Raw genomic sequence first — 57,671 nt, 5'->3', positions numbered from 1 at the left:
ATCTTGACGTGATTTTGCCATTCCATGTTTTTTTAAAAAACGTAAATGGTGTGACGTTGTAGCGACACTAGCATTAAGTATTTCTGCTAAATCACAGACACACATTTCCTTATAGGTTTCTAAAGCATAAAAAATTTTAATTCTAGAAGAATCGCTGAAACATTTCCCTAACACAAGTAAGTTTGAAAAATCTTTTTGATCCAATTTTTTTTTTATTACATTTACTTTTTCTTTATGTACGATAGTCACTTGGCAAACTTTTTCCATTCATCTCACCTCACATTCAAACGGTCGTTTGAATGTAGTATATCTATTTGATCACTCGTTTGTCAATCTACCTTAATTTCAATACACTATTATAAGCAATTTCATGTATTGAAAAGCAATTATAAAACTTGATAATATATCATTTTTGATATATTATAGAGGTATACAGAGAGTGATAGGAGTTTCTATGAAAAAATATGAAATAGAGTTCTATGAAGATAAGAAAGGCCAAAGTCAAATAGTGAATTGGATCAAAGAACTGGATAGTAACCCGACTAAAGAAAATAAATCCACCTTAAAAAAGCTCTATTATCAAATGGAACGTCTGGAATATGACGGCACTTTTATAGGTGAGCCTCTTGTTAAACAGATTGAGGGTAAAATTTGGGAATTACGCCCAGTTCCTAATCGCGTATTTTTTGCAACCTTAGAAGATAATGAATTAATTTTATTACACCAGTTTAGAAAAAAATCCCAAAAGACACCCAAAAGAGAAATTGAACAAGCTAAACGTGAATTAGCTGATTGGTTAGAACGCAAGAAAGGATGATTAGTATGAAATGGACAGATGTAAAGAAAGACATTAGCAGCATTTCTCAAGAAGATAAAAATCTGATTGAGTTGACTGCTTTATTAGCCAGTCTCCGTAGAGAAAAGAATATGACTCAAAAAGAATTAGCTGAAAAAGTACATGTTTCTCAGGCTCAAATAGCTCGTGTAGAAAACTTTTCTTATGCTCCTTCTCTAAAGACCATTACAAAAATTGCAGACGGTTTAAACTTAGAGCTGACATTTATAGACAAAACGACTAAAAAACTGGTAAAAAATTAAATTATACGATGAAGCTCTTTCGCTCTAAAATTAAAATAAGCTCTCTCAATACTCAAATAGGTAGCGCCCCCCAAAAGTTAGAGTGAAATCTAAACTTTTGGGGGGCGCTACCGTATTGGCTTCATTTATTTAAATCGTAAAAAAAAGATCAGACAGCAACTTTTGGCTGTCTGATTCTTTTTTTTATTTATTTTGATTTCGATTTTAACATTTTAAGATAACTTTGATAATTTTTATTCCCACCAGATAAATTATAAACTTTTTCAAATCCATAATTTAATAATAAATTTTGAGATGCATTACCAGTTACACCTTTATTACAATAAGTGACCGTTGCTACATATTTGTCTAATTCTACATTTCTTTCTCTCAGTTCAGCCAAAGGAACATGAATTGCTCCTTTAACATGTGATTTGTCATAATCTTTTTTAGAACGTGTATCGATAATTTGTAATTTTTCACCACTATTTTGGCGACGTATTAATTCAGCTGGTGTTAACAATGGATTTCGTTTTAATGCATTATCCAATGCCATTCCCGTATAAAGAATGGGGTCTTTCGTTGTCGCAAATGGTGGTGCATAGGCTAAATCTAAATGGAATAAATCTTCCGATTTTGCTTTAAACGTAATAGCTGTTGCGATTACGTCAATTCGTTTGTCTACGCCACCTTGACCGATAGCTTGTGCACCTAAGATGCGACCGGTTTCTTTATCTGCTAATGCTTTGATAGTCAATTCTTTCCCACCTAAATACTCGGCGTGGTCTGGCTTGATATTATATAAGATTTCAACATCATAACCTTCTTTTTTCGCTTCTTTTTCTGTTAATCCTGTTTGACCGACATGTAGATCAAAGATTCTGAATATTCCTGTTCCTAAGACACCTCTGTGCTCTAAATCGCCACCGGTAATGACATCTCCAGCGATTCGACCCATTTTATTAGCCGTTGAGCCTAACGGACGGTAGATTGGCTTACCTGTAATAACGGAGAAGCTTTCTGCCACATCCCCAACCGCATAAACATCTGGAAGATTAGTTTGCATTTTTTTGTTGACCGCAATTGCTCTTGAAGCTCCCAGTTCTACGCCCATTTCTTTAGCTAATTCTGTATTTGGACGTACACCTGCTGATAAAATAACGATATCTGGTTCAATTGTAATGCCGTTTGTCGTGATAACTCTCTCTACTGACGTTTCTCCTTCAATCGTTTTTACCGTGTCGCTAAGGATTAAATTAACACCTTTTGCACGCATATGCTCTTCTACACGGAAAGTCATATCTGCGTCCATAGGAGGCATGACTTGATCTTCTAATTGAACGATTGTTACTTCTAATCCTTTATGGATTAATTGTTCTGTCATTTCTAAACCAATAAATCCAGCACCAATAATCAATGCTTTTTTAGGTTGTTTAGCTGAATAGGCTCCAATATCTCGTGCGTCTTGAATATTTCGAACTTGGAACACATTATCATACTCTTTTTGATTAAATGGAGGTGGAGTGAATGGAGAAGCCCCTGTAGCAAAAACCAATACATCGTAATTTTCTAGTTTCTTTTCTCCAGAAACAAGATCCGTCACTTCTAACTGTTTGTTGGCATGATCAACTTTTGTCACTTTATGCTCGGTGAAAACTGAAACATTGTATCTCTTTTTGAACCATGCTGCATTTCTCGGGGTTAAGGCACTTAATTCTTCAACTTCGCCACCAATTTGATAAGGAATCCCGCAAACAGAATAAGAAATATCTTTTCCTTGATCGTAAACGATAATTTCAGCTTCTTCTGTGTTTCTTCTAGCTTTAGCTGCTACAGATGTACCAGCAGCGACAGATCCAATAACGACAATTTTCATTTTTTTCGCCTCTTTTCATTTAATTTAAACAATGCTTAATATTCATATCCGTCGAACCAATGTTTTGTTTTATTTGAAAACTTGACTAATAAAAGCATAACAGGAACCTCTACTAATACTCCCACAACGGTTGCTAAAGTTGCACCAGAATTTAATCCAAACAACGCAATTGAGACAGCTACAGCAAGTTCAAAAAAGTTACTTGTTCCGACCATGGCTGCGGGTGCTGCTATTGAGAATGGTAGTTTACACGCTTTAGCTCCACCATAACCAAGAATGAATATGACAATATTTTGAACAATTAGTGGAATAGCAATTAATAAAATATGGAATGGATTACTTAGAATTCGTTCACCTTGGAATGAAAAGATAATAACTAAAGTTAGTAGTAAACCAATTCGAGTTGTGCCATCAAATTTATTCACAAAATCTTTTTCAAAATAATCGTCACCTTTTTGCTTAACGACTTTTTTTCTGACAACAATTCCTAAAACTAAAGGAATAACAATAAAGACAAAAATGGAGAGTAAAAGTGTATTGATAGGGACAGATACGTTACCTATACCCAGTAAAAGTGCCACAATTGGAGCATATAAAAAGAGAACAATAATATCATTGATAGACACTTGCAATAAAGTGTATGCTGGATCACCTTTTGTTAGTTCACTCCAGACAAATACCATAGCCGTACAAGGAGCTGCCCCTAAAAGAATCGCACCAGCTATGTATTCATTGGCTAGTTCTGGACTTAAAAACGGTCTGAATACTACCAAAAAGAAAAAGGCAGAAATTCCATACATGGTAAATGGTTTAATTAACCAGTTTACTACGGTAGTTAAGATTAATCCTTTGGGTTTTTTTGTTGCATTTACAATACTGCTAAAATCAATTTTTAACATCATTGGGAAAATCATTAACCAAATTAAAATAGCTGTTGGAATTGATACATTATAATACTCAAATTGACTTAAAAAATCAGGAATTACAGGAACAAATTGCCCTATTAATACACCTACAATCATTGATAAAGCAACCCATAAACTTAAATAACGTTCCCAAAGTCCAATTCCATTTTCTTTATTTGATACTTTTTCTTTTAAAGCTGATTCTTTCATGATTTTCCTCCAATAATAATCGTATTTAATTTTTTAACGAGAAACAAAAGAAGATAAACTTTTTGCTTCTTTTTGAATGCCTTCAGTCTCACAAATACATTCAGATGAATGTGTTAATAAATGAATGGATCCTTGAATGTATTGCTGGGCTACTTGCTCGTTAATTGAGTAATGTTGCCAAGTCCCTCTTTTTTCGGCTGTAACTAAGCCAGCTTCTACTAATATCTTAATATGGTGAGACAAAGTAGGTTGAGTAAAATCAAAATGTTCTAAAATATCACACGCACACATTTCTCCGCACGACAACATATCTAGTATTTTTACGCGTTTTGGCTCCGAAAGCGCTTTGGCAACCTTCGCATATTCTTCGTAAGTCATTTTTATTCTCCTTTCTACTTAATTACAGTGAGACTTCTGCTTCTTCCAAGCATAGATTCAGCCACTTAGATAGTTCTTTATTAGTTGGATAGTCGTTAATTTTAACAACTGTTTCATCATTCAATACCGTTATAGGCAAACAGTCAATCCCTTTTTCTTGGATTAACTGCGTTACCGTTTGATTTCGAACGAATGAGTCCGGATTGGCACTTAAATTATATCGAATGAATTGTTTCCCTTTTATCTTCCGTATTTGTTGAAAGAGACTTGTTATACGGATCAGATTTCCATCTACAGAAGGTCCACAAATGCCTGTGCTACAGCACATTGGAGGTTCATAAAGAGTTATTTTATCCACTTTTATTCTCTTCCCTTCAACTAATTGATTCTAAAATTGCGATATGGATTTCCCTTTCACTTCAGTAGAATGCCACTCGACTACCGCAAAATGATCATTGGATAGTTCTGCTACTTTATTGATCCAAGTAACCTCGCTTTGAGCACGAGCTCTTAATACGTCATTCGTTGTACCACTTGTTAGCATACTATTGTTTATGACCCACCAAGTATGAGCGATTTTGGCACGATCTAAATCTTCTTGTAGGCGCATAGATTCATAGACTGGCGTATTTTCAGGTAAAGTAACCATGACCACTTCTGTTTGTTCAGGGTCTTGTAAGACTGGCAACAGTCTACGAACGGACTCAGGAACTTCACCAGAAGTTCGTTCCACTTCTTTAGCATAACTTTGAGAGGAATCTAACAATAATAAAGTATGTCCAGTTGGGGCTGTATCAATGACGACTACATCACAATCAACTGTAGCAACAATCTCTGCAAATCGTCTGAAAACGGCAATTTCTTGAGTACAAGGCGAGCGTAAATCTTCTTCAACATAGTCCAATTCCTCAGAAGACATGGTCTTACGAGCTTTAGATAAAACTTCTTCTTTATAGTCCTGTAATTCTTTTTTTTCGTCAATATGACTCATTTTAATGTTTTCCGATTCAGTGATTACAAATTCCAAATGAGCGGCAGGGTCTGTTGTTGCTAAATGAACTTTTTTCCCTTTAGCTGCCAATCCTGTTGCTAGTGTAGCAGCAATCGTAGTTTTACCAACGCCACCTTTACCCATAGTGAAAACAACTTTTTTATTTGTGCGATCTAATTCATCTACAATGTGTTGTAACTTAGGGTAATCCATTACTTCTGGAGCTTCTACAACGGCATTTGTTTGATCTGATGTTAAGAGTAACCGCAAGTTTTCAACGCCTGTTACGTTATATGAGCGTAATGGAACAATAAATGTTGGAAATTGTTTCAAATTTTCAGGCATATTTTTTAACGTTAATTGTTGTTCATCATAAATCTTTTGAGAAATGTTATCTGTCGGTCTTTCTAATAAACCATTGATAATTAATTGTTGATTTAACACACCGATTTCTTTTAATTCTTCAGAAGCTCTATTCGCTTCTACCAGTGGTCCGTTTTGTGGACGTGTCACTAACATTAAGGTTGTTTTTGTACCTTCTGATAATGTGTTTACTGCGTGTTTATACATTTCTTGCTTATCTCCAAGTCCAGAGAGCTGACCCATACATGAAACACCAGTAGTGTTTTCATCCAAAAAGTTACTCCAAGCAGAAGGCAGTTGCAACATTCTTAATGTATGCCCCGTAGGGGCAGTATCAAAAATAATGTGATCATATTGAGCTTCAACTTCTGGATTCGTTAAAAATCCAGCAAATTCATTAAATGACGCAATTTCAACGGTACAAGAACCTAATAATTGTTCTTCCATGTTGTCTACAGCTGATTCAGGTAAAACTCCTCTATACGGACCAACAACACTTTCCATATAGTCACGTGCAGCAGTAATTGGATCAAAGTTCGCTACTGTTAATCCCTTAACTTCTGGAATTTCTAAGCCGTTGTTCGTTAATTCTTTCTCAAAAACATCTTGTAAATTACTCGCGGGATCCGTACTCACTAACATAACGTTCTTTCCACTATCCGCTAAAGAAACTGCGGTAGCACAAGCTGTAGATGTTTTTCCTACTCCGCCTTTACCAGTAAAGAAAAGATATTTTGTAAGGTTTAATTGTTCTGGTTGATAATTTTTCATTTTTTAAAATCCTCCTAACAACATCCTGAGTTTGATCCACAGCAGCCACCGTCATTTGATTCCACTGGGACAAATCTAACTCCTGTAAAAGCAGTTATTTCTTCGATTGAAGGGTATCCTCCAAATTTAACTATCTCACCATTTAATAGTGTTGCTGGCAACGCATCAGCGCCCTTTTCTTGCAATAATTTACTCATTTGTTCGTTTTCTACAAATGTTTGAGGATCACTAGATAAATTGTATCTTTTAGCTTGAAACCCCTCTAATGTATCTAAAGCGTTCATAACTGAAGTAATTTGTAATAAGTCTTCATTTACAGATGGTCCACATACACCTGTGCTACAGCACATTGCTGGTTCAAATAATGCTAATTCTGTCATAATTTTTTTGCTCCTTTGTATAGAATTTATTTTGACACTAATACATAGACAATCGTCTATATACAATATAGAACTTTATCTATCTATAGTCAATAAAAAATAATTTTGAGTAATTGTACTAGCTTAAATTCCTGCCGCCATCTTTAAGAGTACCTCTGATTAGCAAAAAAATAACCTCAAAATATCAAGGTTCTGAATACATGATTCTATGTAATTTCATGTGTTAAAACTTAATAGGAATTTAAATTTTATTATTAGATTTTTTAATCATTCACACGAAAATTAATTTTATAAAGAGCATACTCTATACTCTTATTTTTTTTTCAAGAACTCAAAAAAGCGGAAACTCCCAGAATTTTAAATCTGGGAGTTTCCGCTTTTGTCATTTCAAGGATGGACTATTGTCCCAGCCTCTTCTAGTTTATTCTTAAGATATTTTTACTGTCTCTGCAGGTGCTGATACTTCTTTTTATTCTTTTCGACCTTTCAACTTATACTTCATTAATCTCATGGCATTGAAAATTACCACCAGGATACTACCTTCATGAACCAACATTCCGATAGACATATTCATCCATTCGCTGAAGAAGACGCTGGTCAACAAGACCAACACTACTCCAATTGAAATCGCGATATTTTGTTTCATATTATTTGCGGTGGCTTTTACTATTCCTAATGCGTGAGGCAAGTTGCTGAAGTTCGAGTTCATTAAAACGACATCGGATGTTTCGATCGCTACGTCCGTTCCGCTTCCCATTGCGATGCCAATGTCTGCTAAAGCTAAGGACGGACTATCGTTAACGCCATCTCCAACAAAGGCTACAATTTGACCACGTTGTTGGAGTTTTCCGATATAAGCCGATTTGTCTTCCGGCAACATGTGGCCGTGAGCTTCGGTCAAACCAAGTTCGCCTGCGACCACATCAACGGTTCCTTGGTTATCTCCTGAAAGAACGACTAGATTTTTTACGCCCAGGTCTTTTAATTCCTGCAAATTAGCTTTCACACCCGGACGGACTTGGTCGCGAATGCCCATCAGTACTTTTAATTCACCGTCGACCGCTGTCAAAACGAGAGAGTTCCCTTGTTGTTCAAACCGTTTGACATCTTTTTGCACTTTTTTGCTGAGAGTGACCTTTTCTTTTTCCATCAAGGCCACATTCCCAACAGCCACTCTATGTCCAGCTATACTTGAAACGATTCCGCCGCCTTTCACGACTTCAGTTCCTTCAACAGGATAAAAGTTTGTTTCTCCAATTTGATTTAAGACCGCTTTTGCTAACGGATGATCTGATTCCCGTTCCACACTGGCCAGATAGCCAAGCGTTTCAGCAGAATCTTTTTCATACAGTTCAGTCGCTGCAACGGTTGGGTTTCCGACAGTTAAAGTACCTGTCTTATCAAATACAATTGTATCCACATTGCTGAAGTCTTGAATGACTTCACTCCCTTTTAAAAGAACACCGTTACGAGCACCATTCCCAATACCGGCAACGTTTGAGACAGGCACTCCGATAACTAATGCGCCTGGGCAACCTAGAACCAAGATGGTGATTGCTAACTCAATATTTTGACTGAACGCCCATACAACAATTGCCAGAACCAAGACAGCTGGTGTGTAGTATTTAGAAAAGCGATCAATGAACCGTTCCGCTTCGGACTTAGAATCTTGTGCTTCTTCCACGAGTTCAATAATTTTTCCAAATGTGGTGTCCTCACCAACTCGATCAGCTCTGATTTGAATCGTTCCGTTTTCTAAAATGGTTCCTGCAAAAACTTCTGCATCAGCTAGCTTGTTGACCGGAACAGCTTCCCCAGTAATGCTAGCTTCATTGATATGCCCTTCCCCCGTAAGGACTGTGCCATCTACTGGAACTTTCGCACCCGTTTTAACGAGCAAGATATCCCCTTCATCTACATCATCCACTTCTACTTCTTCAAATTCGCCATTATCCATTTGTTTCAAGGCGCTTTCGGGTGCCATTTCAGTCAATTCTTTGATAGCAGATCGCGTTTGGTTCAATGTTCGTTGTTCCAAGTAGTGTCCGAATAAGAATAAGAACGTGACAATAGCCGATTCTTCATAATTTTGAATAAAAAGCGCACCAATCGCTGCAATACTGACTAAGACATCAATACTGATGACTTTGACTTTCATTGCTTGAAACGCTTGAATGGCAATTGGCGTAATCCCAAAGACAGAGGCGATGATCAAAGACCACTCTGAAAGTCCTACGTTTTCTAAAACAAAGTGACTGAAGAAACCGAGTGCGATTAACAATCCACTGATGACGGTGATAACATTTTTCTTGCTTAATATATATTGTTGCATGCTTTTTCCCTCCAAATTTAATTTCTCTTTTATTGATAAACACAGTATAAGATAATTGCCTAAGTAATTAATTGACTGATATCAAGTTTTGAAAAATACGTGTCCCTTTTCACTATTTTTTTGATCTAACAGCCTCAATGACACTTATTCCTCTTTACAGTTATAACGATACCCACTTTTTATCGAATAAAAATTGACGGCTATCAAGTTTAGAAAGTTCTCTTTTATCGTTTCTAAGCACCTCGAATCGGATTGCAACAAAAAAGCAATCCCGGAAAAATAGCTTTTCTTCCAGAATTGCCTAGTTCATTTAATCTGTTAAGCGGCCTTGACTTTTGCTTTAAGGACCGGATAGCCTACGTTTTCGATAGCTTTTTGAATCTCTTCAATCGAAGTGACCGCTGAATCAAAATTGGTTTTGACTTTGCTGGAGTTGAATAATACTTTAATGCTGTCTTTATCAATACCGTTAACTGATTTCAAGGCACCTTCAATTTTTTGCATACAACTTGGACAAGACAACGTTTCTAATTGCAATATAGCTTTTTCCATAATTCCTATCTCCTTTATGTGTTTTTATTTTATCGGCAGCAGATTAATGAACACTGCCTTTTCCTCTTTACAACTGTAGTATAGCTCACTTTTAGCAAACGAAAATTGACGCATATCAAGTTTTGCACTTCTTTTTATCTTTTTGCTCAATTCACCATCTTAATAGTCTTTTTCTGCCCCTTATTGCCATCAGAATAATAAGAAATTGGTGGATAGTCTTGTCTGCGTATAAACCATACTACAATCGCGCCAATAAACAGGGCCAGAGACAAGGCTTGCGAAACGCGGATCCACTCGCCAATCCATAAACTGTCCGTTCGCATACCTTCAATGAAGAACCGACCCACTGAGTACCACAAAACGTAACTCAAAGCGACTTCTCCTTGACGCAAAAGCTGTTTTCGGTTCCGTATAGTGACGATGAGGACAAAGCCCAACAAACTCCACAATGACTCGTATAAAAAAGTCGGATGGTAGTAGGTACCATTGATATTCATTTGTTCAATGATAAATTCAGGTAAATAAAGATTTTCCAAGAATTGACGAGTAACCGGTCCACCATGAGCTTCCTGATTCATAAAATTGCCCCAACGACCAATGGACTGGGCTAACAATACATTGGGCGCTAAAATATCAAGAACGAGTGCCAAAGAAGTACCTTTTTTCTTTGCATACCAATATAGCGTACCCCCTCCTGCAATCAATCCCCCATAAATCGCAATGCCGCCATTCCAAATCGCAAGGATTTGTCCTGGATTTTGCAGATAATAACCAAGTTCAAATAACACATAATAAAGCCGAGCGCCGAGGAGTCCAATCGGAATTGCCCATAAGGCCATATCGATAATGGTATCCTCTTCCAGTCCTTTTTTCTTTGCTTCCTTGGTGCTCAACTGGAGAGCCGCTAATATGCCCGCTGCAATAATGACTCCATACCAATGAATCACAACAGAACCAATCTCCACCGCATGGGGATTCAAAACGCCTAATACGAATTCCATTCTATTTGCTCCATTTCTTCAATTTTTCGCGTCATTCTAGTCATGGTGATGCTGAACAAGATTCCGGCTAAGCTCCATGGAAACCAAACAGTGAATACACTTTTATCTCCCTGGTCACTCGCTTCGTAATACGCCACTTTTCCGTGTCCGATTACGCCGGCTCCTTTTACAACTTCCTCTTCTTTTTCCATAGCTAACCTATCTGCCTCAACAACGTTAGACGTTTTTGCTTCGCCGCCAATCGTGTTCTTGGTGAAAGGGACGACAAAGAATGCACCCGCTGCTGACAACGTGATGGCAACTATCACCCAAAAATAATGCACATTCACCCCTACTTATTTTTACGTTTTGTTCGACAACCCTATCTTAAAGAAAAATAAAACAAAAAAAACTTGAGGGTTATCATGTTTGTGCTTTTATTTTTCCAATGAATGAAGGTCGTTCTGTCTTAAAAAAGCCAAAAACGGACAGATGGAAGCAAAAGCACTGAGTTCTGTCCCGTTGTTAATGAAGAGCGACAGAACACCAACGTGTAGAAAAAAGTGTGTCCGATTATTCGCTGTAAAGCAATAAATCATCTAAATCCTGAATCTTGATCCTTTTCCCAGACAGCTGTTGAATCAATCCCTCGTCCTCCAATTCTCCAAATTTGCGACTGATGGTCTCAGGTGTCGTTCCTAAATAGGAAGCAATGTCCTTTTTTGCCATCGGCAGGGTGATGGTGGGAGAGTTGCCCATTTCAGGTTCCACATTTTCTGCCAAAAACAAAACTAAACGGGTAATGACACTCTCCACAGCTACTTGTGCGGTTTGACGTTCGGAGCTTTCTAACCGCTGCGACATCTCTCCTAGCAGCTTTAACGAAATTGCAGGATACTCTTTTAGAAACTCTTGTACATCCTGTTGTTGAATCATGCAGACAGACGTATCTCGAGTAGCTTCTGCGTATTCCTCGTGCACAGCATCAGGATTGAACAGCGTCCATTCTCCCGTAAAGTCACCCGGATTCAAAATACGAACTAGTTGCTCTTTGCCAGAATCAGACAAGCGATAGATGCGGACTTTTCCGCGATTCACAATATACAAGGCATCATCTTTTTCTTGCGAGCGAAACAGAAACTCCCCTTTTTGATAGTGATTCGTGTGAGCTTTTCTAGCGATGCAATCCATCGAGCTTTCCTCCAAATGATTGAATATCGGGACTAAGCGGATACAAGCTGAGTGGTCTCCTGTTGCATGTGGTTGGGTGTATTGAGTCAATTCGTTCTTCCCCTTTATCAGTTTATTGTCCTTTTTTTAACTTTCCTATATTTAGTATAAAGGCCCCCTACCTCAAAAAAATTGACTCTCATCAAGAAAAGTCTTTTTAACGGCAAAAAAATAGGAGCTGGAAAGAGTCCCAACCCCAAAATCTTTAATTTTTAAATGTATGTTTACGAAAAACCTAATCTTCATCCTCATCAAACGCATCGTCGTCTTCCAATGCCTCTTTGCCAATGAACGCTTGCAGCATCCAAATGTTTTTATCTAAGTCATTTTTAAAAGCAATCAGTGTATCTTCTAAAGCATCGTCACCCTCATCTTGTACTAAACGAATAGCACGAATCGTTAATTCACGGGTACTTCTGAAATCTTCGATAATATTTTCAACCATGTCTTCTGCTTTAGCGTATTTATTGATGGCATCTTCTGAAAGCATGGAATATTTTTCAAATTCAGCGGTGGTTGAAGCCGGTTTATGACCGGAAATAATCAAGCGTTCTGCTAGTTTGTCGAACCATTCTTCGTTTTGATTATACAATTCTTCAAATTTTTCATGCAGAGTGAAGAAATTAGCGCCATTTACATACCAGTGATATTGGTGCAATTTCACATGTAAAGTATGCATGTTCCCTAAAAGATGATCCGAAATGGCCGCTGCATTAATTTTTGTATGATGGACATGTTCCTTGTGTTCTTGTTCTTCTTGCAATCTTTCTTGGGGTGTTCTTTCTTGAGTAGCTTTATTTTCAGTCATGATTTATTCCTCCTATAATTTTGGTTTGTTTAAAATAGCTTTCTTTGATTCCTCCTTTTTCTTTACTGAATTTAGTATAGGATAGATTTCCGTTAAAAAAATTGACGCTCATCAAGAAAAGTATTTCTTAATAGACGCCAGGCTTCTCTATTAAATTCAACTGAAATAATCAAAGGAATGAAGTCGTTCCCTCCAAACAAAAATTTCATTAAAGTAGGGTCTAAAGAAAGAATAGCAACTATACTTTGTCAAGAGACCTGACTGCTATTTTTTTGCTTGTTATTCTTCATTTACCAAAGGTCTTGTCTTGCAGTATATTTAATACTCTTTCTCACTAGTGTTGCATGCAACACTAGTGAGAAAGAGTATTAAATAAGATTAACCTAGACGAATAACTTTACTTTATTTATGTCATACCATAAATAAAAATTGAAAAGAATTTTTTTATTTATTTTTAGTAGATCGATTAATAGGAGTTTTAGCTTATGGAATACCTATATTATTATTAGTTTTGACTGGTTTTTATTTTTATGACGGTTTGTCAAATTAATCTCTTATTTTGCAATACATGATTCTAAGCAATTTCATGTATTCCTATAAACTTAATAGTATCTGTTATCCAATACAAATACTCTAAGAAAGTTTACATATTATCACTTATAGGTTATAATATGTATATGAAAAAATATAATTTCGATATCTATGAAAAAGAAAACGGAGAAACACCTTTCTTGGATTATTTAGATAGCCTAGATGTAAAATCTAGAGCTAAAGTACTAAGAGCAATAACTATTGTAGAAGATTTTGGAGTCCATTCTCCACCAGGGTATATTGATCACTTAGATGATGGCATTTACGAAATCCGAGTAAAATTCTCAAGCAATATTTTTAGGTGTTTATATTTTCATTTTACTAATAATAAATATATTATCACGCATGGTTTCACGAAGAAAACACAAAAAACTCCCGCAAGAGAAATTACCAAATCTAAAGAGTATCGTAAAGACTACCTAGAAAGAAAGGGTGAAAAAGATGGAAAATAAACTAAAAGGATACTTTGATACCCAAATGGAGAATCCGGAATTTGCTGAAGCATGGAAAGAAACTGAAGCGAGCTATCAAGCTGCAACTATTCTTTTAAGAATTAGAGAAGAAAAACAATTAACTCAATCTGAATTAGCTACTTTAACTGGAAAAAAACAATCTTATATTTCTCGAGTTGAAAAAGGAACACAAAACATTAGTGTACAAACATTAAGTAATATCGTAGAATCTGTAGGCGGAAAACTCAAATTAGAAGTAGTCGTTTAACTTTGTAGCGATTCCTAAAATAACATGTACAAAAATATCTTATTTGCTATTATGTAATTAATTAAACCTATTGGTAGATAAACACAAGAATAAGGACCACCAAACTTACCTATATTTTATATGAGTTTGGTGGCCCTTATTCTGTTTGATACATGAAACTATCTAATTTAATGTATCTAAGCCAAATAAATCCGCTGAAATTTTTAAACTAATCTATATGTATTTGTATTTTATAATTTCTTTTGTGACTTCTGATCAACAAAAGAGTCATATTCATCTTTGAAAACTTGAAGAAATTCTTCTAATAGCTGTTCATCTTGCTTTTGCACAGCTACATTTGACCAAAAAGATACTTCACTTGATTCATCCTCGGTCTCATCAAAAATGTCTGACCAGTCTTCAACAACAGAATCCGTCAGTGGTTTGAAGTGGTCAATTATTGAAATGCGTTTATCAGTTGAACATTTTTCTTTAAAAAAGACAATGAACGCTTTAACATCAGCCATTGATTTTTGAACTTCATCAGATTCTTGAATTCTATTTTCTAACTCCCTGCGACTTTTAGTCTTACTTTCCTCAGTAAACCCCTCGAAAGTAATCTCCCATAGTAATTCGCTTAAAAAATCGATTTTAGGTATATCCAATGGAAATATAACGTTATAATGGAGCATCTCTTCAAAAGAAAGATAATCAACTGAGTAGTGCTTTCCGTCTTCATTAAAGGTACAAAAAATATCGATCACTATTTCATCTGTAAAAGCATCTTCAATCCATTTAGCGGTAAAAGTATATCCACCCCTAGAAACAGCATCCGTTGTGTCTGCTCTATCCAATTCTTCTCTCAACTGAACTAACTTTTCTTTGATATTACCAACAGTAACCTCTTCCTCTTGGTAATAGTGTTTCTTCCAGTAGTTAGCGATAGTCTGTATTATTTCATCGTTAAATAAATAGTTTGTTACAACCTCTTTTAAGATCATCCTTTGTCTTCCTCCATTCTTTTATTTCAAGCCCAATCCATCAAATAAATACAATGTACTTATTTCACTTCACGTTCCAATGTATTTAGGATCGAAAATAGAATATCTTTATTCTCATCAGGAACAGGAAAATCTATTGTTCCTCCTCGTGTCACAGAGAAAACTGACTGTGACAGAAACAGTGAATCAGCTTCTACAATCTCTTTCACAGTTTCTTTGGTCGCTTCAAAATGAAATTGTAATCCTATCGCATTGAACAGGCGAAACCCTTGGTTTTCCCACTTTTCAGTAGAATATAAAGGCGTAGCATGGCAAGGTTTTGTAAATCCTTCACCATGCCAATGAAGCACAGTATACTCTTTACTAGGATGAAAGTTTTGCGTTAAAGAGGTCACCGAGTGCCAACCAACTTCTTTAGGAGTAGAAATAATATCACTTCCATAGGCTTTAGCTAATTGTTGTGCACCTAAACAAATTCCTAACATCGGTTTCCCACTATCGACGACTTCTTTTATCAGATGACGTTCATCTTGTATCCATTGTTCTGTGTCATTCGAACTCATTGGTCCACCTAAAACAATTAAGAAAGACACTTCTTCCTCTTTGGGAAAAGGCTCTCCATTAAATACTTTTATTAGTTCGACTGTATGATTATTCTCTTGTATCCAGTCCATAATTCGACCAGGTTTTTCAAATGAAACATGTTGAATAATATGTATATTCATACTACCCTCCTTACTAAATATAGTAGTTCATTTTTCCGTAAAGATTTTTTATTAAGTAATTATATTTATTTGTATTTTATGTTTCTCAGTGATCTATTTTAACTATTCTTAAAAATTATCTAAGCTATAAGCAAACTCAATTTCCATACCTTATTCTTTTACTCATTGATTCGTTACCATCATAAGATATATATCCTTTTATTTACTACATAACTTAAATAAAAGGGGTTGACCTAAGGTTTCTCATTTGCTAGCCGAGGTGAGAGAAATTGGTGAGATGAGCATAGTTGTACCCTAGCAAAGCCTAAAAATATATTTAAGCTGAACTAGAGTACGAATGTGTCTTTTATGTATGTTCTAGCCTCGGATCGAGTCGGAGCCTGCTTCACATGCTATATCGTCGGTGTTGTTGTCTCAACACGCTTAAAACACTCTTAAAATCCACCCTAAGAGTCTTGTTTTAAGCTACCAGTCTAAATCAGACCTGGATTACCGCCCCCACCAGTTCAAATCGGTCGTGGTCACCATTCAGAACAATAGAGGATATAGCGACCCTATTTGATTGTTCCTAGCATTCCTTATTGCAGCGGCGTATGCTTAACCTGTCTACTTAAATGCTGTCACGCACACAGCTTGGCTCCTGTGTTGGTAAAAAAGCCACTACTAATTGCCAACAGTTTAAATAGTTGGTATAATAGTAATACAAAACATTGAATTTAGTTGTCTCGTAGATTGCCGTCTACGGGGCTTTTTTTTATTTAATTATATTATTACTTTTTGAATTAATCTAAATTTACTACACTATTTTTTTTTTGTAAAACCTTATTTTATAAGCAATACAGGGTTTTTATGTAGATGTGTCTACATGTAGACGTGTAGATTTGTAGATGCGTCTACATGTAGACGTGTAGATTTGTAGATACGTCTACAATAGTCTTGAAACCGTTATACTAAAAGGATTTATAGTTGTAGATACGTCTACATGTAGATTTGTAGATTTGTAGATGCGTCTACATGTAGACGTGTAGATTTGTAGATGCGTCTACATGTAGACGTGTAGACGTGTTTTTTTGATAACGTTTGACATCTATATACAGCATGGTATATTAACTATATAATACAACATGTAGATTTGTAGACGAATTAGAAAAGAGGGGTAATATGGCTAAAGTAATAACATATGGTAATTTTAAAGGTGGAACAGGAAAGACCACAAATAGTGCAATGATGGCTTACATGTTATCTAAATTGGGGTACAAGACATTGTTAGCTGATTTAGATCCTCAAGCCAATGCAACATCTTTGTATTTACATACTAAACAAAGAATTACAAATAATATTGTTACTTTTGATAAGACCTTAATGTCTGCTATAGCTGATGAGGATTTGTCTGATATCATCATCGAAATAAAAGACAATTTATATTTGCTTCCTAGCTTCGCTGATTTTACGTCTTTTCCTTTATTTTTAGAAAAGAAATTTCCCAATAGTCAGTTAAAACGAGTTACTTTTCTAAAAGGATTAATTGAAAAAATTAAAGATGATTATGATTTTATTTTGATAGACGTTCCACCTACATTAAGCACCTATACAGATTCAGCATTATTAGCATCTGATTATACAATTATTGTATTACAAACCCAAGAACGTTCTCTAGTAGGGGCAGAAGCTTATGTAGGATATCTACAAGAGTTAGTTGACAACTACGATGCAAATTTTGATATTCTAGGTGTTCTACCGGTATTATTGAAAAATAATTCTAAGGTAGACGAAGCTACGCTTGATACTGCAAAAGAAAAATTTGGAGAAGAAAATCTCTTTAAAAATTTAGTAAAAAATATGGAACGATTGAAACGTTATGACATTGTAGGCATAGTTGATTCAGATTTAGACAATAAATATGATATACATGATAAAAGAGTAATGGCACTTTATAAAAAAGTTACCGAAGAAATGCTCAGTCGCTTAAAAGAGTTCGATTCTTAAAGAAATAAACCATATTAAGTGTTTAAAAGTAATGCTCATACTCACAAGAAAGGAAGAGGACTATTATGGCTGACAGTCTATTAAATAAAAATAAGAATAAAGGTAAACGTAATCTTCTTGAACGAAAAGAAGAAGTAAAACCAAAAGAGGCTTTTAATCGAGCTAGCTTATTTACAGTCGATGAATCTCAGCAAGATCAATTTGACCAAAAAAAAGAATCTATTCAAAAAAGCGCAAAAGGAAAGACGACAACTATTAGATGTGCAGCAGATACCTCACATCGATTAAATGCAATTATTACTTCATTTAGTTTAAACAGTGTAAATGAATTATTAGAAATTTTATTAGACAATTACGAAGCTTCTTTAACTCAAGATGAAAGAAGAGAAATTAAGACTTTACAAGAGGTTTACCAACGAAAATCTATAAAGTAGATTTGTAGACGTGTCTACATGTAGACGCAGTGAAATTATTCATGAATTAGATAAGGTTAACATATTCTAACAAATAGTTTTATATTTTTAGAGGTTAGGAGGTCTTCAAATGAATAAATTTTTCAAATCCATAACTAGCGACTACTTTGAAGATATCTTAGTACGATTAGCTCATCATTCGGCAGGAATTGAAGGAAATACGATTTCTTTACCTGCTACCGTTTCTATCATTGTAAATGGTACTTTACCCATTAGTTCCGGCGCTACAGTTAGAGAATTTTATGAGATTGAAAACCACAAGCAAGCTTTTGATCATATGATAAATCATTTAATAAATGAAGAGACCCTTTCTACCACAATTATTAAAGAGATACACGCTGATTTAACAGATCGATTACAATACGATAAAGGTCAATTTAAAAAGAATGAAAATATGATTTTAGGTGCTGAATTTCAAACATCTTCACCATCAGAAACACCTTTGTTAGTTTCTCAATTAATTGAGAATTTAAATTATCGTTTAAGTATATCTAAAGATAGGGAAGCTAAATTAATGGCTATTTTGGATACTCATATTCAGTTTGAACGGATCCATCCATTCTCAGATGGGAATGGCCGAACTGGTCGGATGATGATGAACTATTCTTTATTACAGGAGGGATTTCCTCCATTAATTATTGAAAAGGATACAAAAGCACAATATGTTGAAATTTTAGCAACTCAAGATGTAGATTCCTTCTTATCTTTTGCTTCCGATACCTTAGAAAAAGAAAGCAAAAGAATGGCAGCCTTTCAGAATATGGATCGAGAAAAGATTAAAGAAATTGAAGAATAATGGTCTTTTTGCGATTATTCTTCAATTTCTTTGATTTTGTGTGTCTCTTAGGAGTGTTTTAAGAGTATTTTATGCTTTTTTACATACACACACAGATACACAGGGTTTTATAAAGTATTCCTATAATTATGGAATTAGCTTTTCAGAATAAACATTGAAAGATTCAATAAAAGTATTTCAATTTTATACTAAGCTATTAATTAATCAGAAAAAAGATAGTTATAGGTGTATTTCTATCCTATAGCTATCTTTTTAACTTGAAATTTATTTTTTTAAAAAAATAAATAGAGATCTACCTTGTATCATTAGTTAAAAACACGTTAATAAAAACGTGGATACCTATAACTAATTATAAAATAGAAATTCACAAAAAAATCTATTAAAATCTCATCCAATATTCAAAAAAAGGAAGTTATATACTAAATGACTAATTATCCGTCTTCTTTTAAAGCTAAATTAAATCGGACTAAGCCTACGTATTTTTTTTATCTCTACCTGTTCTCTAATTTCATCAACGTTTGATACTGTAACAAATCCTACAGCTTTCTCCATAGCATTTGCTACACCACAGGCCATAGAATATCTTAATACGTCTTCTATTTTCATTTGATTATCTATAGCAAAAGCAGCTCCACCTACTGTAGCATCTCCTGAACCAGTAGGATTAACTAAACTAATAGAGGGTACTACTAAATCATAGATATCCCCGTTATATTTCACAATCGCTCCTTTTTCTCCACAAGAAATTAAAATTAAATCTATTCCATCAAATATAGTTTGTTTTTTTAACTGATAAATCACGTCTTTTTTATCTATACATTCTATATTAATAATCTCAGAGAATTCATGAATATTCGGCTTAATAAAATAGGGCTTTTTATTTCCTAATAAAACGGATTTCAACTGTTCTCTAGATATATCTACCAAAATTTTTATATCGGGAAATTCGTTGGAGATTTTTTCTATATACTCTTTATATAAATGCTGATTTTTAGAATTTACAGATCCTGATAAACAAATAGAAGTTACATTAATATTTTCCCTGCATGCTCTTAAAATATCATTCAATATTTTTTTTTCAACTTTTTGGTTTATATGTGGTCCTTCTTCAACTATCTCAGTTTGAGTTCCCCCATCGTGCATAATTGTCAGGGCGTTACGCGTCTCTCCTACGTTTAACTCAATAAAATCCATTGAAAATTTTTCGTTTTGTGTAAGCTTTTTTAATATTTCTCCATTTATACCCGCTAAAGCTCCATAGGTATTTACTTTCGAGCCTAATATTGCAGACGTTCTTGCTGCATTTAACCCTTTCCCACCTATCATTCTAACAGGATTCTCAGATCTATTTTGAGAACCTAATTTTAATGAGTCCATATTATATAAATAGTCAATTGACGGATTCATAGTTAAAGTTATTATCACTTTTTCATCTCCTTATTCACTATTTTTCCAAAATAACTAAAGTAGTCTAACGTATTTTGGTCCATTTCGTTATCAGTAATCACAAAATCTAAATCACCCAACTTATAAAAGGTGTATACATCTGAAACATTAAATTTAGAACTATCCGCTACAACTACAGTCTGCTTAGCATTTCTAAAAGCTGCTTTTTGAATGCTTCCTTCTAATTCATTTGCAGTGGTAACATTATCGTTATAAATTCCATTTGTTGCAGCGAATGCTATATCTATGTTTAGATTATCAAAGATCTTTTCTGCATGCTCCCCAACAAATTCTTCAGTTACTTTTAGATATTCTCCTCCGGTAAGCTGAACTTTGTAGTCACTATTGTGAATTAAATAATCAAAGGCAATCATACTATTGGTTATAAAAAACAGTTCTTTCTTATCAATATATGGTAATGCGTAAAGAATTGTTGTCCCAGCACCTATATAAACAACATCCCCATCATTAATTACAGAATTCATTACTCTTCCAATATATTCTTTATTTTCTACAGAAAGTTCAATCTTTTCAGTTGTAGTAAGCTCTTTTTCTTTTAAATTTACTTTTTGAGCCCCTCCATATAATTTCACAAGTTCATTTTTTTCCGATAATTCAGTAATATCTCTACGAACGGTCATATCAGAAACGCCTAATGATTGCGCTAGCTCAGTTACAGTTACAAAATTATTGTGTTCTAAATATCCTAAAATTTTATCATGTCTCTCGCTTTTCAACATACGTACCATTCCAATCAAGTTTTTTGTTTTACTTTGTTCATCTTTGGTTTCATTATACACAAAAAAAATTATTAATCAACGTTGAAAGCGTTGACAAAAGAAAAACAACAAGGTATCATATAATTATTAAAACAAAGTTAAACATTAAGCAACAAAATTAAACTTTAAGGAGGAATTTTATGTGTATAACTGATATGTTATATGAAGATTTAATAGATCTTTCTGTAACAGCTACGACAGAAGATGAATTATTCAACATTATTGGAGACCGATTGCTGCAAAAAGGTTATGTAAATGAGGGTTATCTTACTGGTATCAAAGAAAGAGAAGAAAAATACCCTACTGGATTAATTACTCAATACTTAAACATAGCTTTACCTCATTCAGATTCTGAATTTATAGAGACACCTTTCATTTATATCGTAAGACTAACTAATCCTGTTTTAGTCAAACAAATGGGAGATAGTCAAGAAATGAAAGTGCATGATTTATTCTTTCTAGGAATCAAAGACTCTACAAAACAAGTTAATCTTTTATCACAACTAATGGAAATGTTTATGGATAAAAGATTTGTAACTGATTACATTTCTTATAAGAATGAATTTGAAGTTTTTGAACTTATATCAGATTATATAAAAAAAGGAGCGGTTAATTATGGTTAAAAAATTAGTAGTAGCTTGTGGAAGTGGTGTTGCAACCAGTACAACAATAGCAGAAAAAATAAAATCAAAATTTGAAAATGATCGTATTCAGTGCAATGTTGAGGCAGTTGATTATAAATCAATCTTAAATGAACTACCAAACACAGATATTTATGTTTACATTGCACAACCAGATGCAAATGTTTTAAAAACAGCAGATAAGCTTAACGTAAAGGTTTTTCCTGGTATTCCATTTTTAACAGGTATGGGTATGGATAAAGTATATGAAGACATTATAGCTGCAACAAAATAAAATATAAAAGAAAAGGTGAATACTATGGAGATGTTTCAATCTTTTATTCAATATATTCTAAATTTAGGATCAGCAATATTTGTTCCTCTTATTATTTTTATTATTGGTTTAGTCGCTAAAATGCCTTTGAAAAAGGCATTTATGTCAGCTATTACTTTAGGAATTGCTTTCACAGGGATGAATATGGTAATCGGCTTTATGTCTTCTGCCGTAAGCCCTGCTTCAGAAGCATTTGCTCTCAACACTGGTATCTCTCTTCCAGCTTTAGACTTGGGATGGACAGGTGCAGCTAGTATTACTTGGTCTTGGGCGTATGCTTTTGTTTTCTTTGCAGTAGTTATCGGGGTTAACATTGTTATGCTTTTACTAAATCTAACAAAAACACTAAACGTTGATATGTGGAATGTTTGGGGCAAAGCCTTAACTGCTTACTTAGTTTATTTTATAAGCGGAAGTTTAATAGCTGGTTTCGTTACAGCTATTGTACAAGTGATTTTGGAATTAAAATTGGGGGATATGTTCCAAAAACATATTCAAGACTTAACAGGTATTCCTTTAGTGACTGTTACACATATTATGAATATCTCAGCCGTCTTAATGTTACCCGTAAATAAACTAATGGATAAAATACCATTTTTCAACAAAAAATCAGACACGAATGCTTTAAAAGAAAAAATAGGTATCTTTTCTGAAAATAGCGTAATGGGATTTATTATTGGATTATTACTTGGTTTTGCAGGAGCCTACGGAGTATCTGGTTCTTTAAATCTTGCTATTCAAGTAGCTACGGCTATGGCACTATTTCCAATGATTAGTAAACTATTTATGCAATCTTTATCTCCTTTAGCAGATGCTATGTCAGAACTAATGAAATCTCGCTTTAAAGACAGAGAAGTTTATATAGGATTGGACTGGCCTATTCTGGCAGGTAGATCTGAAGTTTGGGTAACAGCCATTCTAATTGTTCCAATTTTTATCGGATATTCAATGATTCTACCTGGAAATACAGTTTTACCACTAGCTGGTGTTATCAATTATTCAATCGCTGTAGGTGGATTACTATTAACGGGTGGTAATTTATATAGAATGTTAGTTTTAGGTGTGATTTATACACCGCTTTATCTGTATAGCGCAACCTATTTTGCACCAATTTTAACTGGGCTAGCTAATGCAACTGGTTCAGTAGAAGTAGCTGAAGGACAACTTATTACTTGGTCAAGTATTGAAGGTCCTGAATTCAGAATCATGTTTGCTGAAGCCTTTAATGGTAATATACCAGCTGTTATAGGTGCAATTCTATTCTTGTTAATGTTCTATTGGTTAAATAAAGAAATGAAGAATGCTAAAATCCCTTCAGAGAGATACACAGAAATAATAGAACCTGAAGCTATTGTAGAAGAATAAAAGAGAGGTAGTTAATAATGAATAAACAAGAATTTAAAAAGAATGCGAGAATCAAAAATTCTGAAAAAACAAAGTGGTTGTCTCTATTACTATTAGCTACTTTACTTTTTCTCATAGGATTAACAACTAAACATTATATCTTTTACATTCTAGCTACATCACTCGCTTTTTATGTTAGAAAAAATGGCTATAATGCATTATTCAAAGAATATGATAATAAACAATTAGCAAAAAGAATGAAAGCTGAATCAATGATGAATAAAATAAAATAATATGGAGGTCATTTAAATGACTAAAGGAAAGATATTGTTCGAAGAAGAACGTAAGGCATTAGCAGAAGTTGTTGAATTGACTTATTACCGAAAAAATACAAATACTGCTGGTGGAAATTTCTCTCTTAAAACAGTTGATGAAGAGGGAAGAGAATACTTAATTATGACGCCTTCAATGATGTCTGAAACTTATCATGGAAAGTTAAGTCCTTCCCAAATATTAGTAGTCGATCCAGATACATGGGAAGTATACTCTGGTGAAGGGGAATTAACTCGTGAAATCAATATGCACACTGCAGCTTATAGAGCTAATCCAGAAATAAAATGTGTTTTCCATGCTCATGCTCCCAATGCTATGTTTTGGGCAACTAGTCATTTAGACATGCCAAATTTAACTGAGGCTACACAAAAAGTGAAATACATTAAAGTTTTAGATTTTGAACCTAACTGTTCTCCAGAACTTGCTGCTTTAGTTAGTGCTGAAATAAAGAAAGATAACGAGTTACCAAAGGAGTATTTATTAGATAGTCATGGTGTTTTAATTATTACACCAGGAAATGATGGTCTTGAGGCTTTATATAAAGCTATTTCAATATTAGATACAGTAGAATGGAATGCAGAGATTGCTTACAAGCAAACGATTTTCCAACAATTAGGTTTACTTGACGGGTATTATTCTAAAGGTTTTAAAGTTGGAACTATTGAGGACCTAGTTACCCACAGTCCAATTTGGAATTCACAATATAAAGCTAAAGTAGGAGAAATTAGTGATTAAAATTTATTAGTGAAAGAAAGCGTAGAGCGGACATTTGATTGTTCGTTCTACGCTTCCTTTTGTATTATATAATCAATTTTGATCTGGACTTATAAAAATAAGTAGCAGAAAAAACCTTATGAAGGCAGCTTTTTTATACTACCAAAATGTGTTTCCATAATCATTACCTAATACAGTTACAAATAAAATATTTAATGATAAAAAAATTTTATATAAAAATCATCAGACATTTCACGCTAAGTTGAACTCATGTTTATTACCATAAAGCAGAATACATACAGAACTTAACAAATTTCCATAATAAAATTACTTTAGTTACTTCAATAACTTATATTACCTTCTATAAATAGCACTTTTATTTTTAAGAGTCATTTCCAACTAAGTACTCTGCTAGTAAAAATTTATTTAGTATCAGTGTCCTGTAGTGTTTCTCTTCTCTTCAAACATTTACTTAACGATAACACTTTTTTAATCCATAAATTAGATTGACTTATTATATTTCTAGCTTTTTCCACAATAGACTTTAAAATATTTCTTATTTTCATACTAAAACTTCTTATCGTATATATGATATTTTCAGTACTAAAATATATTCCTATGAACAGTTGTACAACAAGCACAATAATCCATATCCAAAATCCCCATCTATGAGAGAGTTGACTGATTATAGTTTCACTAATTTTTGGGTCTATAATACGTACTGCTATTTCAGTAGTCTCTGTTAAAGTAGGGAGAGCAAAAATAACAGTAAATACAAAACCAATAATAGACAAATATTCACTTTGACGCTTTTTCTGACTTTCTCGTTTGCTGAGGATAAGTTCCTGTAGATTATAATTTTTATCTACTATGGTTTCTTTATTAAGATACCATTTCATCCCTTTCTCCATGTAATCAATTAATTCTAGGGCAGAACCATAGAATTCTTCTGTTAACTCAATAATAAAAATATTATTGAGTAGATTATGCTCTTTTAAGTATGTCATTTTTCTAATGTTTAGATTCATTTCCTTGTACAAGCTAATATTATTTAATCTTTTCAGAATAAGAATTTTTAAAGGGAAATCAATAGTATGTTCTAAAGAAATTTTAACAGAATCTCGAGCCTCTTCTTCTTCATATTCTTCCGTAATAAATATTTTTTTAAAATTAGATCCTGCTATTGATAGAGAATTTCCATTCTCGGATACATATGTCCTAACTTCATTTGTTCCCCAGAAATCGTTTTTTATTTTATTCAATTTACCTTTAACTGACATTTTAGGATCAACAGGTCTACGTAACAACCTGTATAGCGCTTCTTCCATTTCCATTCCCATATTACTAAGGTTTTTAATCGGAATATTAGTATCAGTAATTAACGTGTTTACTATCGGTCTATCTACAAAAACATTCAGTTTAAAATATTCAAATATATATCTCGTATAATAAGTATTAATAATAGTATATATGTCGTTTTCTTCTACCTTTTCATATTCGAAACTTTTCTCATATTTTCCAATTAAAAACTTAGGTAAATAAACACTTTCAAATTTAGAATAACTGGAATTATCGAAAAAATCAGAAATTTTAACATCTTCTATTGGTAAATCTACTTTCAAAAAGCCCATACCATTACTAAATATTTCTAACATTATATTAATGTACACATGTTCTTCATTAAAAAGGACTCTTATAGGAAAAAGTATAAACCTATAAATTTTTTCATAAGTTGCCGTTCTACCATAAGTTTTAGCATCATGTTCTAATTTGTTGTTGTAATAGTCCTCATAATAATATAAATTATCAATAAACTTTGAGTGTGCTCCTACCAATAATTTTTCGCCTTGATTCTCAAAAACAAATATTAAATCATCTTTATCGACTGAGTCTAATAAATTTTGATCAGGTTTAAAATTAACAGGTCTAATACTGACCTCTGGATGAGAAGCTTTTGATATATCATCATAAAATTTAGTATTCCTGGTATTTGCATTACTTTCAAAATATTCAGTGATTTTATTTTTTAATAAAAATTGCTTATTTTCACTATCATAAACGCCTACTATTAAATTTTGATCATGAAAATTTTTAATTTTTTTTGCATATGAGTGATTTTTTTTATAAGACAAACTAAAAGGAAAATATATTTGGTTACTACCCCATATTTTTATTTCTTTATTAACCACTACACCACCCACATTCTATAAACTGAAGATTTTTTATTATTAAAATTTAAATTACTTTGAAATGTTATATCATTTACGACATTCTCACATTACCATTCTTCATTGGGCTAACACAATAATATACAAAAATAATTTATTTTTAAATTTATAAACTGTACTTCTTGTTACCTTAATGTCAGCACTTATTTATTTTTCTTTTATAACGAGTTAAGGTACTTTTACTAATTCCTGTCATCTTCTCCACTTCTGTGTAAGAATGTTTTTCTAAAAGGCTCATCGCCAAATTAATTTGCTGCTGAGAGAATTTCTTTGGGCGTCCTTCACGAAATCCCGGACGCTGTTTGGCAATCTCTTTTCCTTCTTGAGTTCGTTCCACGATTAAATCACGCTCAAAGTCTGCGAAGGCGCTAAATATAGTGAAAATTAGTCTACCAGTGGATGTGTTCTCAATCACACCCAAGTTCAAGACATTAATCTTAACCCCTTTTTCAAAGAGGAATTTGATTGTATTCAGGGCATTTTGAGTGCTTCGAGCAAATCGGTCTAGTTTTGTCACGACCAACGTATCTCCAGTCTGAATTTCTTGAAGTAGATTCTGAAACTCGGGACGGTCATTTTTAGTTCCTGTGATTTTTTCAAAATAGATCCGGTCACAATGTTCCTCTTCCAGTTGGCGCATCTGACCTTCTAAATCCTGATGACGGGTACTTACTCGTGCATAACCATATTTCATGTTTTTCACCCTCTTTTTCACTTTACTTTTGACCATTAGTTATGACACCGTTGTATGTATTGATTTTACTGGAATTGAAAATCATAGTCAATACTCTTGAGTTTTGACTATAGCCCCTTATTTTATTAATTTTTTTTTTTTATCTAAGACGATTAAACACATAGAACTTTTTCGTACTTTTATATTCTGCAGTTTATTTAAAGTTGTAAAATGTTAAGATAAATAAGAGGTGATCTGTTTGAAAAGAAAAAGAAGTATTCAGTGTGCTCTTTGTAAAAATTTTTTTAAAAATTCAGAAATGAGTGAAGAACACTATCCTGCTAAAAGTACTGGTAATGATGATATAGTGGCTTTGGATTTTGGGAAAATGATTGATTCAATAATGTCAGGAAAAGTAATAGAAAATTTTTTTCAGCAGGAGAATCAAGGAAAAACACTTGAAGAAGTTAGTAGTGACTTTTTTGACGAGGAGCTTTCACACTCTCTTTATCCTAAAGGTAGAACCGCACGTTCATTGTGTAGAGAATGCAATACTTTCTTCGGTAAATATGACGAGTCATATAAAAAATTCTATGACAATGGTGGATCCCCTTCAATAATAAAAGGTTACCAAAAACAAACCAGACTTAAGATAATTAAGGCAATATTTGCTAAATTCTTATCAGTTCCTGAATGTAAAGGTTGGAAATTTGATTTCGTTGATTTTCTTAAGAACGAGAGTCAAGAAGAATATAAAGGAAAATGGAAGCTGTATTGCGTTAAAAGAGATTACAGTACTGATATGTTAGGACTCGGTCATTTAGCAACAGGTGAACTGACCCATGATGAAGGTACCATATTTGAACTTTCTGACGAAAAATTTATATTTCACTTAATGGATTTTGAACCACACGAGGGTTATAAATCGCTAAACATGATGGACTTATTAAATAAAACATACACACTAGTTAACGGAAGTGATTTGCAAGATGGTGGTTACCATGGAGAACTGATGATTCAAGATATGTTGTTTAATAATATGTCTGAAAGTATATATTAGCTCCACACACTACTTATCCAACATTTGTAATCTACATGAACAAACTAAGCAAAATCTCTGTTTCAAATGTGGTTAATTTGGGTACACTTAAATAATACTTTTCAAGTGATCATTTTAGTTTAATTTGACATACGAAAAAGTATGAATCATTTTGCTATAGATAATTATTGATTTTTCAGTAATTCTTCTATTTATAAGGTGATTTTTTTATATGAACGTTGATCTCCCCCTCCATAGTTTCTCCATAAATTTGGGTTATACTAATACTGAATACAACGGTATTAGGAGGAAGTAAAATGAAAAATAATACACTTATTACACTATTAATAGTTTCTTTGATTTTATTAATAGTTGTATCCATTACTTTAATTCTAATCTATAACAAAACAAATTTTTCCTTAAACGATGATAATGAGGAACAAATAGGAATGATGGGACAAATAATTGTAGAATAAAAAATTTAAAAACTGTTACAGACAAATTAATGGAGGCCAGGGATTTTGAAAATATTAATTGTAGATGATGAACCAAAAATATTGGATATTGTGGAAGCTTATCTCACTATAAAAAGGTTTCAAGTATTCCGTGCTTCTAATGGAACAGAAGCCATGGAAAAATTTGAAATGGTGCAGCCAAATTTAATCGTGCTGGATCTCATGTTACCCGATATATCCGGCACAGTTATTTGTCAAAAAATAAGAAAAACTTCTGACGTACCCATCATTATGCTGACTGCGAAGTCTACAGAAAATGATATTCTAAACGGTCTACAGATTGGGGCTGATGACTATATAGTAAAACCATTCAGTCCTAAAGAATTAGTTGCACGTGTAGAAACCGTCTTGCGTCGATCGGACTCGTCTGTTGTAACAGAAACTAAGTGGTCATTTGATAAAGGAAATTTGGTAATCTATCCTGAAAACAAACAGGTTTTTAAAAATCAGAAGGAAGTCATATTGACACCTACTGAATTTGAACTATTGACACTATTAGCTTCCTATCCAAAAAAAATATTTTCTCGAGAACAATTATTAGAAAACGTGAAAGGACTTGAGTTTGACGTTCTTGATCGTATCATTGATTCTCATATTAAAAACTTGCGACAAAAAATTGAGGATAACACCAGACAGCCCTATTTCATCCTAACAGTTTACGGCATGGGTTATCGATTTGGTGGGAAAAAAGATGAATCGTACAATTAAGTGGCAGTTTATATTTTCATTTGTTTCTATCTCGTTCATTATAATTGGCGCATTTAGTATCATGACGTTAAGTCTAATGGATAATCACTTTGCTAAATATGTTGCCGAGAGACAAGAGTCTGAAATAGTAGAATATACCACTAGTTTAGAGAGAATTTATGAAGAGAATGAAGGATGGCCAAATACTGCTGATTTTGAATCTATCGGTTTAGAGTCGTTACACAATTTAATTATATTGAAGGTATATGACAATGAAAAAAATTTACTCTGGGATCCTGCTTCTTCAGATGAATTGGGGAATAAACAAAAAATGCAAGATAACGCTTCCTATATGGATAAAATAATGGGCGAAATGGAGCATGACTATGTAGAAAAAACGGTTCCTTTATTTAATGGTGAACAAAAAATTGGAGAAGCTCTGATCAGTTATATGGGTCCCACAGCGTATTCAGAACATGATGCTTTATTTATTGCAGATATGAAGAATAATCTTATTATAGTAGCCATTGTAGCTTTAATTCTTTCTATCTTTTTTGCTGCTTTGGTTGCTAAAAAGATAAGTGGACCTATAGTGAGAGTAAAGGATTTTACAAGAGAAATTGCTAAAGGAGATTACACAAGTTTATCTCCTGAAAAAACTGATATCAAGGAACTAGATGAGCTCATTTCATCTGTAAATGCTCTTTCTGTTCAACTTGAGAATCAACAAGATATCAGAAACCAATTATCTTCCGATATCGCTCATGAGATTAGAACTCCATTGACAACACTAAAAGGAAGTCTGGAAGCTATGATAGATGGAATATGGGAAATAACAGATGACCGACTTCAAAGTTGTTATGATGAGGTGAACCGTATTACCCGCCTTATAGGAAGCATTGATAAAATTAATGAAATTGAAAGTCATCAGGATAGTTTAAACAAAACATCTTTCGATTTATATGCTCTCGCGGAAAATATATCTTCTAATTTTGAAGCTCTTTTTGTTAAGAAAAATATTTATTATGCATTAAATGGGGATCCTCTATTCATTACCGCTGATAAGGACAAAATAAGTCAAGTCATTACAAATCTTTTATCCAATGCTGTTAAATTTACACCCCCAGAAGGAATAATAACGCTAAAAATTAGCAACGAAAAAAATCAAGCTTTATTGACTATCGCAGATACGGGAGAAGGAATTCACCCAAAAGAAATTAATCGTATTTTTGAAAGGTTTTATATGTCTGATCTTTCAAGAAATAGTTTTCTAGGCGGGCAAGGAATTGGCTTATCTATCGTAAAAAGTATCATAAAGGCTCATCATGGCAACATAACAGTCAAAAGTGATTATGGAAAAGGTTCTACATTTACCGTTATTCTTCCTGTCAAAAGATAGTAATCATCAAAAAAAGCGGTTCACTTTTATGTAAAGTGAACCGCTTTTTCAGCTTCATGCTAAAGTTTTTCATTTAATTTAGGCCTAATTAAGATTTTTAAACGTTAGAATAATTTATCTCTTTTCAGAAATCATTAAGTTGATTTTTTAGTTTAACTTAGCACTAATAATCATTTCAGAGTAATCCCATTTGGTGTTTCACCAACCTCAACCGTGGCAATAACTTCACTAGTCTCATTCTCAATAACACTGACCGTATCATCGAATGCATTCGTGACAAAGGTGTATTGATCATCTTCACTAATGACAACTCCATGTGCACCGCTACCCACTTCGATTGTTTCGACCACTTCATTACTATTTAAATCAACCTTTGAAACGGTATTGGAAGGATTCTCTTCGGTACCTTCATTTGCCACAAATACATATTGATCATCATGTTGAACAAACAACTGGATAGGACCATTTCCAACTGCTACTTTCTCAACTTTATTGGTTGTCAGATCAACGATTGCTAACGCATTTTCTCCATTTAATGTTACTAAGAGCGTTTGTCCATCTGAGGTGATACCAGTTGTAGCTGGAGTACTGCCAACAGTTATTCTATTAATTTCTTCCATACTTTCTAAATCAAGGACGCTTACAGTGTCTTCACCCATATTGGCAACGTAAGCCGTTTTTCCGTCTTCAGCGATTCTAAAACCGTGTGGACCTTCGCCTGTTGGGATTGTTTCAACCACTTCATAAGTAGATACATCAATGACTGAAACAGTGTTCTCTCCATTATTGGAAACTGCTGCATAGTTGCCATCGTTAGTGAAAACGATATGAGCAGGGTGACTCCCTACTTCAACTTCTGCAAGTTTTTCACCTGTTTCAGTATCATAAAAAGCTGCAATACCTTTTTCATCGTCACTTTCATTACTCATACTAGTATCACTATCTTCGTCCTGTCCCATCTCCATACTTTCATTGCTCATACTGGTATCACTATCTTCGTCGTGTTCCATCTCCATACTTTCATTACTATCTGAACTGTCTTCAGCATGCCCCTCGCTGGGAACAATTGTTACACCAATGACTTTTTCATCAGGTGAAATTTGTACATTATGTGCGGACCCATCGATGGCAATCGTATCCACAACTTCGTGCGTTTGAGCATCTACTTTGGTTACACTTCCGGTATCGGAAGTGTAATAGGCTTCTGTTTGTTCCTTCTTTTCTTCTTTAGAACTAGATTGACCCTCACTAGATTCTTGTGACGTTGATACGATTTCTTGTTGAGAAGAATTTTGACTACTTGTTGAATCTTCTTGACCACAAGCTGCAAGCAAGAGACTCACTGATGACACTATTGCTAAAATGATTCTTTTTTTCATTTTAATATCCCCTTTTTTACTACGTACTTTTTACTTTTCGTACTATTTTTATTGATCTACAAATGCCTGAATTATTCATAATTTTTCCGTAGGTTTCTGAGAAGATTACGGCACTGTCATTTCATCACGAAAAGGGCAAAAAGATTCTAGCAGGAACCCTTTTGTCCAAAAGCGGGAGTCAATAACGGATACGCTACCGCTATTTTTGAGCTATGAATAATTCAGGCTAATAACAGGTATTTACTTCATCAAATAATCTTTATTTATAACCATACTATTGTAGATGTTTCTTTCTTTCCAAATAGTCTTCCTCAGAAATATTTCCTTTCGCATATTCTTTCTGAAGAATTTCCAAAGGTGTTTCTCTATTAGAACTTTGATTCGGTTGATTGAAAAATAATTTTCCAATCAGAAACACTACCACAACCAACAATAGAATCCAAAAAATTCCCATAAACATCATAGTTCCCATTCCTCCTCTATTAAAAAAATTTAGACATTCAGACATGACTATTCCTCCTTCTCTTTATTAAATTTTTCATCTGATTCAAGGTTTTTACTAGTTCTTAGATCCGTCATTCCTTCTAGATAATAGGGTTTTGAAGGATAATCTTGCCTGCGGAGATACCATATAAGGATGGATCCTATGAATAGGACAAGAGACAAGGCCTGTGAAACACGCAGAAAATCACCAATCCATAGACTATCCGTTCTCATGCCTTCAATAAAGAATCTTCCCGTTGAGTACCAAAGCACGTAACTTAACGCTACTTCCCCTTGTCGTAACAACTGTTTACGATTCCGTAGAATGATAATGATCACAAATCCTAATAGGCTCCATAATGACTCGTACAAAAATGTCGGGTGGTAATAAGTGCCATTAATATTCATTTGTTCAATGATAAATTCAGGCAAATAGAGATTTTCCAAAAATTGACGGCTGACAGGTCCCCCATGTGCCTCCTGATTCATAAAGTTTCCCCATCGACCAATAGATTGAGCCAGTAGCACACTTGGTGCTAAGATATCTAACAGAAAAGCTAAAGGAATTCCTTTTTTCTTTGTATACCAATATACGGTAAGTCCACCTGCAATCAAGCCACCATAAATCGCAATTCCACCATTCCAGATGGCTATGATTTCGCCTGGATTTTGCAGGTAATAATCCCATTCAAATAAAACATAGTAGAGACGGGCACCTACGAAACCAATCGGAATGGCCCATAGAGCTATATCAATAATGGTATCCTCTTTAAGCCCTCTTTTTTTTGCTTCTCTTGTAGCTAAAGAAATAGCTACAAATATTGCTACAGCAATGATAATACCATACCAGTAGACCCGAAACGGTCCAACTGAGATAGCAATAGGATCAATTTTACCAAGTAGTCCATTCATTCCTTAATCTCCTTCTTATAAGTTACTTTCTATTGCTCAACTATCTAGGCAAACTTACTTATAATTGATTACCTACATAATTGAGAGGTACTTTTATCCTATTTCTATAAGGCTAAGTACGGCGCAGGATCTACTCGTGTGTTGTTGTCGTAAACTTCAAAGTGTAAGTGAACGCCTGTGGAGGCTCCTGTTGTCCCCATTGTTCCTATCTGTTGACCTTGTGATACTAGTTGTCCAGGGGAAATTAACAAACTACCTGCCTTCATATGAGCATAAAGGGTTTGAAATCCATTCCCATGATCAATTTTCACGTAGTATCCCCATGAGCTATGGTACCCAGCCACTAGCACTGTGCCACTTTTAGCGGCTACGATTTGACCGCCCCCAGCAAAATCAATTCCACCATGTAACTTACGCTCGCCAGTAATCGGGTGGATTCGATAGCCAAATGGTGAGGTAGTATAGCCATTGCTCGGGCGAATAAAATCAGAATTACTGGCTTCCAAAGGTATTTCATTAGATGAAGGATTCTCAGAACCAGCAAGTGAAGAATTATTAGAGCTGATAGAGCTATCTTGTTTGTTAACGACTAAACTTTCTTCTTCAAATTCTTCAGACATGATTTCACCAGCAGAATCTTCAGCTGCTTTTTGAGCCGCTGCTTGTTTCGTCTTTTCTTCTTCAATAATTCTCTCGCGCTTTTCTTCTAATTCGTCTGATAACATACTGGTTTGGGCAGCAACTGCTTGTTGCTCTTTGACAAATACTGTTTTTTCCAATGCTGTCATATCATAAGCTGCAGCCACTTTAGTAATTTTGTCATCTAGTTCTGATTTTTGAGCTACAAGATTACTTTTATTTATTTCAATACCACTTTTTAATGTTTCAATTGTCAATTTCTCTTCTTCTGCTTTTTTTTCATTTTTTTCGAGAAGATTTTTATCATTTTCTTGAACAATAACGATTTCTTTATTAGCCGTTACCAATTGGTTAACAATACCTATACGACCAACCAAATCTGTGAAGGTTCCAGAAGAAAATACAACATCTACTAGATTGGAGACATTACCATCTGTTTGTACTGCACGTGCCTGAGACTTTAATTTTTTTTCGCGTTGTAAAATAAGTTCTTTCAAGGAATTAATTTCTGTTTGCAACTTTTCAATTTTCCATTTTGATTCTTCTAAATTTTTTTCTTCTTTTTGTAATTGTAGAACAAATTTGTCAATTTTCAGCTGTAATTGTTTCACATCTTCCGTAAGAGTTTCTTTTTCTGTTTCTAAACTGCCTAGTTGGTCTTCTTTTTCTTGAATGTCACTATTTATCTGAGTCGACTGCGTCTCAAGTTCTTGTTTTTTCTGCTCTAATTGCTCTGTCGTTTCTGCATTTACTGTAAGAGGTAAATAACTTGAATTTATCATTAAAGCAGCAACAAACACACCGGCTAATAGTCTTTTTTGCATAGGTACCTCCAATAAGTATTTTTATGTTTTCATTTTTGATCATAGGCTTAAAATTATGTATTGTGCCAAGATTATACAAATAGCCTTTATAAATTATTTATCCTTATTTTAAACCGTATCCTTATACCAAGGGGTATTTCTGTCTATTTCTTCTATTTAAAGTAGTCTTCTATTGTATTTTAAAATTTCTTACATTAGAGACTATCTATTGGAATTTTCCAGATTAAGTACGTCTTTTTTTATTTGATTATAATTAAAAAAAAGATCTTTCAAAAAAATTGATTACGACAACTAAAAATTACAATGAATATTATTCACTCCCTCACCTTTCCTATTGTAGTCATAAAATAGTTTATCCTGGTGAACCCTTTATTCATTTGCTTCCCTACTTCACCACTATACAATTCAATTGTGTGGAAGTTATGTAGTTACTATAAATTTCCTTTCTACATAACATCCACACAATGATTTGTTATTCTATAATTGTTAAGAGCTTATAGTACCTTAAAGGCCAAACATACTACTTAGCTCTTTATTTAACTTACTTGATAAAAGAAAGGATGATTTTAATGGAAACGATTTTATTTTTTATCATTATGATTGTTGGGCACGGATTAATGATGTTTATGATGCCTGGAATGCATGGGGGGCATGGAAAAAAACATAATCATGGCGAAAAATCTTCAGATGATGTAGAACTATTAAAAACAGAAAACGAAGAATTAAAAGAAGAACTGCACGCAGTAAAATCAAAATTAAACAGATAATAGATACGAGGTATACTAACCATGAAATCAACAGTCATTTACTTATTGGGATTTTTTTGTCTATTCTTTTTCATTCTTTCAGTATCAATTGCCATTACCATCAACTTTACACCGCTATACACATTTGATATCACTTATCTGAACATGGCAGATGAAATTGGAATGACAAAAGAGGTTATATTAAAGAATTACGGTGTATTAATAAATTACTTGAATTTTCCTTGGATAACGGAGCTTAAGATGTCTGACTTTCCAAGTTCTGAAAAAGGCTTATTTCATTTTTTTGAAGTGAAAAAGTTGTTCTTGCTTGATTACGTTACATTAGTAATCTCCGGTATCGGATCCATTTTATTTCTAAACTATCTAAAAATAAAAAAAGGAATGTGGAAACTTGTTCGTTTCTTTCAGTGGGGATCCATCATACTGCCACTATTGATTGTCACTTTATTTATCAATTTTGATACACTATTTGTCTTGTTCCATAAAATCTTTTTTAACAATGATGCTTGGTTATTCAATCCTAGCACCGATCCGATTATATTAGCTTTACCCGAAGCATTCTTTATGCATAGTTTTATATTGGCATTTGGAGTAATCGAATTTTTGTTTATAATAGGGTATTTCATTTCAAAGAAACAATGGGTAAAATACGAAAAAAAGACTCCTTGAATGTATCAAGGAGTCTTTTACACTGGTTTCTATGCGTACGAATTTATTACAAGTATTTTTATCAAAAGAATTAATTGTGCTATTAAGTTGATCAAACAAAAAGATTACACCTAGAAATCACTCTATAATTGTAGTGTCAAAACCAACATTAAGAAGAAACAAGATGTACTTAGTCGTATCATTAAAATTTCAAATTTTGAAAACTTCTTACTTATTTTCCAAGCGTATTTGTTATTGATTTAAAAGTCGTGGATTCACTTAGATGGAACAGCCTTTACATATTGTTTTTGCATCGCTGGATATCAGTAAAGTATCACTGAACCATTAAGCCCTCTATATGTATAGAGGAAAAAATAGATTTGCCCATCATAGATAAATGCAGCTCGTTCTTCCTCAAAGGTAAGCCTTTATCAAGATAAATAAAAAGGCCATTGTGTTGAGTCAACATATAGTTATTATTTTGAGGGTTTTTATATGAAATATCCACATCTTCTGCACCCACGCAACAGGTACGAGTTGCTCTAAGTGAAACAGTTATTATCGTACGACCTTTCTTCTTCATCCATTCCTGTACTGCCTCATCCACTTTAATAGATATAGCCATTTTTCTATCACTGTCCCTTTTTTAGAATAATCAGGATTTTATATCATTAAATCACAAATAATTTAGGCGTTAAAAGACACCAATATAAGTATGAAGAAAGTAATCTTATATTGACCCAACAAAAAGAACACATCTCCGGCTCCGGTATAATGGTAGTACCAAAACCAACATTAGTAGGAACTGAGACGTGCTCATATAAACTATCTACCACGAAACTCACCATAGGAAAACACTTTATTATTACAATTCTTCTCGCTCATTTTTACCTTATACTGCTTTTATTTTCTAATCTTAAAGTCATTGCGTTAATGGCTACGATAACTGTTGAAATTGACATTAGGACAGCTCCGACAGCCGGTGCTAACGTAATCCCTATAGGTGCTAAGATACCTGCTGCTATCGGTATAGCAATAAAGTTATAGCCGGCACCCCAAATTAGGTTTTGTTTCATCTTACGAGTTGTTTTATTGGCTAGTTCGATAAAGGATTCAATGTCTCCCGGATCGGACCGAACTAAAACGACATCAGCTGAATCAAGGGCTACTTGAGTACCTGCTCCAATAGCCACGCCAACGTCAGCCAAGGCAAGGGATGGGGCATCATTCACGCCGTCACCTACCATAATCACTGTCTTGCCTTCTTTTTTCAATGATTCAACTAAGTTATATTTGTCTTGCGGAGATTGGTTTGCTTTATATTCAATTCCCAATTCTTCTGCAACCCCTTGAGCGGCTTTTTCATTATCACCGGTTGCCATAATGGGCTTGATACCACTAGATTTCAGTACTTCCATAAGCTCTTTGCTAGTTGCTTTTAGTTCATCTCCTAAAGCAACAGCACCGATAGCTTCCCCTTCTTCAATTAAAAGACTAACCGTTGATCCTTTTGGTATCTCAAAATCAACTTTCTGTCCAAATGCTTTTTGACTGATTAATTCATAGCGATGTCCATTTGCTTCACCTTCAACCCCAGCACCGGATACTACATTAATAGAATCAAAATTAATCGGTTTAACTTTTTGTTTTTCAGCAAATCCTACGATTGATTGCGCAATTGGATGGCTGGATCCGCCTTCGATGCCGGACATTAAGGCAAGCACTTCATCTTTACTATAGTCTTTGCTTAACGATTCCGCATTTAAGACTTTAAATTCCCCAGTGGTCAATGTTCCTGTTTTATCTAAAATCATCACATCAGCCTTTGTAGCCAATTCCAATGCTTCACGGTCTTTGACTAATAATCCGTGGCTTGCGCCTAAACTGGTACTTCGTGAGACAACAAGAGGAATCGCTAACCCCAGAGCATGTGGACAAGCAATTACTAAGGTGGTTACCGTAAAGATAATTGCGGTTTGTACATCGGTTATAAACAGCCAGACTATAAAGGCAATCAAGGCTGCAGCTATAGCAACGTAAAACAATGAGCTTGCAACTTTTTTGGCAAGATTCTCTGCTCGAGAGGGTTGGCTTTGTGCCTGAGCAACTAACGTTTGTACTTGGGAGATGAACGATTTGTCGCCGGTTTCTTGTACCTCAATATATAAGACACCTTCTCGGTTTGTTGACCCACCAATTACTTGGTCCCCAGCATTTTTTTCAATCGGTTTCGATTCACCAGTCAAAAGAGCTTCATTGACTCGTGATTGTCCTCTTTGGATTACGCCATCTGCTGGAATATTTTCGCCAGCCTGAACGCGTATAACATCCCCCACTTGCAGTTGGGATACAGGACGGGATTCGACAGCATCATCTTCCAAAACAACATATGCTTCTTTTGGTACTAATTCAGCAAGGGACTTCTGAGCATTTCCAGCTTCTCCTAATGCTTTCATTTCAATCCAGTGACCAAGCAACATAATTAGGAGCAGTGAGGCAAATTCAAAGAAAAAGTCCATCACGTGTTCACCCGTAACGTACCGAGCGATAACGGCATAAACACTGTATAAATAAGAGACACCTATCCCTAGTGTAATGAGCGCCATCATTCCTGGATCTTTTTGTTTAAACTCATCAATAGCACCCATATAAAAGGGTTTCCCGCCATAAATTATCAATATGGTAGATAGTACAGCAGCAAGGATATCTGAATAGAGAAACGAAATTTGAAATGGCAGGCTAACGCCCATCATTGGAGTCAGTAACATAACGGCGATTCCAAGTGGCAGAGATTTTAAGAATATGGCTTTAAAACTTCCATGATGGTGATGTTCATGACCACCCTGTCCGGCATGTCCCTCATGATCATCGTGGTTCATGTGGTTGTGGTCCATCTTACTATGGTCCATTTCGCTGTGATTCATTTTGCTATGGTCCATCTTACTGTGATCCATTTTACTGTGGTCTATAGGTTCATGATCTGGCTGTTTTCCCTTATTATCATTCATAGCTCTTTCCTCCTTTAAAATAATACCCCTAAGCAAACGAATCCTGCTTTTCCTCTATTTCTATACTGTTAGAGGAAAAAAAGTAAGATTTACAAAAATCGTAAAAATAGTGAAGGATTGATATACCCATTTTAGCACCTTATCCATTTATTACAGAATATTTGGTGCCAGAAAGCGCAGAAACAAGCGTATCTTTATTAATATCAGATTGGCTTTCAAGAACCGCTTTTTTATTTATCAAATCAATTGCAACTGACTCCACACCTTCAATGGCTTCAAATCTTTCTTGCACTGTGTTAGCGCAACCTTCACATTTCATGCCTTCTACCAATACTTCTCTTTTCATAATAAATTCCTCTTTTCTTTTATTTTTTATTTAATTTCTTCTGTATTCCATATAGAAGAAGATTTAAATCTTTAGGAAGTTAAGGGACTACCGGACTATCCTAACTGAAAATTATAACGAATTTCTTTGCAACAGTGACAATCAATCGATTCAATGACTCTCCCTAATAAATAAGGAGTATCAGCTAACGATGTCAGGAAATCAAGCTGAGAACTACTCTTTTGTCTATGAACAAAGACTATTTTTTTGTGTAAACTATTAAAGACTTTTTCAACAGTTGATTTAGATATAATCTTCTTTTCTATTGTATCTGAGCATTTCTCACATTCTATTCCTTCAATAATCAATCCTGTCTTCATATTTATACTCCCTATCAGTACTATTTTCGTCAGCTATTTAGCTAGTTACTTAACAGAAGAAGGTTTGAATCTTTTTAATCGTAATGCGTTTATTAGTACAGATACAGAGCTAAAGCTCATTGCTGCGGCTGCAATAATTGGACTCAATAAAGGGCCTCCGAAGAGATATAGTAGTCCCATTGCCACTGGAATGCCTAATATATTGTAAGCAAATGCCCAGAATAGGTTTTCCTTGATATTTTTGATTGTGGCTTTACTTAATTCGACCGCTGTTGGAACGTCCATCAAATCACTTCTCATCAAAACAATATCAGCTGATTCCATTGCAACATCTGTACCGGAACCAATCGCGATACCAGTATCCGCTTGCGCTAAGGCTGGAGCATCATTGATACCATCCCCGACCATGGCAACTTTTTTACCTTCAGCTTGTAGTTTTTTCACTTCATTCGCTTTATCTTCTGGCAATACTTCACTCATTACACGATCGATACCAACTTGTTTAGCAATCGCTTCGGCAGTTCGTTTGTTATCTCCTGTAATCATGGCTACTTCAATACCCATTCTGTGTAATTTTTCAATGGCTTTTAAACTATTTTCTTTAACGGTATCAGCAACGGCAATAATACCGGCAATGTTTCCATCCTTCGCAATATACATGGGCGTTTTACCTTGATCAGCTAACTTATCTGAAGCTGCAGCTAATTTTTCCAACGAAATACGGCTTTCAGTCATTAGTTTTTTATTGCCAAGCAATAAATGTTGACCGTTAATAATTACTTCAATACCCAATCCAGGAATGGCCTTAAATGATTCTGTTTTAATTAATGCCAAGTTTCTTTCTTTTGCTCCATTCATAATGGCTTCACCCAGTGGATGCTCAGAACCTTTTTCGGCAGAGGCAGCTAAAATCAATAGGTCAGTTTCAGAAAGACCATTTGTAGTCACAATATCGGTTACCTTTGGTTTTCCTTCTGTAATAGTTCCTGTTTTATCAAAAATAATTGTCCCAATTTTATGAGTGGTTTCCAAAGCTCCACCACTTTTAATCAAAACTCCATTTTCGGCTCCTTTACCCGTTCCAACCATGATAGCTGTTGGTGTTGCCAATCCCAATGCACATGGACAAGCGATAACCAGTACCGAAATCGTAATAGTTAAAGCAAAAATCCAAGATTCTTGTCCTAAGAAGAACCAGGCTAGACCAGCTAGAACAGCAAGAACTATTACAATTGGAACAAAAATACCAGAAATTTGGTCAGCTAATTTGGCAATCGGAGCTTTTGAACCTTGGGCATCTTCAACCAATTTAATGATTTGAGATAAGGCAGTATCTTTCCCAACTTTTGTTGCTTTGTATTGGAAACTTCCGTTTTTATTAATGCTTGCACCAATAACGTTGTCGCTTGGTTTCTTCTCCACCGGCATACTTTCACCGGTCAACATCGACTCATCGATTGAGGTATTTCCCTCCATTACGATTCCATCAACCGGTAATTTTTCACCTGGTCGAACAACAATAATATCTTCAACCTGAACTTCATCAATCGCTATTTCCATTTCTTGATCGTTGCGCAATACACGTGCTGTTTTTGGTGCTAGACCCATCAGTTTTTTTATCGCTTCTGACGTTTTACCTTTTGAAACTGCTTCAAAATATTTTCCTAATGTAATCAGCGTTAAAATGACAGCTGCAGATTCATAATAAAGAACCATCGTGAAGCTGATATCGCCCACATAAATCATATAGGTTCCAAATAGACTATAAACAAATGCGGCACTGGTGCCAAGAGCAACAAGAGAATCCATATTTGGATGTCCTTTAAATAAGGTTTTGAATCCAACCGTAAAGAAACTGCGACCATAATACATGACTGGAAGTGTTAATATTAATTGAGTTAGAGAAAAGGTTATAGGAGACATCATTGGATCAACAATTTCTGGTAGTGACAAACCCAACATATGCCCCATGGCAATATATAGTAATGGTAGTGTGAAAATAGCCGACATTAAAAATCTGTGCCACATCTCTTTAATATGCTGTTGTTTCTTTTCACGGTCCAAATCGACTGCTGCTGCAGAGTCGACTTCCTCATGAGCTTCATACCCAGCATCGGTTACGACTTTTGTTATATCCGATACATTCAATACGGTTGGATCATACTGGACTGTCATTTTTTCAGTTGCCAGGTTGACAGCTGAGTTGTTCACCCCTGCAAGTTTTTGCGTTGCCTTCTCAATGGTTTGTGCACAAGAAGAACAGGTCATTCCTTCTATATTAAACGTCTTTTGAAGCGTATTTGGTTTCGCTGCATACCCTGCATCTGTTACAGCTTTTTGAATGTCTGCTTCTGTCAAAGATAATTCATCAAATTGGATAGTCATTTTTTCAGTAGCTAAATTAACGTTTGCTGCTTTTACACCTGGTAACTTACTTGTAGCTTTTTCAATTGTTTGTGCACAAGAGGCACACGTCATACCCTCTATGCTAAAAACTTTATTTTCCATTTTATCCCTCTTTTTCTTAGTGATGGTGTAAGTGGCATTCGCATTGTCCCGGTGCACATTCGCATGGTACCTCATCCAATGCTGTGTTTTCTTTTTCTTCCAATAGTTTTTTCAGCATATCAATATCTACCTTGCTTAGAGTAGCTTCAACTATCATGTTGCTGATAACATGACCCGATTGCTTATTACAGACTCGAGAAAGGACATCATCCGTATACAAATCCATACTTTCTTCTTCAGTAACCGCCGCAGAATAAATAAATTTATTTCCTTCTTTTATAGTCTGCAAGGCGCCTTTATCGACTAAACGACCGATCAAAGTTTTGATAGTAGCTGCTTTCCACTGTTTTTTATTTTCGAGAATGGCCGTAATTTTTCTACTGGTAACCGTTTCATTTGCCCAAGCTACACGCATGATTTCCCATTCTGCATCTGTTATTTTTATTGAATTAGTTGTCAACATCTTATTTACCTCCCTTTTCGTTTACATATGTAGTCTTTCTTGATATTTATAGTTTACATTCGTAAACAAAATATGTCAAGTAATTTATTAACTTTCACCTTTTCTTATTTAGGCATTTCAAAAATTTTGATCCATTCTCACTATTTTCATTAAGGTATTACCTTTATTTTATCTCGCAAGTAAAAAAGCTCTACCTAATAGAACCATTAGGCAGAGCTTTTAGGATTAGAATAATCTTAAATAATTGTACGAACAATCTTTATCTATCCTCTATTCTTGTGATAATTCATCTTCAGTAACCCATTTATGATTTTTTACCATTTCTCCACCATCTGTTGGTTGATAGTCCAGCATGTAAACGGTTGTCTCTTCAGCAGAATCTATGGTAGCAGTCACACCTTCCATGCCTTCCATGTGGCTTGCCTCTAGAATTACTTCTGTTCCTTCGTTTAAAGGTTCTTCTTGATTACGCGCTTCTGGTATTTCTTCTTTTAAGACCCATTTATGGTTTTCTACTATGGAATCCCCGTTCGTTGGTTCGTAAGTCACCTCATAGGCAACTGTATCAAATGCACCCACAATTGTTCCGGTAGCCCCTTCCATGCCGGCCATATGATCGGTTTGGATAGTCACCGTGTCTCCAACTGGATAAGTTGGATTTTCTGCCTCTTGCAAACCTTCTGGTATTTCCCCAGAATCATCATGCATCATGCCATCCATACCTTCTGATTCACTCATCATTTGAGACTCTGAACTACTTTCAGCGGCTGGAATACTGGATTGTACACTTGTATCAACGGACTCTTGGTTTTCACTATCTTGAGGTGAGCAAGCCGCTAGCAAAGATAAAGAGGATAAGGTTATTACCCCACCAATAATTTTTTTCTTATTCACAATCTATCTTCCTTTCTTTTATTTACATTTGTAAACTTACACCTAGATTTTAATTTTTTTATACTACAATGTCAAATAATACAAATCTAAATTTTTTGAGACACTACATAATCCACTTGATTCTTTTTACTTTACTTATTATTTATTTTGCTGCTGAAGTTGCACTTTTAGATCGCATCATATACATTCTAGTAGCCATTTTCCCACCTTGCATAGTTGCTTTACCAGATCCTGTTCCGTACCACATGCTTCTTAAAACACTTGGCCCACGAATAATCAATACCCCAAAACCAATTAGCAACATAAAGCTGTACCATTCAAAACTTGTACTAGACAACACTTCTACGATTCCTACCATTAAACCCATTTGGACAATGATACTCACAATTTGGCTCAGAAATTCGCGCCACCATACAGACATATAATTGTATTCTTCATTGATAATAGATACTGCTGCCCAAACACTCAACAACTCCAACAAGACAAGATCCGCATGATAAATACAGATTTTGATTAGGAAGGTCGCAAATACAATAAGTAAGAATAAAAGTAAGAGAAGTGTACTAATAACATTAGGAGCGACTTGCGAGACGTCTTCTATATTAATAAAAGAATTGATTTTTTCTGCAGTCATACCACTAATTGAACTAAACATCCATTCTCCTAATGGATAGACAATCATATCGAGCGAAAAAATTAAAATTAACGGTAAAATTAGTACCATTGCACTAGCCTTAAAAGAGTCGACAATCAATCCCCATACAGAAGCGTCTCGACTACCTTCCGCTTCAGATAATAAAAAAATCAATACTTTAGCTAAAGCGATGGTAACTAGCATAACACCACCAAAGGCTATGAATATTCCATACAGTTGAGAGAAAAAACCACTCAGTGCATTGTGATCAAAAATAAGCTTTCCTAAAAGGTTAAAGGTTGTTTCTAGCAAATCTGTAATCCAGTCTGAAAACATTTTGGAAATCCTTTCTCCCATATTTACCACTCACCTTCTTCAACAGAATTCAGTTTCCACTCTCCATCTTCTATATTCATTTCAATCTCTACCAAACTTGGTGTAATTGTTGAGATACTTTCAATTGAAGTACTGTGATTTACTACTTCCAATTCAGGATTTACGTTACTTTCCTCAATACTAAACGCTTGCCAAAAAACTCCGTTATCATAACTTTCTTCACTTTCTCTTAAAAAAAATAAATCTTTACTAAATACAGCATCTGTATTGAATTCATAGTTTTCAACCTCTTCAGTAATTTTTTCTTGATAACTTTCTGTTAAATAAGGAAAAACCTCATCTTCTAAACGAGCTTGTAAATCATCATTATTTAAATCAGAAACACGTTCTCTCTCTTCGTGTAGAGTCAAAAAACTTTCTAACTGTTCTGTACTCTTTTCTAGTGCCTCTTCTTCGTTAAATCCACATCCGGATAAAAAGAATGAAATGCTCAATAGCATTAACCCTTTCGTTCCTTTAATCATTTCGTCACTACCTTTCTTAGTTCATTGACTTAAAAAAGCTGGCCGCTTCAGTTACTATTTCTTGTTCTTTTTGCTCTTTTACCTTTTCATGTTCTTCAGACTGCTCCTTTTCTCGTTCGGTTCGGTTCTCAGCGTTTGCTTTCATGTAGGCATGATAGTTTTCTTTATCTTGTTCGAATTTTTCTAGTTGTTCAGCTGTAGAATGTGGTATATAGTCACTTTGATTCAACAAAAATTTGGGTTGTGGAAACAACTCGAATTGAAAAGCTTTTTTCACTTGAATAGGGCGTTTATTTTGAAAAACAATCAAACTCGTATCGTCTTCCATCTGCATAATTTCACCAGCCGTCATTAAATCTCTTCCCGTGTAACTTTGATTTTCGCTGGAACTACTAGAATTATTCTCTTTCCCATGTTGTGTGCTCTCAGACTCAGTTTCAACCTTTACAGTAGCTTTATCCAATAATCGTTTAAAGTACTCTGCAGTAGTGGAATTCGCAGCGTTTAAGCAGGTCTTTACAGCGCAATTTCCTAAAATGCTTTCCGCTTTTTTATCGCCATATTTATCCTGCAATTGCGTCAAAGTTTGAATAATAGTGGCCACTCCGATTCCATACCCTCGACAAGTAGCTAAAAATTCTTCATATCCAGGAAATTTACCTAAGTTCACAAATTCATCCAAAATAAAGTTCACTGATTTCGGCAGTTTTGAATGGTTTTCAGATGCAAAATCATAGAGTTCGTTAAATAACTGGCTAAAAAAGATATTGATTAGCCCTTCCCAGGATTGATCCATCACTGGAATAATAACGTAAAGCACCATTTTTTTGCGTCCAATATCACGTAAATTAAAATCACTAAATCGCGTGAATTCGGCGACTTCATCATCCACAAAGTCGGATATCGTCGTTAAAAGGGACATAATGATACTACCTTGCATGTCTCCTTTAGCTTTTTTATAGCCTAGTTCATACGCTCGCCTAGCTGGGTGTTTGCGTTCTAACTTTAAAAATTCTTCGTCTAAGCCACTTTCGCCGTCTTCATCTGATTCAGGGTCAAACTCTTGTAAAAAGTCTAAGATTCCCTCCATGTTTCGTCTTTCAGGAGGCAATTCATACTTTACGAACAAGATAAGAGCCTTTAACAGTGCTCTTTGTGAGTAATACCAAACGTCTCTTTTGCTGTCTTTATTGGCACTATCCACAATTTTAGTGGCCACTGTGGTGGCATGAATGTCTTTTTTGACGTAGTCAATGGGGTTGTGTCGGTCAGAAGCCATCATATTCGCAAAATTCAAGACCCGGACGTCATAGCCTTGCTGCTGTTTAACGGCAGCTGTTTGCTCATACACTTCTCCTTTGGGATCCGTCACAACGATGCTATTTTCCGTTTCATTATAGACATTTGTAATCACAAAACTTTGGGTTTTAAAAGACCCTGGTCCTCCCATCACCATTATATTTCGATTGGGTTTCGATTCAGTGGGTTGAATAATGACCTTATTATTTAAAATACCTAAAATGGTTCCTGTCATCTGTTTTCCTCCCCTTCAGTTGGTTGATCAAGCGAAGCGGTAAAGTTTTTCAGTATCTCTTGCTTAGATTGAGCGAGGTAATTTTTACCGTCAAAAATTTCTTTTTCACGTGCCCAACGTGCTGATCCATGGTATTGATTTCGTTCATCGGCTTCCCATCCCTCTTTCTTTTCTTTAGACGCTAATTTGATTTGAACAGAAGCACAGTAAAGTAAAAGACCAATGGTTCCCATTATAAATAATGGATTATTTGTTTCTATCAACGTTTGAATCGTTTGAAAAGGATGAAGAAGTGTCTCTTTTACTGTTTCGAGTAAGATAGTGGTCGTTAAAGACAATTTAAACTCAGAAAAGGTCATTATCAATTGAGTAACCACTATTAAACACCACTCCGAAAGGATAAAACTAACGAGAAACCAAACGAGTTTCTTTTTTATTTTATTAAAAAAATTTTCCACCGAATGCCTCCCTTAACGGCTTTAGTTGGTTGCTGTCAAATCTAGATTTGTTAATTGACTAATTTGATACTCTCCATTAGTTTCAATGAGGGTTACTTGATACAGTTGCGGCAAACGCGAAACCACTTCATGATCCAACGAGTATTCAGTAGTTAATTGAACTAAAAAAGTCAGTTCATCAGTCGGATGAAGATAAATAGTCAGTTCCGTTAACTGGTTCTTTACATCTAAAAGAGGCGGATTTGTAGAAGAAAGTTCTTTTAGGCGTTGAATGGTTTCATCTGTAGCCTTGTTTTTTAAGTGGTCGAAACGAGTAAGATAAGTATCATTATCGTAATCTAAATAAGTGCGTAATCCCTCTTCAATCACGGTCAGTTTCTTTTGGTTCGCTACAGTGTCAGTAAACTTATCCTCCTGATTGATTAGTTGTTCCATTGTTTTTAATTCTTTTTCTGTTTTTGAGAGCTTACTTTCTAGTGCTCGATTCGTTTGGTTTAAACTAAAGAGCGATACAATCAAAATAAGTACCGTTACGGTTCCAGTAACGGTTAGTAGTAATTTTTTCATCTCTATACCTCAATCTTTTAACTCATTCATTACAATCCCAACAAGGGTGCTGGATCGATTCGATTATTGTTTTGATAGACCTCAAAATGCAAATGTACACCAGTGGAAGATCCAGAAGTACCCATATAGCCAATGGTTTCGCCTGTTTCAACTTGTTGACCAGGTAAAACAGTAATCTCTTTTAAATGAGCGTAGAGCGTCTCTATTCCATTACCATTCGTTAGTTTCACGTAATTTCCCCAACTACTGGAGTAAGCCGCTTGACTAACTTTCCCTTTCAATGCCGCAAAAACAGGTGGATTTCCACCATTGATAGGCGCAAAATCAACACCTCCATGCAGTTTATGTTCTCCCGTTATAGGATGGATTCGAAAACCAAAAGCAGACGTAATGGTTTGATCCTCAACGGGGAAAGCTAGTACCCCATTGCCGGATAACCCACTATTTAAGGCTTGCTGGACTAAATCCGCATAATAAAAATTACCACCATTCGTGTATAAGTAATTGCCATTCCCATCAGCCACGGGAGCTGAGTAAGGATACGTTTGACCGGATATATTGCCTAAAGAAGGCGCGACGACTTCTTTAGAATACGTTTCTGCCAATTCCGTCGTGTGAACACCACCGTTATCTGCTATATACGTTAAATAACCACTACCAAAATTGTAGCTCTGGATAGCTGTATTTAGGTCGACTCCAGTTTGATTCATTTGATCAATCACATCTTTAAAGTGCTTAATTCCTATCTGAATACTGTAAACGGGATCTTGAATGGCATTAGGTGCTAAACCAATGGCTTCACTCGACTGCATGACGTCTAACTGAGAACCATCTGACTCAGTAGCTGTAATGGCCAATACAATCTGTATATAGTCTTCCATCCCATATTTGGCTAGTTCCTCTTCCATAATGGGTTTCCATTTTAGAACTGATTCAGGTATGGAAGCCAATTCGTTGTCATCAGTTCCAGTAAAATAACTGGAAAAGGCGGTCACTAATATCGTAATTAAGAGGACCAGGCCCAATGCAGACCAAGCAAGAACTTTTCCGATTTTACTTTTAACATAAAACGTTAGTGGCTTCATTTGTATCCTCACCAACTTTACTCGTTGTTTTGTAGTGTCTCGATTTCTTTCGTCAATGTTGCGATTTTATCCTTCTGAAGCTGTTGTTTTTCGTTCTTTTTCTCGTCATCTTCTTTAATGGCTTTTAAATCTTCTTCTGCTTTTGCCAATTCATTCTCTGCTTGCTTGAGTTTAATCTTGTTTTCTAAAGAAGCTGACGGAAATTTTTCTAGTACTTTTTGTGCACTGGTCACATCATCATTGGTTAGATAAGCCAATCCCATTCTGACTGCTGTTTCTTCATCTTCTAGAAAGGGCAGAGCAGAAGACATTGCAGCCGTATCATAAGCCACAATAGCCTTTTCAGTTTCTAGTTTAGTGGAGTGCTCTTCTGCAACTTCTGTCAGCGCTAAATCAAGAACCGCTTCACTTTGATCGTTGTCATAGTAATGGGCAATAACCGGCTCCAGAAATGAAACATCTGTATCTATGGCTTGTTGGAATTGGTTATTTTCAAAGTACATAGTGGCAATGTCCTCTTTAGAGTCTCCAGCTTTTTCCATAGCAATAGCCGCTTTTTCATAGTCTCCATTAACAATCTGTTGATTGGCTTCTAGTGAATAGTTTTTCTGTTCCATGTCTTGTTCCATTGCCTGAACAAGTTGTTCTTGCTGGGCATTAGCGTGTTGCTTTGTCATTCCTACTGCTGTCAAAGAGAAGAGAACACTCGCAGCTAAAGCATAAAGGGTGCGTTTCTTCAATTTTCCTTTATTGGTTGAGTTGTGTTGAATGTAGTCATAGGTCACAAAATCATACGCTTCTTCAACAATCAGCAACATTTCTTGCCTGGTACTAGCCTGAACAACTGCTTTAACCAATTCATTCCCACGCTTTAAGACTTCTTCTTTTTCTCCTAAGCACGTTTCATAGCTAAAGTTAGTCAAAATACATAAAACTAATGCTTTATACCGATCAAGATCGGAATACTTATGTTCTTGAGGCAATACATTTGTAGCCAAATAAGTATATTTCACCGTTTGCATTGGATAATAAAAAATTGTGGCCGGATGAATACTTACAAATTCAGACGTTTGTTGTAAAATGTTCTCTCTCAGTAGTGTTTGGGCAATCGATAACTTAACGGAGTATTCTTCTTTTTTTATCATGGTGAGTGATCTCATGCTTTCTAAGCGTTCATAATGAAGGTATAGTGTATGGTCATCTTCCTCTACTTGAATTAAATTAAAAAAATGAACATCATTTTGTTTTTTCAGACTCTTTATATCTTCGATTTGCTCATAAGAGCAGAGATTCTTTGAAATTTCATACACGATTTTTTCTTTAAACAATTTGATACTTCCAAATTCAAAGTTCATTACCTTAAAGTCTTGCCATCCTAGCATCTTATCCCTCCTTGCTAATCATATAGAAAGTTTTTAGCTTCTACCAACTCACTAGGTGTCATCTGTATGCGTTCTTCATAGTTGGGTACTTCCATTGCGGGTTCTCCATAGTGTTCTTCGTACCGTTCTGGATCCTTTAAACGTAATTCTTCTTCTGTTAGCTCGACCTTCATAAACGCTCGTTGCGATCCATGTATGATTAACGCTTCTCCTTGTTTTCTACGCGACAACAATTTCTTTTCTTTCTCACTAAAATTCATATGCAGTTTATCGGTCAAATCTTCTACACCTTTATCATCTAATCCAAAAAAGACTTTAGTGTAACTGTTTCCGATAATGGCCTCTCCAACATTTTTACGGTCACTCATAGTCCCTTCAAGGACATCTTGAATCTGTTGGGTTCCGGCAATCGCTCCTGCGTTGTACTTCCTGAACCGTTTATACGCTTGATAAAAGAATTGTGCGGCTTCTGGATTTTGAGTTAAAAAATGAAATTCGTCGACCACTAATTTAATGTTTTCAGTCTTGTTTTTAGTGATTTCGTCCCATAAGAAACTAAAGGTATTGAGATAAGCAGCTGCTTGAACATCTGCTTCATTTTGTAGAGCTTTCAAATCAAATGACAACAAGTTAGCATTAATATTTATATTTGTATGGCCATTGAAAAGAGTCGTTGAACCATGAACATAACTTTCTAAAATGTAATAAAAATCTTTTAATACCATGAACCGGTCTTGATCATTTTGTTTTAATTTTTCAATTTCATTAAAGACATTCTCTAAGGTAGGATATTGCTCTGATTTGATTTCAGAAATACTGGAATACTTAAAAATACCTGCGTTCAGATACGTATTACGTAAAACAGAGTCCAATACGGCTTGCTCTACTTGAGTAATATCCGGTTTTAAGACTTGAAAAAAGCCTTTTACCCGTTGAATCTTATCTTTCACTAACAACTCTAAATCAATCGTTAAAGTTTCGATATTCTCACTGATGTCTTCTGAGAAAATTTCTAAAGGATTGATTTTAGTTTGCGCATTTGACGATAAATGAACGACTGTCCCACCTAAGTGTTCAACTATTTGTGAGTATTCATTCTCAGGATCAATAATAAAAACTTTAATGTCTCGAGCAACATACCGTAATATCTTTTGAATCATATAGGTTGTTTTTCCGACTCCACTGGTTCCAATAACCACCATGTTTTGATTCAGCGTATTTCTACGATCTAAGTAATCGATAGCAATGAGACTGTTTGTGTCCTTATTAATGCCTTCAACGTCGCTCCTTGGCGATAAATGAAGAATTTCAGCGTCGTCAAAAGGAAACATACTAGACGCTACTTCTGTATTTGATTCTTTATACGTATAATCCCCTAATAAATTTTCGCCAATGGGAAGCGCACTCCAAAAAGCTTGATACATCCCTTTTACGGGTATCATAGATTTCATTTGTAACTTGATTAACGTTTTAGTGATATTCTCAGTCAAATCATTCAAAGTTTCTAGCGTTGAAGCATTTAAGTAAATATATGTGTACTGATAAATAAAGCTGGAGTTGCTCTGTAAGTATTTATCCAGTTGCCGGTTTGCAGTTTCGATTTGTTGCTCTAAGCGCTTTCGTTTTAATGGATCGTAAATCTTTAATAATTCTGCTTCTTTATTCTTAATCGTTTCGTTGTAGTGGTGAATCATTTTTGTTGAACTCGACGACTGTAAGAATTGAGAAATTGTGATATTCTCTTTTTTTCGTTTGAGTTCGGATAACCAGTTGCCATATTGAACTTTAGGGTAATCCACAATGGCAATGACACGAATAAAATTATCGCCACTTTCAATATAATCAGGAAATTCCTCCCAAGAAAACGGATAGACCACGTCTAAGCTACTTTTATCCAAAAATGAATCCAATGAACTTTCCGTTTCTACTTTGTTGACTGGTGATTGATCACTTTCTTCTTTTGTGCGTTTTTTTCCAAAATACACGCGTTTCCCCTCCCTTCTGGAAGCATTAATGATTGGAAAAATTCATTAGGTGTTTCAAGGTTTTCCGACATTCCATAGAGGATAATTGCCTGGCTTCCATATCGTAGTTTTCTAAACTATTCTCCAATGTTTTGATAAATTGGGTTACTTTTTCATGAAGATTAGTGGCAGCCAATTCAAGGCTAGTGTGTTTTTTATCCTTTATTTTTTGTCGGATCACAATTAGATGCTTTTTTGTGCTCATTTGGTTCGTCAATTGTAAGTTTTGATAGTAATCCACATAGCTTGCGATTAAGGTAACCTTTGCTTGATTAATAGGCTGTTCTTCTTTTACTTTTAAATAGCGCTTCTTCCAGTACAACACATACTCGTCAAAAGCGACTGGAGTCGTCATATCTAAATACTGTTGCACTTCTCCTGTATCCCCTTCACCAATAGTCGACATTAAAAAGGCATTGAATTCGTCAAAAATATCCTCTTGTTCGAGTTCATTTAGTAAATCCAGATTAACCCCGGACCCTTCAATCAAAGCGATTAGATAGCCTGTTTTTGTAATAAAAAAATCTTGATATTGTGCCTGAATCAACGACATATCTTGTAACGTTTGCTTCCCTGTGTCCAATTCTTTTGGTTCATAGCGAAAGATGTAATCATCTAAGGGTTCTTTACGTTGGTTCGTTTTGAAAGGAAACACGTTTCACCCTCCTATTCCATTGGTTTTCGTTTTTTGATATAAAATCGTTTTTGTCTAAAACGGTAACTTTTTTTATGCGTTAAATAATCCTGCATAGTAATGTTTTGACGGTGCTTAACAGGTTTTGCACTAATCAGTGCAAATGCTAGAGTTAACAGTAATAGGATAATGATCAGCTTCAAACCCAATAACCATAAACTATAGGGCGGAATAGCCAGCAGCACTAATCCAAAGAAACTAATGGGCAAGACATAAGTCGCCAGCTCCTTTAATGACAATCCTAGAAAAGCCCCATAAGTCGAATTGACGTTATCTGGAAAAATAAATTTCTTTCCTTTTTTAGCCATTTAAATCCCTTCTTTTCTATACAAATAAACTATAAACCCACGGTAATAACCAAATAATGGCTGCAGCTAAAGCAACTAAGCCCGCTACTCGACCAACAGCTTGGTAAACCTCGTTTTTTTCATGCGGATTGTCCGCTGCAGGCATCCGTTTGATAATAATGAATAATCCAACGACTGTCCCTACTAGCACCACTAACCCTGTTAAAATGCCTTGTACAATATCACCCGCATTTTGCAATTTAGCTTCTACTTGTCCAGCCGACGCTCCATAAACAATAGCTGGGTGACTCATCACCGTAAATCCTGTTGCCACAATGGCCGAAATAACTTTTGATTTTCTTTTCTTAAACATAAAAACCCTTCTTTCACGTTAGTCTTTGTCGGTTAAATGTTGTTCTAGTTCCAATTGAGAGTAGTCTTTCTGTCGGTTTTGTTTCATCGTTAAAAAAGCGGATAATTTTTCTTGTGCCTGTTCTTCGGAATCTAAACGAGGAGAAACAATAGCAAGATTTCCTTCAGTAAATTTTCCAATATAAAATCCACTTTCTTTTTGATCTACTGATTCAAGCTCAATAATATGTAGTCTTTTTTCATAGTTTTCAACTACATGACTTAATTGGATGCCATAAAAATCTAAAAAACCTTCTGCAAGACTCGCTCCAATAAAGGAAAGTTCACTTATGACTTGATTAGGCTTACTAGAATACTCTTCTATTGGTACTTTTCTTGCTTCTTCAACAAGTTCTGGCTTTCCAGTCTGTTGTAAAAAGCGTTCAAATAAATAGGAGCGCGTCTCAACCCTTGGTGAAAGTTCTTTTTTTATGACCTCTTTTCTAAGTTCTTTCAATGGTTTTCCTTTTTCTCTCAATAATTCAGCTTTCTTTGATTGATTAAGCGTTTCTGACTGTTTGTCTAGGATTATTCCCCTTTTTTTATTGTGCAAAATAGGAGAACTCCCTTTCATACCGGACCATTTTTCAATATAAATATCTTTTCCTCCCTCCATAGAAAACAAAAAAGTTATTATATAAAAATAGATTTTTTCATCTATCTTTATATAATAACTTTCCTATGAGTGTTTTTCTAATCTTCTGCTCATTCATTTAACTGTTTTTTCTAATAAACTTATTAATTGCTGTTCAAGCACGATATTTCTAGGATAACCTGTTTCATCTGATAGTTCTTGAATCCTTTTAGAACTTGATTTAGTCAGTTGTATCCCTTGCTGAACACGATCACTTTCTTTACTAATCAATTTAGCAGAAGGTGCACTATAGTCTAAAGTTAATGCATAGTTTAAAAGAGCGGTATTCGGAATTCCCGTTTGCTCTTTAAATAAAGCTAACTGATTGACTGTTTCTTGTGACAGACAAGTTGTAGAGACTGCTTTAAAAACTGATTTTTCTTCACTTTTCCAATTAGTATGATTGACAACATAACTTAAATAAGCGGATAAATACTTTCTGACGGTTAAAAGATACATTTTTCTATTGTCATACTTCAAAAGGATAACGTCACTTATTTCGACTTGTAATTGCTGATGACTTACCTCAATCTTATCTAATTCATGTTCTAGTTCTTCTTTGGTCACCTCTTTAAATTGAGTTGCATAAAGGACTATATGCAACAGTACAGTAGAGGTCTTGGATATCCCTAGATAATGACCGCGTCTTTCTAACTCTTGATAAATCTCACGGGTAAGCAACAAACCAATTTTCAATAGTACACCTCTTTTCCAAATGATAGTAGTCGCATCATTATACCATTGAAACCAGGTTTAGTTATTCATAAGTATCGTTCAAAAAAATTAGTGACGATAATACTACAAAAAATTAAAACGGTAGTGTTATCGTCAAAACTGCTACACACTATTTGTATAAATCCTCATATTTAACGCTTAGGTCCTTTAGAAGAACGTTTATGTTTCTTTTTAGTCATTTCTTTTTCTTGCGCTCGTAATTTTTCTCGTTCTTCGTAATCTAATGAAGCCAGAATTTGATCTAACTGTTGAGGTCTAAATAAATAATTCAATAATTGACTGGAAGACATAGATTTTTGTTGAGAAAAAGAGAATTCACTCGTTTTTTGCTCTTTTAATGTATCAGCTTGCTCTACAGTCAGTACTCCCGTTTCAATACACTCATTGAGCAATAAATCGTGCAAATCTGGTCGCTCCATTAAAATAGTCTTCAATTCCTCACTCATAGCTAAAGAAGAAGTAGCTATAGATTCATCGTTGTTGAAATTTCCAGCTTTTCCATAGTCGTTAAAGTAAGCGACTGCAATATGCTGTTCTTCTAGTGTAAATTTAATCAGCGGTCTTTCTTTTAATTGAATTAAATTTTCAGCTGTCAATTGATCACCATAATAATCAATGGCTTTAGAAAAAAGTTCCTTAGTCGGAACATCTTGATCATTCAGTTCTAAAGTAGGAAAAACTCGAGAAATTTTATCATCATAGTAATGTTGAATCACTTTCATAGCAATCTTGTTTCTTTCTTGCTCTTTGATACTATTTTTTAATGTCGTGTAAACCGTATCCGGAAGATTTTCTACTGTTTTTACATCTTTGAAATCCACCTGGTATTTTTCTACAATGGACACTACCGTTTGATTCAACAGCTTGTTTTTTTCTTCATAGACTGAATAGGAATCATACGGACGTTTAACAACCTTTGATACTTCATGATACAGTTCTTGTTGGTTCGAGTACTCAAGTAGCTTTTCTACTTCTTCTGGTTCAATCACGCGGTCCTCTTTTACCGTTCGATTCGCTAAAGTTTTCACCTGATAATCAGATAAGTTCTTTTGATCTATGGTTGGATAATAGTGTTCAAGTAATCGCTCAGATTCTTTTAAAATGAGGCTATCTGCTTTCCCTACTAATTCCATTTGAGACTCAATCAAATTCAAAGTCTTCGTATCTTCTTTAAAGAGATTGTTTACTCTCGCAGAATTTGACCAATTGTTCAGCATTCGCTTCTTATCTTCAATCTGATTAAATGAAATGTATGTCTTCAGTTCTTTTGATAAACGAGTAATTTCCTTCTTTTCTGTTGGGCTAAGAGAACGAACAATCGTCTCCGTATCTTTTATTTCTTCAGCGTCTTTTTTTAACGTATAAACAATAGCTGCTTTTGCATTAGACTCTTTAATTTCTTTATTGATTTGAATACGGTCGCTATCTTTTCCTTTGGCTTCCATCTCTCTCGCAACAAATCCTTCATGAATGGTAGGCTGCTTTTCTTCCCCTAGATCAGCGTAAGATTTTTCTGAGATTGTTTGATTAATCCCATTTTCTTTTAAATAATGATTAGCCATGGTGGCCCAATTTTCTCTCCATTTTTGCATCCGTTCCTTCGAATCCCAGTCCGTTACATTTGCTTTTCTATTTTGACGGTAACCACTTTTCGTATAGAGTGGCTTCCCTTCTTCATCATTAATATAAATTTTACGCGATTTTACGTCCCAATTGCCATTTTCATCGAAAGGGCGAGTCGTCAACATTACGTGAAAATGAGGGTTCATTTCATCGTCTCTATGAATAGAAATATCCGCCACCATTCCAAGATCAACAAAGTTTTTCTGACAATAGTCTAACGTTAATTTTTCTTGTTCCAAAATGGATAACTCTACAGGCAATGCGACATTAAATTCTCG

General features: G+C 34.8%; 62 protein-coding genes (1 of these 62 running past the window's edge). 18 read left to right on the top strand and 44 right to left on the bottom strand.

Going from position 1 to position 57,671, the window contains the following annotated elements; all coding sequences use genetic code 11:
* On the bottom strand, nucleotides 1-267 hold the 5' portion of the coding sequence (locus NST49_RS12015; protein ID WP_341048939.1) for an ArsR/SmtB family transcription factor. 96 nt of this gene lie to the left of the window's left edge; 267 of the gene's 363 nt are visible here — the first part of the coding sequence; it begins with the start codon at nucleotides 265-267; its stop codon lies beyond the left edge, outside the window.
* A 187-nt stretch (nucleotides 268-454) separates the two neighbouring features.
* On the opposite strand from NST49_RS12015, the gene NST49_RS12010 reads away from it, so the two are divergent.
* Complete coding sequence (locus tag NST49_RS12010) at nucleotides 455-817, top strand: type II toxin-antitoxin system RelE/ParE family toxin (protein WP_035020746.1); 363 nt, start codon at nucleotides 455-457, stop codon at nucleotides 815-817.
* Between the two features lie 5 nt (nucleotides 818-822).
* A complete protein-coding gene (locus NST49_RS12005) occupies nucleotides 823-1,098 on the top strand; it encodes a helix-turn-helix transcriptional regulator (RefSeq protein ID WP_051923348.1) in 276 nt (91 codons plus the stop codon).
* A gap of 187 nt (nucleotides 1,099-1,285) precedes the next feature.
* Here the strand turns inward: NST49_RS12005 and NST49_RS12000 are convergent, their stop codons facing one another.
* The 12 genes from NST49_RS12000 to NST49_RS11945 all read right to left on the bottom strand — a co-directional run bounded on the left by NST49_RS12000 (nucleotide 1,286) and on the right by NST49_RS11945 (nucleotide 12,853).
* Nucleotides 1,286-2,953, bottom strand: a complete 1,668-nt coding sequence (locus NST49_RS12000) for an FAD-dependent oxidoreductase (protein WP_187949137.1) — start codon at nucleotides 2,951-2,953, stop codon at nucleotides 1,286-1,288.
* A 35-nt stretch (nucleotides 2,954-2,988) separates the two neighbouring features.
* Nucleotides 2,989-4,068 (bottom strand): ACR3 family arsenite efflux transporter, encoded by a 1,080-nt coding sequence (gene arsB, locus NST49_RS11995; protein WP_187949138.1) that lies wholly within the window; start codon nucleotides 4,066-4,068, stop codon nucleotides 2,989-2,991.
* 33 nt (nucleotides 4,069-4,101) lie between these two features.
* Complete coding sequence (locus NST49_RS11990) at nucleotides 4,102-4,446, bottom strand: ArsR/SmtB family transcription factor (RefSeq protein ID WP_089977188.1); 345 nt, start codon at nucleotides 4,444-4,446, stop codon at nucleotides 4,102-4,104.
* Between the two features lie 22 nt (nucleotides 4,447-4,468).
* Entirely contained in the window at nucleotides 4,469-4,804 is a 336-nt protein-coding gene (gene arsD / locus NST49_RS11985) for an arsenite efflux transporter metallochaperone ArsD (RefSeq protein WP_341048932.1), read from the bottom strand.
* Between the two features lie 30 nt (nucleotides 4,805-4,834).
* Nucleotides 4,835-6,571, bottom strand: coding sequence for an arsenical pump-driving ATPase (gene arsA / locus NST49_RS11980; protein WP_187949139.1), 1,737 nt, complete (start codon nucleotides 6,569-6,571; stop codon nucleotides 4,835-4,837).
* A 14-nt stretch (nucleotides 6,572-6,585) separates the two neighbouring features.
* A complete protein-coding gene (arsD, locus tag NST49_RS11975; RefSeq protein ID WP_341048930.1) occupies nucleotides 6,586-6,951 on the bottom strand; it encodes an arsenite efflux transporter metallochaperone ArsD in 366 nt (121 codons plus the stop codon).
* A gap of 469 nt (nucleotides 6,952-7,420) precedes the next feature.
* Entirely contained in the window at nucleotides 7,421-9,283 is a 1,863-nt protein-coding gene (locus NST49_RS11970) for a heavy metal translocating P-type ATPase (protein ID WP_023176482.1), read from the bottom strand.
* A gap of 318 nt (nucleotides 9,284-9,601) precedes the next feature.
* Entirely contained in the window at nucleotides 9,602-9,835 is a 234-nt protein-coding gene (locus tag NST49_RS11965) for a heavy-metal-associated domain-containing protein (protein ID WP_003125439.1), read from the bottom strand.
* A gap of 146 nt (nucleotides 9,836-9,981) precedes the next feature.
* Entirely contained in the window at nucleotides 9,982-10,836 is an 855-nt protein-coding gene (lgt, locus tag NST49_RS11960) for a prolipoprotein diacylglyceryl transferase (protein WP_003109035.1), read from the bottom strand.
* A complete protein-coding gene (locus tag NST49_RS11955; protein ID WP_003102891.1) occupies nucleotides 10,821-11,159 on the bottom strand; it encodes a hypothetical protein in 339 nt (112 codons plus the stop codon). The genes lgt (NST49_RS11960) and NST49_RS11955 overlap by 16 nt, the downstream gene beginning before the upstream one ends.
* 229 nt (nucleotides 11,160-11,388) lie before the next feature.
* Nucleotides 11,389-12,096, bottom strand: a complete 708-nt coding sequence (locus NST49_RS11950; protein WP_341048924.1) for a Crp/Fnr family transcriptional regulator — start codon at nucleotides 12,094-12,096, stop codon at nucleotides 11,389-11,391.
* Between the two features lie 184 nt (nucleotides 12,097-12,280).
* The gene (locus NST49_RS11945) at nucleotides 12,281-12,853 is read right to left on the bottom strand and encodes a Dps family protein (protein ID WP_023176479.1); all 573 of its coding nucleotides are present in this window, start codon (nucleotides 12,851-12,853) and stop codon (nucleotides 12,281-12,283) included.
* A gap of 671 nt (nucleotides 12,854-13,524) precedes the next feature.
* Between NST49_RS11945 and NST49_RS11940 the strand changes: the two genes are divergently transcribed.
* Both NST49_RS11940 and NST49_RS11935 read left to right on the top strand, forming a co-directional pair.
* Nucleotides 13,525-13,896: a type II toxin-antitoxin system RelE/ParE family toxin gene (locus tag NST49_RS11940; RefSeq protein WP_023176478.1), complete on the top strand. Its 372-nt coding sequence runs from the start codon at nucleotides 13,525-13,527 to the stop codon at nucleotides 13,894-13,896.
* A complete protein-coding gene (locus NST49_RS11935; protein ID WP_023176477.1) occupies nucleotides 13,886-14,164 on the top strand; it encodes a helix-turn-helix domain-containing protein in 279 nt (92 codons plus the stop codon). The genes NST49_RS11940 and NST49_RS11935 overlap by 11 nt, the downstream gene beginning before the upstream one ends.
* Nucleotides 14,165-14,394: 230 nt before the next feature.
* Here NST49_RS11935 and NST49_RS11930 read toward each other — a convergent pair whose 3' ends face one another.
* Nucleotides 14,395-15,144 (bottom strand): DUF6557 family protein, encoded by a 750-nt coding sequence (locus NST49_RS11930; RefSeq protein WP_341048919.1) that lies wholly within the window; start codon nucleotides 15,142-15,144, stop codon nucleotides 14,395-14,397.
* 59 nt (nucleotides 15,145-15,203) lie between these two features.
* Nucleotides 15,204-15,869, bottom strand: a complete 666-nt coding sequence (locus NST49_RS11925) for a type 1 glutamine amidotransferase (protein ID WP_341048917.1) — start codon at nucleotides 15,867-15,869, stop codon at nucleotides 15,204-15,206.
* 1,161 nt (nucleotides 15,870-17,030) lie between these two features.
* On the opposite strand from NST49_RS11925, the gene NST49_RS11920 reads away from it, so the two are divergent.
* The 3 genes from NST49_RS11920 (at nucleotide 17,031) to NST49_RS11910 (ending at nucleotide 19,124) form a co-directional block, all read left to right on the top strand.
* Complete coding sequence (locus tag NST49_RS11920; RefSeq protein WP_341048915.1) at nucleotides 17,031-17,855, top strand: ParA family protein; 825 nt, start codon at nucleotides 17,031-17,033, stop codon at nucleotides 17,853-17,855.
* Nucleotides 17,856-17,920: 65 nt separating this feature from the next.
* Complete coding sequence (locus NST49_RS11915; protein WP_341048913.1) at nucleotides 17,921-18,289, top strand: hypothetical protein; 369 nt, start codon at nucleotides 17,921-17,923, stop codon at nucleotides 18,287-18,289.
* A 109-nt stretch (nucleotides 18,290-18,398) separates the two neighbouring features.
* Nucleotides 18,399-19,124, top strand: a complete 726-nt coding sequence (locus NST49_RS11910) for a Fic family protein (RefSeq protein ID WP_341048910.1) — start codon at nucleotides 18,399-18,401, stop codon at nucleotides 19,122-19,124.
* A gap of 456 nt (nucleotides 19,125-19,580) precedes the next feature.
* Here NST49_RS11910 and NST49_RS11905 read toward each other — a convergent pair whose 3' ends face one another.
* Nucleotides 19,581-20,549: a 1-phosphofructokinase family hexose kinase gene (locus NST49_RS11905; RefSeq protein ID WP_341048907.1), complete on the bottom strand. Its 969-nt coding sequence runs from the start codon at nucleotides 20,547-20,549 to the stop codon at nucleotides 19,581-19,583.
* Complete coding sequence (locus NST49_RS11900; RefSeq protein WP_341048906.1) at nucleotides 20,546-21,310, bottom strand: DeoR/GlpR family DNA-binding transcription regulator; 765 nt, start codon at nucleotides 21,308-21,310, stop codon at nucleotides 20,546-20,548. Before NST49_RS11900 ends, NST49_RS11905 begins: the two co-directional genes overlap by 4 nt.
* 179 nt (nucleotides 21,311-21,489) lie before the next feature.
* On the opposite strand from NST49_RS11900, the gene NST49_RS11895 reads away from it, so the two are divergent.
* From NST49_RS11895 to NST49_RS11875, 5 genes are read left to right on the top strand one after another with little or no spacing between them, the layout of a single operon-like run.
* Nucleotides 21,490-21,972, top strand: a complete 483-nt coding sequence (locus NST49_RS11895; RefSeq protein ID WP_341048904.1) for a PTS sugar transporter subunit IIA — start codon at nucleotides 21,490-21,492, stop codon at nucleotides 21,970-21,972.
* A complete protein-coding gene (locus NST49_RS11890; RefSeq protein WP_341048902.1) occupies nucleotides 21,965-22,264 on the top strand; it encodes a PTS sugar transporter subunit IIB in 300 nt (99 codons plus the stop codon). The genes NST49_RS11895 and NST49_RS11890 overlap by 8 nt, the downstream gene beginning before the upstream one ends.
* A 24-nt stretch (nucleotides 22,265-22,288) precedes the next feature.
* Nucleotides 22,289-23,668 (top strand): PTS galactitol transporter subunit IIC, encoded by a 1,380-nt coding sequence (locus tag NST49_RS11885; RefSeq protein ID WP_341048900.1) that lies wholly within the window; start codon nucleotides 22,289-22,291, stop codon nucleotides 23,666-23,668.
* 17 nt (nucleotides 23,669-23,685) lie between these two features.
* Complete coding sequence (locus tag NST49_RS11880; RefSeq protein WP_341048898.1) at nucleotides 23,686-23,940, top strand: hypothetical protein; 255 nt, start codon at nucleotides 23,686-23,688, stop codon at nucleotides 23,938-23,940.
* 16 nt (nucleotides 23,941-23,956) lie between these two features.
* The gene (locus tag NST49_RS11875) at nucleotides 23,957-24,715 is read left to right on the top strand and encodes a class II aldolase/adducin family protein (RefSeq protein ID WP_341048896.1); all 759 of its coding nucleotides are present in this window, start codon (nucleotides 23,957-23,959) and stop codon (nucleotides 24,713-24,715) included.
* A gap of 401 nt (nucleotides 24,716-25,116) precedes the next feature.
* Here the strand turns inward: NST49_RS11875 and NST49_RS11870 are convergent, their stop codons facing one another.
* Together NST49_RS11870 and NST49_RS11865 are read right to left on the bottom strand one after the other, a co-directional pair.
* The gene (locus NST49_RS11870) at nucleotides 25,117-26,883 is read right to left on the bottom strand and encodes a hypothetical protein (protein ID WP_341048893.1); all 1,767 of its coding nucleotides are present in this window, start codon (nucleotides 26,881-26,883) and stop codon (nucleotides 25,117-25,119) included.
* A 175-nt stretch (nucleotides 26,884-27,058) separates the two neighbouring features.
* Nucleotides 27,059-27,616, bottom strand: coding sequence for a recombinase family protein (locus tag NST49_RS11865; protein ID WP_341048890.1), 558 nt, complete (start codon nucleotides 27,614-27,616; stop codon nucleotides 27,059-27,061).
* A gap of 238 nt (nucleotides 27,617-27,854) precedes the next feature.
* Between NST49_RS11865 and NST49_RS11860 the strand changes: the two genes are divergently transcribed.
* The 4 genes from NST49_RS11860 (at nucleotide 27,855) to NST49_RS11845 (ending at nucleotide 31,235) form a co-directional block, all read left to right on the top strand.
* Nucleotides 27,855-28,655 (top strand): hypothetical protein, encoded by an 801-nt coding sequence (locus NST49_RS11860; RefSeq protein ID WP_341048887.1) that lies wholly within the window; start codon nucleotides 27,855-27,857, stop codon nucleotides 28,653-28,655.
* A gap of 296 nt (nucleotides 28,656-28,951) precedes the next feature.
* Complete coding sequence (locus NST49_RS11855) at nucleotides 28,952-29,110, top strand: hypothetical protein (RefSeq protein WP_341048885.1); 159 nt, start codon at nucleotides 28,952-28,954, stop codon at nucleotides 29,108-29,110.
* A 45-nt stretch (nucleotides 29,111-29,155) separates the two neighbouring features.
* Nucleotides 29,156-29,857, top strand: a complete 702-nt coding sequence (locus NST49_RS11850; protein WP_035020784.1) for a response regulator — start codon at nucleotides 29,156-29,158, stop codon at nucleotides 29,855-29,857.
* Nucleotides 29,841-31,235, top strand: coding sequence for a sensor histidine kinase (locus NST49_RS11845; RefSeq protein WP_341048882.1), 1,395 nt, complete (start codon nucleotides 29,841-29,843; stop codon nucleotides 31,233-31,235). The genes NST49_RS11850 and NST49_RS11845 overlap by 17 nt, the downstream gene beginning before the upstream one ends.
* A 170-nt stretch (nucleotides 31,236-31,405) precedes the next feature.
* Here NST49_RS11845 and NST49_RS11840 read toward each other — a convergent pair whose 3' ends face one another.
* The 4 genes from NST49_RS11840 to NST49_RS11825 all read right to left on the bottom strand — a co-directional run bounded on the left by NST49_RS11840 (nucleotide 31,406) and on the right by NST49_RS11825 (nucleotide 35,472).
* Nucleotides 31,406-32,614 (bottom strand): YncE family protein, encoded by a 1,209-nt coding sequence (locus NST49_RS11840; protein WP_187949206.1) that lies wholly within the window; start codon nucleotides 32,612-32,614, stop codon nucleotides 31,406-31,408.
* A 274-nt stretch (nucleotides 32,615-32,888) separates the two neighbouring features.
* Nucleotides 32,889-33,122, bottom strand: coding sequence for an amino acid acetyltransferase (locus NST49_RS11835; RefSeq protein ID WP_007723268.1), 234 nt, complete (start codon nucleotides 33,120-33,122; stop codon nucleotides 32,889-32,891).
* A gap of 2 nt (nucleotides 33,123-33,124) precedes the next feature.
* Nucleotides 33,125-34,009, bottom strand: coding sequence for a prolipoprotein diacylglyceryl transferase (lgt, locus tag NST49_RS11830; RefSeq protein ID WP_007723264.1), 885 nt, complete (start codon nucleotides 34,007-34,009; stop codon nucleotides 33,125-33,127).
* Between the two features lie 104 nt (nucleotides 34,010-34,113).
* Nucleotides 34,114-35,472, bottom strand: a complete 1,359-nt coding sequence (locus NST49_RS11825; protein ID WP_341048875.1) for a peptidoglycan DD-metalloendopeptidase family protein — start codon at nucleotides 35,470-35,472, stop codon at nucleotides 34,114-34,116.
* Between the two features lie 569 nt (nucleotides 35,473-36,041).
* On the opposite strand from NST49_RS11825, the gene NST49_RS11820 reads away from it, so the two are divergent.
* Nucleotides 36,042-36,239, top strand: coding sequence for a hypothetical protein (locus NST49_RS11820; protein WP_007723259.1), 198 nt, complete (start codon nucleotides 36,042-36,044; stop codon nucleotides 36,237-36,239).
* Between the two features lie 21 nt (nucleotides 36,240-36,260).
* The gene (locus NST49_RS11815) at nucleotides 36,261-36,908 is read left to right on the top strand and encodes a TIGR01906 family membrane protein (RefSeq protein ID WP_341048871.1); all 648 of its coding nucleotides are present in this window, start codon (nucleotides 36,261-36,263) and stop codon (nucleotides 36,906-36,908) included.
* A gap of 313 nt (nucleotides 36,909-37,221) precedes the next feature.
* Here NST49_RS11815 and NST49_RS11810 read toward each other — a convergent pair whose 3' ends face one another.
* The 21 genes from NST49_RS11810 to NST49_RS11710 form a co-directional block, all read right to left on the bottom strand.
* Nucleotides 37,222-37,512: a hypothetical protein gene (locus tag NST49_RS11810; protein ID WP_068561763.1), complete on the bottom strand. Its 291-nt coding sequence runs from the start codon at nucleotides 37,510-37,512 to the stop codon at nucleotides 37,222-37,224.
* A gap of 262 nt (nucleotides 37,513-37,774) precedes the next feature.
* Nucleotides 37,775-39,895 (bottom strand): heavy metal translocating P-type ATPase, encoded by a 2,121-nt coding sequence (locus tag NST49_RS11805; RefSeq protein ID WP_341048866.1) that lies wholly within the window; start codon nucleotides 39,893-39,895, stop codon nucleotides 37,775-37,777.
* A gap of 139 nt (nucleotides 39,896-40,034) precedes the next feature.
* Entirely contained in the window at nucleotides 40,035-40,241 is a 207-nt protein-coding gene (locus NST49_RS11800; RefSeq protein WP_341048864.1) for a heavy-metal-associated domain-containing protein, read from the bottom strand.
* Between the two features lie 95 nt (nucleotides 40,242-40,336).
* Nucleotides 40,337-40,600 carry a hypothetical protein gene (locus NST49_RS11795; RefSeq protein ID WP_341048861.1) on the bottom strand — a complete coding sequence of 88 codons (264 nt, stop codon included), beginning with the start codon at nucleotides 40,598-40,600 and terminating at the stop codon, nucleotides 40,337-40,339.
* Between the two features lie 45 nt (nucleotides 40,601-40,645).
* Nucleotides 40,646-43,108: a heavy metal translocating P-type ATPase gene (locus NST49_RS11790; RefSeq protein ID WP_023176453.1), complete on the bottom strand. Its 2,463-nt coding sequence runs from the start codon at nucleotides 43,106-43,108 to the stop codon at nucleotides 40,646-40,648.
* A gap of 16 nt (nucleotides 43,109-43,124) precedes the next feature.
* A complete protein-coding gene (locus tag NST49_RS11785; RefSeq protein ID WP_272956725.1) occupies nucleotides 43,125-43,571 on the bottom strand; it encodes a CopY/TcrY family copper transport repressor in 447 nt (148 codons plus the stop codon).
* Between the two features lie 270 nt (nucleotides 43,572-43,841).
* Nucleotides 43,842-44,465 (bottom strand): YdhK family protein, encoded by a 624-nt coding sequence (locus tag NST49_RS11780; RefSeq protein ID WP_341048855.1) that lies wholly within the window; start codon nucleotides 44,463-44,465, stop codon nucleotides 43,842-43,844.
* A 142-nt stretch (nucleotides 44,466-44,607) separates the two neighbouring features.
* Nucleotides 44,608-45,435: a conjugal transfer protein TrbL family protein gene (locus tag NST49_RS11775; RefSeq protein ID WP_341048854.1), complete on the bottom strand. Its 828-nt coding sequence runs from the start codon at nucleotides 45,433-45,435 to the stop codon at nucleotides 44,608-44,610.
* Between the two features lie 23 nt (nucleotides 45,436-45,458).
* Nucleotides 45,459-45,959, bottom strand: a complete 501-nt coding sequence (locus NST49_RS11770; RefSeq protein ID WP_341048852.1) for a hypothetical protein — start codon at nucleotides 45,957-45,959, stop codon at nucleotides 45,459-45,461.
* A 16-nt stretch (nucleotides 45,960-45,975) separates the two neighbouring features.
* Complete coding sequence (locus NST49_RS11765; protein ID WP_341048850.1) at nucleotides 45,976-47,493, bottom strand: VirD4-like conjugal transfer protein, CD1115 family; 1,518 nt, start codon at nucleotides 47,491-47,493, stop codon at nucleotides 45,976-45,978.
* Nucleotides 47,490-47,951 (bottom strand): hypothetical protein, encoded by a 462-nt coding sequence (locus tag NST49_RS11760; protein WP_341048849.1) that lies wholly within the window; start codon nucleotides 47,949-47,951, stop codon nucleotides 47,490-47,492. The genes NST49_RS11765 and NST49_RS11760 overlap by 4 nt, the downstream gene beginning before the upstream one ends.
* 21 nt (nucleotides 47,952-47,972) lie before the next feature.
* Complete coding sequence (locus tag NST49_RS11755; protein WP_341048847.1) at nucleotides 47,973-48,518, bottom strand: hypothetical protein; 546 nt, start codon at nucleotides 48,516-48,518, stop codon at nucleotides 47,973-47,975.
* A gap of 29 nt (nucleotides 48,519-48,547) precedes the next feature.
* Entirely contained in the window at nucleotides 48,548-49,603 is a 1,056-nt protein-coding gene (locus NST49_RS11750) for a lysozyme family protein (RefSeq protein WP_341048844.1), read from the bottom strand.
* Nucleotides 49,604-49,620: 17 nt separating this feature from the next.
* Nucleotides 49,621-50,985 carry a hypothetical protein gene (locus NST49_RS11745; RefSeq protein ID WP_341048843.1) on the bottom strand — a complete coding sequence of 455 codons (1,365 nt, stop codon included), beginning with the start codon at nucleotides 50,983-50,985 and terminating at the stop codon, nucleotides 49,621-49,623.
* Between the two features lie 14 nt (nucleotides 50,986-50,999).
* Entirely contained in the window at nucleotides 51,000-52,970 is a 1,971-nt protein-coding gene (locus NST49_RS11740; protein WP_341048841.1) for a VirB4 family type IV secretion system protein, read from the bottom strand.
* A 25-nt stretch (nucleotides 52,971-52,995) separates the two neighbouring features.
* The gene (trsD, locus tag NST49_RS11735) at nucleotides 52,996-53,664 is read right to left on the bottom strand and encodes a TrsD/TraD family conjugative transfer protein (RefSeq protein ID WP_341048839.1); all 669 of its coding nucleotides are present in this window, start codon (nucleotides 53,662-53,664) and stop codon (nucleotides 52,996-52,998) included.
* Nucleotides 53,665-53,675: 11 nt separating this feature from the next.
* On the bottom strand, nucleotides 53,676-54,011 hold the full coding sequence (locus NST49_RS11730; protein WP_187949121.1) for a conjugal transfer protein: 336 nt from the start codon (nucleotides 54,009-54,011) through the stop codon (nucleotides 53,676-53,678).
* A gap of 16 nt (nucleotides 54,012-54,027) precedes the next feature.
* The gene (locus NST49_RS11725) at nucleotides 54,028-54,363 is read right to left on the bottom strand and encodes a CagC family type IV secretion system protein (RefSeq protein ID WP_187949122.1); all 336 of its coding nucleotides are present in this window, start codon (nucleotides 54,361-54,363) and stop codon (nucleotides 54,028-54,030) included.
* Between the two features lie 18 nt (nucleotides 54,364-54,381).
* Complete coding sequence (locus NST49_RS11720) at nucleotides 54,382-54,954, bottom strand: hypothetical protein (protein ID WP_341048837.1); 573 nt, start codon at nucleotides 54,952-54,954, stop codon at nucleotides 54,382-54,384.
* Nucleotides 54,955-55,110: 156 nt separating this feature from the next.
* Entirely contained in the window at nucleotides 55,111-55,731 is a 621-nt protein-coding gene (locus tag NST49_RS11715; protein ID WP_341048836.1) for a hypothetical protein, read from the bottom strand.
* A 170-nt stretch (nucleotides 55,732-55,901) separates the two neighbouring features.
* On the bottom strand, nucleotides 55,902-57,671 hold a 1,770-nt coding region (locus NST49_RS11710; RefSeq protein WP_341048835.1), incomplete at its 5' end, for a MobA/MobL family protein.

Source organism: Carnobacterium sp. FSL W8-0810 (assembly GCF_038007125.1).
Classification (GTDB): Bacteria; Bacillota; Bacilli; order Lactobacillales; family Carnobacteriaceae; genus Carnobacterium_B; species Carnobacterium_B inhibens.
The sequence above is the reverse complement of the archived record's forward strand: the minus strand, read 5'-3'. Positions and strand labels throughout refer to the sequence as shown.

Bases quoted from the DNA above. Each gene is read 5' to 3' on its own strand.
- NST49_RS11965 (WP_003125439.1), bottom strand. From the start codon at position 9,835: ATGGAAAAAGCTATATTGCAATTAGAAACGTTGTCTTGTCCAAGTTGT.
- NST49_RS11945 (WP_023176479.1), bottom strand. From the start codon at position 12,853: ATGACTGAAAATAAAGCTACTCAAGAAAGAACACCCCAAGAAAGATTG.
- NST49_RS11920 (WP_341048915.1), top strand. From the start codon at position 17,031: ATGGCTAAAGTAATAACATATGGTAATTTTAAAGGTGGAACAGGAAAG.
- NST49_RS11840 (WP_187949206.1), bottom strand. From the start codon at position 32,614: ATGAAAAAAAGAATCATTTTAGCAATAGTGTCATCAGTGAGTCTCTTG.
- NST49_RS11885 (WP_341048900.1), top strand. From the start codon at position 22,289: ATGGAGATGTTTCAATCTTTTATTCAATATATTCTAAATTTAGGATCA.
- NST49_RS11875 (WP_341048896.1), top strand. From the start codon at position 23,957: ATGACTAAAGGAAAGATATTGTTCGAAGAAGAACGTAAGGCATTAGCA.
- NST49_RS11765 (WP_341048850.1), bottom strand. From the start codon at position 47,493: ATGACAGGAACCATTTTAGGTATTTTAAATAATAAGGTCATTATTCAA.
- arsD (WP_341048930.1), bottom strand. From the start codon at position 6,951: ATGACAGAATTAGCATTATTTGAACCAGCAATGTGCTGTAGCACAGGT.
- NST49_RS11935 (WP_023176477.1), top strand. From the start codon at position 13,886: ATGGAAAATAAACTAAAAGGATACTTTGATACCCAAATGGAGAATCCG.
- NST49_RS11880 (WP_341048898.1), top strand. From the start codon at position 23,686: ATGAATAAACAAGAATTTAAAAAGAATGCGAGAATCAAAAATTCTGAA.
- NST49_RS11890 (WP_341048902.1), top strand. From the start codon at position 21,965: ATGGTTAAAAAATTAGTAGTAGCTTGTGGAAGTGGTGTTGCAACCAGT.
- lgt (WP_003109035.1), bottom strand. From the start codon at position 10,836: ATGGAATTCGTATTAGGCGTTTTGAATCCCCATGCGGTGGAGATTGGT.
- NST49_RS11785 (WP_272956725.1), bottom strand. From the start codon at position 43,571: ATGTTGACAACTAATTCAATAAAAATAACAGATGCAGAATGGGAAATC.
- NST49_RS11800 (WP_341048864.1), bottom strand. From the start codon at position 40,241: ATGAAAAGAGAAGTATTGGTAGAAGGCATGAAATGTGAAGGTTGCGCT.
- NST49_RS11815 (WP_341048871.1), top strand. From the start codon at position 36,261: ATGAAATCAACAGTCATTTACTTATTGGGATTTTTTTGTCTATTCTTT.
- NST49_RS11835 (WP_007723268.1), bottom strand. From the start codon at position 33,122: ATGTCTGAATGTCTAAATTTTTTTAATAGAGGAGGAATGGGAACTATG.
- NST49_RS11775 (WP_341048854.1), bottom strand. From the start codon at position 45,435: ATGTTTTCAGACTGGATTACAGATTTGCTAGAAACAACCTTTAACCTT.
- NST49_RS11900 (WP_341048906.1), bottom strand. From the start codon at position 21,310: ATGTTGAAAAGCGAGAGACATGATAAAATTTTAGGATATTTAGAACAC.
- NST49_RS11990 (WP_089977188.1), bottom strand. From the start codon at position 4,446: ATGACTTACGAAGAATATGCGAAGGTTGCCAAAGCGCTTTCGGAGCCA.
- NST49_RS12005 (WP_051923348.1), top strand. From the start codon at position 823: ATGAAATGGACAGATGTAAAGAAAGACATTAGCAGCATTTCTCAAGAA.
- NST49_RS11810 (WP_068561763.1), bottom strand. From the start codon at position 37,512: ATGGCTATATCTATTAAAGTGGATGAGGCAGTACAGGAATGGATGAAG.
- NST49_RS11770 (WP_341048852.1), bottom strand. From the start codon at position 45,959: ATGATTAAAGGAACGAAAGGGTTAATGCTATTGAGCATTTCATTCTTT.
- NST49_RS11750 (WP_341048844.1), bottom strand. From the start codon at position 49,603: ATGAAGCCACTAACGTTTTATGTTAAAAGTAAAATCGGAAAAGTTCTT.
- NST49_RS11755 (WP_341048847.1), bottom strand. From the start codon at position 48,518: ATGAAAAAATTACTACTAACCGTTACTGGAACCGTAACGGTACTTATT.
- NST49_RS11730 (WP_187949121.1), bottom strand. From the start codon at position 54,011: ATGGCTAAAAAAGGAAAGAAATTTATTTTTCCAGATAACGTCAATTCG.
- arsB (WP_187949138.1), bottom strand. From the start codon at position 4,068: ATGAAAGAATCAGCTTTAAAAGAAAAAGTATCAAATAAAGAAAATGGA.
- NST49_RS11725 (WP_187949122.1), bottom strand. From the start codon at position 54,363: ATGTTTAAGAAAAGAAAATCAAAAGTTATTTCGGCCATTGTGGCAACA.
- NST49_RS12010 (WP_035020746.1), top strand. From the start codon at position 455: ATGAAAAAATATGAAATAGAGTTCTATGAAGATAAGAAAGGCCAAAGT.
- NST49_RS11970 (WP_023176482.1), bottom strand. From the start codon at position 9,283: ATGCAACAATATATATTAAGCAAGAAAAATGTTATCACCGTCATCAGT.
- NST49_RS11895 (WP_341048904.1), top strand. From the start codon at position 21,490: ATGTGTATAACTGATATGTTATATGAAGATTTAATAGATCTTTCTGTA.
- NST49_RS11845 (WP_341048882.1), top strand. From the start codon at position 29,841: ATGAATCGTACAATTAAGTGGCAGTTTATATTTTCATTTGTTTCTATC.
- NST49_RS11745 (WP_341048843.1), bottom strand. From the start codon at position 50,985: ATGCTAGGATGGCAAGACTTTAAGGTAATGAACTTTGAATTTGGAAGT.
- NST49_RS11915 (WP_341048913.1), top strand. From the start codon at position 17,921: ATGGCTGACAGTCTATTAAATAAAAATAAGAATAAAGGTAAACGTAAT.
- NST49_RS11910 (WP_341048910.1), top strand. From the start codon at position 18,399: ATGAATAAATTTTTCAAATCCATAACTAGCGACTACTTTGAAGATATC.
- NST49_RS11940 (WP_023176478.1), top strand. From the start codon at position 13,525: ATGTATATGAAAAAATATAATTTCGATATCTATGAAAAAGAAAACGGA.
- NST49_RS12000 (WP_187949137.1), bottom strand. From the start codon at position 2,953: ATGAAAATTGTCGTTATTGGATCTGTCGCTGCTGGTACATCTGTAGCA.
- NST49_RS11930 (WP_341048919.1), bottom strand. From the start codon at position 15,144: ATGATCTTAAAAGAGGTTGTAACAAACTATTTATTTAACGATGAAATA.
- NST49_RS11805 (WP_341048866.1), bottom strand. From the start codon at position 39,895: ATGAATGATAATAAGGGAAAACAGCCAGATCATGAACCTATAGACCAC.
- NST49_RS11795 (WP_341048861.1), bottom strand. From the start codon at position 40,600: ATGAAGACAGGATTGATTATTGAAGGAATAGAATGTGAGAAATGCTCA.
- arsA (WP_187949139.1), bottom strand. From the start codon at position 6,571: ATGAAAAATTATCAACCAGAACAATTAAACCTTACAAAATATCTTTTC.
- NST49_RS11825 (WP_341048875.1), bottom strand. From the start codon at position 35,472: ATGCAAAAAAGACTATTAGCCGGTGTGTTTGTTGCTGCTTTAATGATA.
- NST49_RS11865 (WP_341048890.1), bottom strand. From the start codon at position 27,616: ATGAAATATGGTTATGCACGAGTAAGTACCCGTCATCAGGATTTAGAA.
- NST49_RS11925 (WP_341048917.1), bottom strand. From the start codon at position 15,869: ATGAATATACATATTATTCAACATGTTTCATTTGAAAAACCTGGTCGA.
- NST49_RS11820 (WP_007723259.1), top strand. From the start codon at position 36,042: ATGGAAACGATTTTATTTTTTATCATTATGATTGTTGGGCACGGATTA.
- NST49_RS11855 (WP_341048885.1), top strand. From the start codon at position 28,952: ATGAAAAATAATACACTTATTACACTATTAATAGTTTCTTTGATTTTA.
- NST49_RS11790 (WP_023176453.1), bottom strand. From the start codon at position 43,108: ATGGAAAATAAAGTTTTTAGCATAGAGGGTATGACGTGTGCCTCTTGT.
- lgt (WP_007723264.1), bottom strand. From the start codon at position 34,009: ATGAATGGACTACTTGGTAAAATTGATCCTATTGCTATCTCAGTTGGA.